47 protein-coding genes and 1 riboswitch (1 of these 48 running past the window's edge) are annotated in these 46,827 nt (G+C 47.6%); of the genes, 6 read left to right on the forward strand and 41 right to left on the reverse strand.

The annotated features are described in order from the left end of the window. From AB3351_RS14805 to AB3351_RS14830, 6 genes are all read right to left on the reverse strand, one after another. On the reverse strand, positions 1–685 hold the 5' portion of the coding sequence (locus AB3351_RS14805) for a DUF3048 domain-containing protein (RefSeq protein WP_371147914.1). It extends 353 nt beyond the left edge of the window; the window shows 685 of its 1,038 coding nt (coding positions 1–685); it begins with the start codon at positions 683–685; its stop codon lies beyond the left edge, outside the window. Positions 686–828: 143 nt separating this feature from the next. Then, positions 829–1,536: an ABC transporter ATP-binding protein gene (locus tag AB3351_RS14810; RefSeq protein WP_371147915.1), complete on the reverse strand. Its 708-nt coding sequence runs from the start codon at positions 1,534–1,536 to the stop codon at positions 829–831. Then, on the reverse strand, positions 1,536–2,312 hold the full coding sequence (locus AB3351_RS14815) for an ABC transporter ATP-binding protein (RefSeq protein WP_371147916.1): 777 nt from the start codon (positions 2,310–2,312) through the stop codon (positions 1,536–1,538). The genes AB3351_RS14810 and AB3351_RS14815 overlap by 1 nt, the downstream gene beginning before the upstream one ends. Further along, positions 2,290–3,261: a branched-chain amino acid ABC transporter permease gene (locus AB3351_RS14820; RefSeq protein ID WP_371147917.1), complete on the reverse strand. Its 972-nt coding sequence runs from the start codon at positions 3,259–3,261 to the stop codon at positions 2,290–2,292. Before AB3351_RS14820 ends, AB3351_RS14815 begins: the two co-directional genes overlap by 23 nt. Positions 3,262–3,270: 9 nt before the next feature. Next, positions 3,271–4,149: a branched-chain amino acid ABC transporter permease gene (locus AB3351_RS14825; RefSeq protein ID WP_371147918.1), complete on the reverse strand. Its 879-nt coding sequence runs from the start codon at positions 4,147–4,149 to the stop codon at positions 3,271–3,273. Between the two features lie 105 nt (positions 4,150–4,254). After that, a complete protein-coding gene (locus AB3351_RS14830; protein WP_371147962.1) occupies positions 4,255–5,454 on the reverse strand; it encodes an ABC transporter substrate-binding protein in 1,200 nt (399 codons plus the stop codon). 400 nt (positions 5,455–5,854) lie between these two features. Here AB3351_RS14830 and AB3351_RS14835 point away from each other — a divergent pair, with 400 nt between their 5' ends. Beyond that, positions 5,855–6,112, forward strand: a complete 258-nt coding sequence (locus tag AB3351_RS14835; protein WP_371147919.1) for a YgaP family membrane protein — start codon at positions 5,855–5,857, stop codon at positions 6,110–6,112. Between the two features lie 22 nt (positions 6,113–6,134). Continuing rightward, positions 6,135–6,266: an EYxxD motif small membrane protein gene (locus AB3351_RS14840; protein ID WP_371147920.1), complete on the forward strand. Its 132-nt coding sequence runs from the start codon at positions 6,135–6,137 to the stop codon at positions 6,264–6,266. A gap of 51 nt (positions 6,267–6,317) precedes the next feature. Here the strand turns inward: AB3351_RS14840 and purD are convergent, their stop codons facing one another. The 22 genes from purD to AB3351_RS14950 form a co-directional block, all read right to left on the reverse strand. Then, positions 6,318–7,601 (reverse strand): phosphoribosylamine--glycine ligase, encoded by a 1,284-nt coding sequence (purD, locus tag AB3351_RS14845; RefSeq protein ID WP_371147963.1) that lies wholly within the window; start codon positions 7,599–7,601, stop codon positions 6,318–6,320. Positions 7,602–7,622: 21 nt separating this feature from the next. Further along, positions 7,623–9,176, reverse strand: a complete 1,554-nt coding sequence (gene purH, locus AB3351_RS14850; RefSeq protein WP_371147921.1) for a bifunctional phosphoribosylaminoimidazolecarboxamide formyltransferase/IMP cyclohydrolase — start codon at positions 9,174–9,176, stop codon at positions 7,623–7,625. Further along, the gene (gene purN / locus AB3351_RS14855; RefSeq protein ID WP_371147922.1) at positions 9,142–9,813 is read right to left on the reverse strand and encodes a phosphoribosylglycinamide formyltransferase; all 672 of its coding nucleotides are present in this window, start codon (positions 9,811–9,813) and stop codon (positions 9,142–9,144) included. Before purN ends, purH begins: the two co-directional genes overlap by 35 nt. Continuing rightward, on the reverse strand, positions 9,810–10,853 hold the full coding sequence (gene purM, locus AB3351_RS14860) for a phosphoribosylformylglycinamidine cyclo-ligase (RefSeq protein ID WP_371147923.1): 1,044 nt from the start codon (positions 10,851–10,853) through the stop codon (positions 9,810–9,812). The genes purN and purM overlap by 4 nt, the downstream gene beginning before the upstream one ends. Before the next feature lie 11 nt (positions 10,854–10,864). Continuing rightward, positions 10,865–12,292 carry an amidophosphoribosyltransferase gene (gene purF, locus AB3351_RS14865; RefSeq protein WP_371147924.1) on the reverse strand — a complete coding sequence of 476 codons (1,428 nt, stop codon included), beginning with the start codon at positions 12,290–12,292 and terminating at the stop codon, positions 10,865–10,867. Next, on the reverse strand, positions 12,277–14,496 hold the full coding sequence (gene purL / locus AB3351_RS14870; protein ID WP_371147964.1) for a phosphoribosylformylglycinamidine synthase subunit PurL: 2,220 nt from the start codon (positions 14,494–14,496) through the stop codon (positions 12,277–12,279). Before purL ends, purF begins: the two co-directional genes overlap by 16 nt. Next, positions 14,486–15,178: a phosphoribosylformylglycinamidine synthase subunit PurQ gene (purQ, locus tag AB3351_RS14875; protein WP_371147925.1), complete on the reverse strand. Its 693-nt coding sequence runs from the start codon at positions 15,176–15,178 to the stop codon at positions 14,486–14,488. Before purQ ends, purL begins: the two co-directional genes overlap by 11 nt. Positions 15,179–15,181: 3 nt before the next feature. Further along, entirely contained in the window at positions 15,182–15,430 is a 249-nt protein-coding gene (gene purS, locus AB3351_RS14880) for a phosphoribosylformylglycinamidine synthase subunit PurS (protein ID WP_371147926.1), read from the reverse strand. Next, positions 15,423–16,142 carry a phosphoribosylaminoimidazolesuccinocarboxamide synthase gene (purC, locus tag AB3351_RS14885; protein WP_371147927.1) on the reverse strand — a complete coding sequence of 240 codons (720 nt, stop codon included), beginning with the start codon at positions 16,140–16,142 and terminating at the stop codon, positions 15,423–15,425. Before purC ends, purS begins: the two co-directional genes overlap by 8 nt. Before the next feature lie 119 nt (positions 16,143–16,261). Next, positions 16,262–17,557 (reverse strand): adenylosuccinate lyase, encoded by a 1,296-nt coding sequence (gene purB, locus AB3351_RS14890; protein ID WP_371147928.1) that lies wholly within the window; start codon positions 17,555–17,557, stop codon positions 16,262–16,264. A gap of 19 nt (positions 17,558–17,576) precedes the next feature. Continuing rightward, entirely contained in the window at positions 17,577–18,713 is a 1,137-nt protein-coding gene (gene purK / locus AB3351_RS14895; RefSeq protein WP_371147929.1) for a 5-(carboxyamino)imidazole ribonucleotide synthase, read from the reverse strand. Further along, the gene (gene purE, locus AB3351_RS14900) at positions 18,710–19,198 is read right to left on the reverse strand and encodes a 5-(carboxyamino)imidazole ribonucleotide mutase (RefSeq protein WP_371147930.1); all 489 of its coding nucleotides are present in this window, start codon (positions 19,196–19,198) and stop codon (positions 18,710–18,712) included. Before purE ends, purK begins: the two co-directional genes overlap by 4 nt. A 705-nt stretch (positions 19,199–19,903) precedes the next feature. After that, positions 19,904–19,996: a sporulation protein YjcZ gene (gene yjcZ, locus AB3351_RS14905; RefSeq protein ID WP_371147931.1), complete on the reverse strand. Its 93-nt coding sequence runs from the start codon at positions 19,994–19,996 to the stop codon at positions 19,904–19,906. A 262-nt stretch (positions 19,997–20,258) separates the two neighbouring features. Further along, complete coding sequence (locus AB3351_RS14910; RefSeq protein WP_371147932.1) at positions 20,259–21,383, reverse strand: HD domain-containing phosphohydrolase; 1,125 nt, start codon at positions 21,381–21,383, stop codon at positions 20,259–20,261. Then, positions 21,383–23,224 (reverse strand): GAF domain-containing sensor histidine kinase, encoded by a 1,842-nt coding sequence (locus tag AB3351_RS14915; protein WP_371147933.1) that lies wholly within the window; start codon positions 23,222–23,224, stop codon positions 21,383–21,385. The genes AB3351_RS14910 and AB3351_RS14915 overlap by 1 nt, the downstream gene beginning before the upstream one ends. Positions 23,225–23,370: 146 nt before the next feature. Next, positions 23,371–24,747 carry an NCS2 family permease gene (locus AB3351_RS14920; protein WP_371147965.1) on the reverse strand — a complete coding sequence of 459 codons (1,377 nt, stop codon included), beginning with the start codon at positions 24,745–24,747 and terminating at the stop codon, positions 23,371–23,373. 40 nt (positions 24,748–24,787) lie between these two features. Next, positions 24,788–26,326 carry a glutamine-hydrolyzing GMP synthase gene (gene guaA, locus AB3351_RS14925; RefSeq protein WP_371147934.1) on the reverse strand — a complete coding sequence of 513 codons (1,539 nt, stop codon included), beginning with the start codon at positions 26,324–26,326 and terminating at the stop codon, positions 24,788–24,790. A 139-nt stretch (positions 26,327–26,465) separates the two neighbouring features. Beyond that, a riboswitch (purine riboswitch) is annotated at positions 26,466–26,567 on the reverse strand. A 215-nt stretch (positions 26,568–26,782) separates the two neighbouring features. Further along, the gene (groL, locus tag AB3351_RS14930; RefSeq protein WP_371147935.1) at positions 26,783–28,411 is read right to left on the reverse strand and encodes a chaperonin GroEL; all 1,629 of its coding nucleotides are present in this window, start codon (positions 28,409–28,411) and stop codon (positions 26,783–26,785) included. An 85-nt stretch (positions 28,412–28,496) separates the two neighbouring features. Further along, complete coding sequence (gene groES, locus AB3351_RS14935; RefSeq protein WP_371147936.1) at positions 28,497–28,778, reverse strand: co-chaperone GroES; 282 nt, start codon at positions 28,776–28,778, stop codon at positions 28,497–28,499. Positions 28,779–28,998: 220 nt separating this feature from the next. Then, a complete protein-coding gene (gene tatC, locus AB3351_RS14940) occupies positions 28,999–29,790 on the reverse strand; it encodes a twin-arginine translocase subunit TatC (protein WP_371147937.1) in 792 nt (263 codons plus the stop codon). Positions 29,791–29,856: 66 nt separating this feature from the next. Further along, the gene (locus AB3351_RS14945) at positions 29,857–30,348 is read right to left on the reverse strand and encodes a MogA/MoaB family molybdenum cofactor biosynthesis protein (RefSeq protein WP_371147938.1); all 492 of its coding nucleotides are present in this window, start codon (positions 30,346–30,348) and stop codon (positions 29,857–29,859) included. Between the two features lie 108 nt (positions 30,349–30,456). Beyond that, positions 30,457–31,047: a 5-formyltetrahydrofolate cyclo-ligase gene (locus AB3351_RS14950; RefSeq protein ID WP_371147939.1), complete on the reverse strand. Its 591-nt coding sequence runs from the start codon at positions 31,045–31,047 to the stop codon at positions 30,457–30,459. Positions 31,048–31,124: 77 nt separating this feature from the next. Between AB3351_RS14950 and AB3351_RS14955 the strand changes: the two genes are divergently transcribed. Further along, on the forward strand, positions 31,125–33,065 hold the full coding sequence (locus tag AB3351_RS14955; RefSeq protein WP_371147940.1) for an ABC-F family ATP-binding cassette domain-containing protein: 1,941 nt from the start codon (positions 31,125–31,127) through the stop codon (positions 33,063–33,065). A 67-nt stretch (positions 33,066–33,132) separates the two neighbouring features. Here the strand turns inward: AB3351_RS14955 and AB3351_RS14960 are convergent, their stop codons facing one another. The 7 genes from AB3351_RS14960 to AB3351_RS14990 form a co-directional block, all read right to left on the reverse strand. Beyond that, positions 33,133–35,352, reverse strand: coding sequence for a hypothetical protein (locus tag AB3351_RS14960; protein ID WP_371147941.1), 2,220 nt, complete (start codon positions 35,350–35,352; stop codon positions 33,133–33,135). Between the two features lie 237 nt (positions 35,353–35,589). Then, positions 35,590–36,651, reverse strand: a complete 1,062-nt coding sequence (gene tsaD / locus AB3351_RS14965; protein WP_371147942.1) for a tRNA (adenosine(37)-N6)-threonylcarbamoyltransferase complex transferase subunit TsaD — start codon at positions 36,649–36,651, stop codon at positions 35,590–35,592. After that, positions 36,620–37,099 (reverse strand): ribosomal protein S18-alanine N-acetyltransferase, encoded by a 480-nt coding sequence (gene rimI, locus AB3351_RS14970; protein ID WP_371147943.1) that lies wholly within the window; start codon positions 37,097–37,099, stop codon positions 36,620–36,622. Before rimI ends, tsaD begins: the two co-directional genes overlap by 32 nt. 12 nt (positions 37,100–37,111) lie before the next feature. Then, positions 37,112–37,825, reverse strand: a complete 714-nt coding sequence (gene tsaB, locus AB3351_RS14975) for a tRNA (adenosine(37)-N6)-threonylcarbamoyltransferase complex dimerization subunit type 1 TsaB (RefSeq protein ID WP_371147944.1) — start codon at positions 37,823–37,825, stop codon at positions 37,112–37,114. Then, positions 37,806–38,285, reverse strand: coding sequence for a tRNA (adenosine(37)-N6)-threonylcarbamoyltransferase complex ATPase subunit type 1 TsaE (gene tsaE / locus AB3351_RS14980; RefSeq protein WP_371147945.1), 480 nt, complete (start codon positions 38,283–38,285; stop codon positions 37,806–37,808). The genes tsaB and tsaE overlap by 20 nt, the downstream gene beginning before the upstream one ends. Before the next feature lie 22 nt (positions 38,286–38,307). After that, complete coding sequence (gene thiL, locus AB3351_RS14985) at positions 38,308–39,339, reverse strand: thiamine-phosphate kinase (RefSeq protein WP_371147946.1); 1,032 nt, start codon at positions 39,337–39,339, stop codon at positions 38,308–38,310. Continuing rightward, on the reverse strand, positions 39,317–39,799 hold the full coding sequence (locus AB3351_RS14990; RefSeq protein WP_371147966.1) for a SprT family protein: 483 nt from the start codon (positions 39,797–39,799) through the stop codon (positions 39,317–39,319). Before AB3351_RS14990 ends, thiL begins: the two co-directional genes overlap by 23 nt. 90 nt (positions 39,800–39,889) lie before the next feature. On the opposite strand from AB3351_RS14990, the gene AB3351_RS14995 reads away from it, so the two are divergent. Together AB3351_RS14995 and cmpA are read left to right on the forward strand one after the other, a co-directional pair. Continuing rightward, positions 39,890–40,234 (forward strand): hydrolase/acyltransferase, encoded by a 345-nt coding sequence (locus AB3351_RS14995; protein ID WP_371147947.1) that lies wholly within the window; start codon positions 39,890–39,892, stop codon positions 40,232–40,234. A 64-nt stretch (positions 40,235–40,298) separates the two neighbouring features. Further along, positions 40,299–40,418: a cortex morphogenetic protein CmpA gene (cmpA, locus tag AB3351_RS15000; RefSeq protein ID WP_371147948.1), complete on the forward strand. Its 120-nt coding sequence runs from the start codon at positions 40,299–40,301 to the stop codon at positions 40,416–40,418. A 27-nt stretch (positions 40,419–40,445) separates the two neighbouring features. On the opposite strand, the gene AB3351_RS15005 is transcribed toward cmpA, so the two are convergent. The 6 genes from AB3351_RS15005 to AB3351_RS15030 all read right to left on the reverse strand — a co-directional run bounded on the left by AB3351_RS15005 (position 40,446) and on the right by AB3351_RS15030 (position 45,940). Next, on the reverse strand, positions 40,446–42,605 hold the full coding sequence (locus AB3351_RS15005) for a Tex family protein (RefSeq protein ID WP_371147949.1): 2,160 nt from the start codon (positions 42,603–42,605) through the stop codon (positions 40,446–40,448). A 96-nt stretch (positions 42,606–42,701) separates the two neighbouring features. Continuing rightward, positions 42,702–43,052: a type II toxin-antitoxin system PemK/MazF family toxin gene (locus AB3351_RS15010; protein WP_206249150.1), complete on the reverse strand. Its 351-nt coding sequence runs from the start codon at positions 43,050–43,052 to the stop codon at positions 42,702–42,704. A gap of 3 nt (positions 43,053–43,055) precedes the next feature. Beyond that, on the reverse strand, positions 43,056–43,340 hold the full coding sequence (locus tag AB3351_RS15015; protein ID WP_206249149.1) for a CopG family ribbon-helix-helix protein: 285 nt from the start codon (positions 43,338–43,340) through the stop codon (positions 43,056–43,058). A gap of 275 nt (positions 43,341–43,615) precedes the next feature. After that, positions 43,616–44,809, reverse strand: a complete 1,194-nt coding sequence (gene alr, locus AB3351_RS15020; protein WP_371147950.1) for an alanine racemase — start codon at positions 44,807–44,809, stop codon at positions 43,616–43,618. A 4-nt stretch (positions 44,810–44,813) separates the two neighbouring features. Continuing rightward, positions 44,814–45,251 (reverse strand): hypothetical protein, encoded by a 438-nt coding sequence (locus AB3351_RS15025; protein WP_371147951.1) that lies wholly within the window; start codon positions 45,249–45,251, stop codon positions 44,814–44,816. Beyond that, the gene (locus tag AB3351_RS15030; RefSeq protein WP_371147952.1) at positions 45,248–45,940 is read right to left on the reverse strand and encodes a haloacid dehalogenase type II; all 693 of its coding nucleotides are present in this window, start codon (positions 45,938–45,940) and stop codon (positions 45,248–45,250) included. The genes AB3351_RS15025 and AB3351_RS15030 overlap by 4 nt, the downstream gene beginning before the upstream one ends. A 145-nt stretch (positions 45,941–46,085) precedes the next feature. On the opposite strand from AB3351_RS15030, the gene AB3351_RS15035 reads away from it, so the two are divergent. Continuing rightward, on the forward strand, positions 46,086–46,682 hold the full coding sequence (locus AB3351_RS15035) for a hypothetical protein (protein ID WP_371147953.1): 597 nt from the start codon (positions 46,086–46,088) through the stop codon (positions 46,680–46,682). Positions 46,683–46,827 lie beyond the last annotated feature (145 nt).

Below are 46,827 nucleotides of genomic sequence, written 5' to 3' on the forward strand. Positions count from 1 at the left end.
TCCGCTTTGAATAATTGATGCTGACTTTTGTTCCTGGCTCCCCCTGTACTTCTTCACCTTCTTGCTTGAAACGAATTACAGGGATTTCACCGCCGACTGCATAGCCTTTTTCTGCAGCACCTTTACGCAGCTTCTCAATACTCGTGTACAGATTATGCGGTGCTTTCCGCGACTTATCACGCCAGTATGCTTTTGGATAGGCATAAATCTCATCAAGGTCAGCATAATCACCCTTGCGAATGATGCTTAAGGCGGCTACGCTCCCACCTGCATGGGAGAAAATCGCATCAAAGCCTTGTCCGATCTCGATATTATACGGACGAATGCTTCGAACCGGACCAACCACCTCAGGCGCCTGACTTTGATAGAATGCCATAAACCGTGTAATCAGACCCTCCTCCAGCATTTCATATACGACATCCGCTTTATCCAAACCGGATTGAGGCCGTGCTTTGGAATGATTATTGACCATGACCATCACAACCCGGTCAGTGCTCTCCTTATCCACCGGAAGCCCCGTAAGTGGGGCCGTAATAACCGGCGCCTGATTCTGCGTTTTCTGTACTGGCACAGCCTCCTCCCCTCCAGCAGGAGCAGGTTCGGGTGCTGCTTGCTTACCACATCCAACCGCAGTCACCGAAAGTGCCGCAGCCAGCAGAACGGCTGCCATTTTTTTGTATCTCATACTTTTCCCTCACTCTCGTACTCTCTTTGTTTGCGAAAAAAACCGCCTTCCTATTTATTATGTCGGAAGACGGCCTATCATACTCTATAGTAATCGACTTTTCTTTCTTACTACTCTATTACTTTTTTTGTAATTATGACAGCTTAGTGTCCGCCCAAGTACGCCATCTTCACCTGATCGCTAGCATTGAGCTCTTCCGATGTACCGGAAAGCACGACGCGACCTGTCTCAATAACATACGCCCGATCGGCGATAGAAAGCGCCATGTTGGCATTTTGTTCAACAAGCAGAATCGTTGTGCCTGTCTGATTGATCTCTTCGATAATGCGGAAGATGGTTTTGACAAGCAGCGGTGCAAGACCCATCGAAGGCTCATCCAGCAGCAACAGCTTCGGCCGTGCCATCAATGCCCTCCCCATCGCCAGCATCTGCTGCTCCCCGCCTGATAATGTCCCGGACAACTGCTTACGCCGCTCAAGCAGACGTGGAAACAATTCATACACCTTCTCAAAATCTTGGCGGATGCCGTCTTTGTCGCGTCGAAGAAACGCACCCAGCTCCAGGTTTTCCTCTACTGTCATATTGGCGAATACACGTCGTCCTTCCGGCACATGCGAAATCCCCTGTTTTACAATCGCCTGAGCCGCTTTGCCTGCAATGGATTGGCCTAAATAATTGATGCTGCCCTGCTTTGGTTTAAGCAAACCGGAGATTGCTTTGAGCAGCGTGCTCTTACCCGCACCGTTTGCCCCAATGAGGGTAACGATCTCGCCTTGATTGATTTCAAGCGATACACCTTTCAACGCTTGGATATTGCCATAATATACGTTAATCTCATCTACTTTTAACATCAGGAGACCTCCTCGCCGAGATACGCTTCAATAACTTTCGGGTTGTTTCTAATCTCTTCCGGCGCTCCCTGTGCGATCAACTGCCCGTGGTCAAGCACGTAAATCCGCTCACACACACCCATAACCAGCGGCATATCATGCTCGATAAGCAGAATGGTCAGATTAAACTCTTTACGAATAAATGCAATCAGCTCCATCAATTCATGCGTCTCCTGCGGATTCATACCAGCCGCCGGTTCATCGAGCAGCAAAAGCTTCGGATGCGCCGCCAGTGCACGCGCAATCTCCAATCTGCGCTGCTGTCCATATGGAAGGTTTTTCGCCATTTCATGCTTGAGACCATCTAGCTTAAAGATTTTTAGAAACTCTATCGCCTTCTCTTCCATTTCTTTTTCTCCCGAGAAATGAGAGGGAAGCCGAAGGATCGAGCTTAAAATCGTATGCTTAGAAATGGAATGATACGCAACCTTTACATTATCAAGGACCGATAGTTCTCCGAACAGGCGAATATTCTGAAACGTACGGCTAATGCCCTTGCGTGTAATCTGATATGGGGCGCAGCCGTTCAGCCGTTCACCATTAAGCATGATCTGTCCTTCTGTCGGCACGTATACACCTGTGAGCAGGTTAAAGAATGTCGTCTTGCCTGCGCCGTTCGGTCCGATGAGTCCGATCAGCTCACCCGGGTATAGTTCAGCATTGACGCTTGATACAGCTTTCAATCCGCCGAACTGAATGCCAACGCCGTCTACTTTAAGCAGCGGTGTGTTTGCCATCCGACTCTCCTCCTTCCATGCCCTTGCGCTTCTTGGTGAAGAACTGCGTAATCTCCTTGGTTCCCATTAATCCCTGCGGACGGTACAGCATCATAATGATCAGCACCAGACTATAGATAATCATCCGCGTCTCAGGATAATCCTGCAGGAACGTCGAGATAATGGTCAAAAGAATGGCCGAGATGACGGCGCCTGACATACTTCCCAATCCACCCAATACGACGAAGATAAGGATATCGAACGATTTTAAGAAACCGAAGTTCGTCGGCTGAATAATATAGAAGTTGTGGGCATACAAACCGCCCGCAACTCCTGCAAAAAACGAACCGAGGGCAAAAGCCATAACTTTATAATACGTTGTATTGATTCCCATAGCGTCAGCTGCAATCTCATTCTCTCGAACAGAAATACATGCGCGGCCATGAGTCGAATTCGTAAAGTTCACAATGACAATAATTGTAATGAGCATGCAGACAAAAAGCGTTGTCCAGTCTGTCATATGAGAGACCTGCATACCGCTGGCTCCGCCCACATAATCAATGTTCAAGAATGTAATCCGAATAATTTCCCCGAATCCTAATGTCGCAATCGCCAGGTAATCGCCCTTTAGACGAAGGCTGGGAATCCCGATAAGCAGACCGGCGAGCGCAGCCGCAACTCCCCCCATAACTAAACCGAGACTAAACGGCAGCTGCAGTTTCATTGTAAAGATGGCTGAGACATAAGCCCCTACCGCCAGAAATCCAGCATGCCCAATCGAGAATTGACCGGTAATCCCAATAATTAAGTGCAGACTTACTGCCAAAATAATATTGATGCATATGAAATACAGCGTATTCTCATAAAACTTGTTCAGTACAGAGGTAGATAATAGCACCTCTACAATAGCGTAAAATCCGACAGCCAGGAGAATGGATAACCAAAAACCTTTTGTACGTTTTTGCTTCATTTCTCTCACCTACACTTTCTCCCTGATGTTCTTGCCAAAAAGTCCGGATGGCTTGAAGATCAGAATGAGAATAAGGACAATAAAAGCAACGCCATCTCTCCATAAGGAGTAGCCGACAGCACTTACCAACGCCTCTATAACACCAAGGACAAGTCCGCCCACCATGGCCCCAGGAATGATACCAATTCCGCCAAGCACAGCAGCAACGAACGCTTTCAGCCCCGGAATGATTCCCATGAGCGGTTCAATCTTCACGTAATAAATACCAAAAATAACACCGGCAGCACCAGCAAGTGCCGAACCGATCGCAAATGTCGCAGAAATCGTATTGTCTACGTTAATTCCCATTAAGCGAGCCGCATCCGCATCGTATGAAACCGCTCGCATTGCTTTCCCTGTCTTTGTTTTATGAACGATAAATTGCAGAATAATCATAAGCGCAAGTGATACACCAAGAATAAGAATAGACTGGCTGTTAATCGTGATACCAAAAATATCGAAGGTCTTGCTTGGCAGCACACTGTTCGGATATGCCTCTGGCTGCGCTCCTCTTACATAAATCGTGCCGTATTCAATAAGAAGCGAAACACCGATTGCCGTAATAAGCGCGGCAATTCTTGTTGCGTTTCGCAGTGGCTTATACGCGATCCGCTCGATTAACACACCAAAAATGGCGCACGTTGTCATAGCCAACAGCAAGGCTGGGAAAAAGCTTACTTCCATCACCGTTATGGAATAAAACCCTACAAAAGCTCCAATCATGAACACATCGCCATGCGCGAAGTTAATGAGCTTAATAATCCCGTATACCATCGTATAGCCAAGAGCAATCAGTGCATATATACTTCCAAGCGAAATACCGTTAATAAGCTGTTGAACAATTTCCATAGCTGTACTCCCCCCGGATTGCACTTTCACGCAATACTGCGGTAATGCATCCCATAAAATTCGGAATGGGGGGCATGCCCCCCATCCTCATGTCTTACTTTGTATTTACGGATTTACTTTCGCAGCGAATTTCGCTGTACCGTTTTCGTATTTTAGAATCGTTGCTGCTTTAATCGGATTGTGCTGCTCATCCACTGTGAATTTACCGGATACAAGCGAGAGATCTTTTGTTTGAGCCAGCGCGTCTTTAATCTTCACCGGATCTAGGTCACCCGCGCGCTTCAATCCGTCTGCTAGGAAGTATACAGAGTCATAACCTAACGCGTTAAAACCGTTTGGTGCTTTGCCTTGATATTTGTCTTGGAATGCTTTAACGAATTCTTTGATTTTCGGATCTGGATCATCCGATGCGTAGTGAGCAATCGTATACGCATTGTTCAGTGCGTCTTTTCCAGCTAGGTCAGCCAGCGTCGGGGAATCCCAACCGTCTCCACCCATAAGCGCTGCTTTGATGCCCATCTCACGCGCCTGCTTAATGATCAGGCCAACTTCTTCATAATAGCCAGGGATGAAAATAAAGTCAGGGTTTGCTGCCTTGATACGCGTCAGTGTAGCGCGGAAATCCGTATCTTTTGCGATGTACGCTTCCTTCGCCACTACCTTGCCGCCATTCTCTGTAAACGTTTTCTCAAATGATGCTGCCAAGCCTTTGGAGTAGTCGCTTGCACTATCTAAAAAGATTGCAGCATTCTTTACTTTCAATTCTTTTGCAGCAAAGTTGGCTGCTACTGTGCCTTGGAATGGATCGATAAAGCATGTACGGAACATGTATTCCTGCAGTTTACCGTCTTTGCTCACCGTAATTTCGGCGTTCGTTCCGGATGGCGTAATAACTACGGTTTTGTTATCTGTAGCAATCTGCGCTTCCGCAATTACAGCGCCGCTGGTAGCCGGCCCGATAATCGCTGTTACTTTCTCCTGGCTTGTCAGCTTGATTGCCGCATTGGTTGACTCAGCAGCATCAGATTTGTTATCCACCTTCACCACTTCAAGTTTCTTTCCGTTAACTCCGCCGTTTTTGTTGATTTCTTCAACAGCAAGATCAATACCTTGACCGGCTGATTGACCATACGAAGCCGTTCCACCGGAAAGCTCAAGGTTCGCACCAATCTTAATTGTATCTCCCGCCACTGCCTGTCCACCTGATGAGGCTGTGCTTGTATCTTTGGCACCACCGCAACCTGCGATCATTCCAGCAGACAGCATCAATGTAAGTAAAATGCCTGTTACTTTTCTTTTCTTCATCATGTAACCCCCATTTTTGTATAAAGTATTCTTTCTCTGCGCAACTTTCTCTTTGCCTTGTCTTTGTTTATATCCCCCCTATGCATCACGCCTAATTTACCTGATCAATAAAATTATTTCTAACAAATCCATTATTCTGAAAATATTCTACCTTATTATTCAGAATCCGTCTAGTAATATAGTATTTTGTTTTTAAAAAAACTATAACTTTTTACACGAATAAATTTATCCTAGTAAAATTCTGATAAGTCTGCCTAATTATCACCATATTATGGCTCCTAGTCCTTGATGATTCATCTATTTTCCAGTGAAATATCATCAGCATCATGCATATTCCAGTTTTCTTTCCGCATGATAAAAACGAGATACGCAAGCTTTTTTATGCAGGAGGAAAATCGTCATGAAAAAAAATGTTGGAACATCTGATGCCTTCATCCGTATTACGCTTGGTCTTATCGGACTCTCATACAGCATCGCGCGCATGGTACGCTGTCCATACCGTAATTCCTCTTTATTGATCGGTGTGCTAAGCGCAATGAAGGTGGCGGAAGGTCTTACCCGTTTCTGTCCGCTATTCGCTATGTTTGGTATGAATACCGCAAACGGAAACACAAAACGCCCGTATCGCATCTATAGTTATCCGCGCCGCTGCAGGTAATGCTTGAAAGGAGGGCGCCAGGATGGATCGATTGATGTGGGAGGTTGTCAGCGACAATCTCTATGTAATTCTAACCGTCGCTGCCTCTGTTATTATCGTGGTCTATATGTGGGCCAAATATAACAGCAAGTCCCGTAGTCGTTATAAGTCATAAGAAAAAGGGAAAAGGCACATGCCTTTTCCCCTACTTTTCGTTCCGTATCCATTATCTTGTGTTCTTTTCTGCTTTTTGCAGCGCTTTTGCACCAATATCTGTGCGGTAATGCGCACCTGTAAAAGAAATCTGTCCGAGTGTTTCATATGCTTTGCGCTGGGCTTCATACAAATCGCTTCCCATCGCGGTTACACCAAGCACACGCCCGCCGCTTGTTACGATGCGTCCATCCTCCTCGGCTGTTCCTGCGTGAAATACGATGGCTTCTTCTGTATTTGCAGGCAATCCTGTAATTTCACGTCCTCTCGGATAGGAGCCAGGATACCCTTCGGAGGCCATCACAACACAGACCGCTGCATCCTGCTTCCACTCTACGCGGCATTCCGCCAATTTCCCTGTAGTAGCGGAAAGAAAAATTTCGGCAAGATCACTGGCAAGGCGCGGAAGAACGACCTGTGTTTCCGGATCGCCAAAACGGGCATTGTATTCAATAACCTTCGGCCCTTTTTCCGTGATCATTAATCCAGTGTATAAAATCCCCCGGAACGGACGACCTTCCGCTACCATGGCTTTGGCTGTCGGTATCACAATGGTATCGATGGCCTGCTGCACAATAGCGTGATCCATATGAGGCACTGGAGAGTATGTACCCATCCCGCCTGTATTCGGACCTTTGTCCCCATCAAATGCCGGTTTGTGGTCTTGCGAAGGCACCATTGGAATAACGGTAGTTCCATCTACAAATGACAGAAGCGTCATCTCTTCTCCTGCCAGATATTCTTCAATGACTACACGTGAGGCAGCGCTGCCAAACACATCGTCCACCATCATGGCATGAAGGGCTTCTTCGGCTTCCTTAATGGTAAGCGCTACGGTAACCCCTTTTCCCGCCGCCAGACCGTCGGCTTTGATAACGATAGGTGCACCCTGCTCACGCACATAAGTGAGAGCGTCTTTATATGCAGTAAAGGATCGGTAGGCACCAGTCGGAATCTTATATTTCTCCATCAGGTCTTTGGCAAATGTCTTGCTGCCTTCAATAAGTGCAGCCTCCTTCTTCGGTCCGAAGATTGTAAGCTTACGTGACTCAAAGAAATCGACAATACCGTTCAACAGCGGCTCTTCCGGGCCTACAACCGTCAATGCAACGCCTTCTTTTTCCACGAAGGCAGCCAGTTCCTCAAAGTCATTCACACCTATCGAGATGCATTCAGCCAACTGTGCAATACCGGCATTGCCAGGTGCACAGTACACCTGTGATACATTCGGGCTTTGCGCAAGCTTCCATACGAGGGCATGCTCACGTCCGCCGCCTCCCACAACGAGTACCTTCATCATCCATTTCCTCCCGTTATCTTAGTGCTTGAAATGGCGAACTTTCGTCATGACCATTGCAATGCCGTGCTGGTTCGCCGCCTTGATGGAGTCTTCATCACGAATCGAGCCGCCTGGCTGAATAATAGCTGTGATACCGGCCTTGGCCGCTTCTTCTACCGTATCCGGCATCGGGAAGAAGGCATCGGATGCAAGTACACTGCGGAACGAGCGATCTCCCGCCTGCTCAATTGCGATACGCGCTGCTCCTACGCGGTTCATCTGTCCCGCGCCCACACCGATTGTCATACTATCTTTCGCCAGTACAATCGCATTCGACTTCACATGCTTTACAATCTTCCAAGCAAACAGCAGCTGCTGCAGTTCCTCTTCTGTCGGCTTGCGATCTGTAACGACTTCTATATCTTCTGCTGTAACCTGCTTGCGATCCGCTTCCTGCACAAGCATGCCGCCTTCTACACTTGTAAGCTTCCAATCCACTGCCTTCTCTTCTGTATGCAGATCTCCAAGCGCAAGTAAGCGAAGGTTTTTCTTCTCTTTTAATATGTCCAGCGCCTCGTCTGTAAAAGAAGGAGCCATGATAATCTCCAGAAAAATCTCCTTAAGCAGAAGCGCAGTATCCTTATCAATCGGACGATTAGCTGCGATGATACCGCCAAAAATGGAGACAGGATCAGATTCATATGCTTTTTTGTAGGCATCAAGAACGGTCGTACCTGTACCTACGCCGCATGGATTCGTGTGCTTCACAGCGACAACGGCCGGTTTATCGAACTCCTTTACGATTGCAAGAGCCGCATTGCCGTCGTTGATATTGTTATAGGAAAGCTCCTTGCCATGCAGTTGCTTCGCTGTAGCGATGTTGCCCTGCCCCGCCAGCGGTTCACGATAAAAAGCGGCCGTCTGGTGCGGATTCTCTCCATAACGTAAATCCTGCGCTTTTTCATATGTTACTGTATAGCTTTCTGGAAGCTGTTCACCTACTTGTTCCGTTAAATATTGAGAGATGAGCGCATCATATGCCGCAGTATGACGGAATACCTTAGCTGCCAGCTTGCGCTTCGTTTCCTCGCTTACGCCTTTGCCCGCCTTAATTTCTTCCACAACCTTGCCATAGTCTGCAGCATCTACCACAACAGCTACAAACTTATGGTTTTTTGCTGCGGAACGAAGCATGGTCGGTCCGCCGATATCAATATTTTCGATCGCTTCAGCAAACGGAACGTTAGGCTTACTAATCGTTGCTTTGAACGGATACAGATTAACGACAACAAGATCAATGGGTGTGATATTATGCTCAGCAATTTGCTGCTGATGCTTTGCATCGTCTCGAACGGCCAGAAGACCTCCATGGATGTGCGGATCAAGCGTTTTTAGACGTCCATCGAGAATCTCGGGAAAGCCGGTTACCTCAGAGATACCGATCACATTTACGCCTTCTTTTTGCAGCAGGGTAGCCGTGCCACCTGTAGAGATAATTTCTACGCCCAGCTTCTCCAGTTCCTTAGCGAATTCTACGATGCCTGTCTTATCTGATACGCTAATTAATGCTCGTTTTACTTGTACTTCGCTCACCGTTTTCCACTCCTTCACTGTATTTGCAATCTTCCGCTTCAATGTACACTTGTCGTCCGTTCAGCTTTACTTTGCCGTCTGCAATAAGCTGTACCGCTTGCGGCAGCAATCGATGCTCTTGACTGTGGATGCGCCTAGCAAGTGTCTCCTCGTCATCACTGCCATATACAGGAACGGGCTCCTGCATGATGATCGGACCGGTATCCATTCCTTCATCGACAAAATGAATCGTAATCCCTGTAATTTTCACCCCATACCGATACGCTTGCCCTACAGCGTCCTTGCCGGTAAATGCAGGGAGAAGAGACGGATGAAGATTGATCATCCGCCCGCCATATGCTTTAAGCAGCGTCTCGCCGATGAGGCGCATATAGCCCGCGAGCACAATCAACTCGATACCAAGCGCCTCAAGCCGTCCGAGAATTTCCTGTTCAAAGCTTTGTTTGTCCGGGTACTCCTGCGCTCGGAATACGAACGTGGGTACTTCATACTGTGCAGCCCGCTCAAGCACGTATGCACCCGGCTTGTCACAGACAAGAAGCTCCACCTCTACGCCTGTCAGCTCCTGTCTTTCAATGGCTTCCATAATGGCAGCGAAGTTCGATCCGCTCCCGGAAGCAAAAACGGCGACCTTCATGATCGGCTCACCCCATCAATATGCACATCTTGGCTGCCTGCTGTGATGCGGCCGATAATCTGCGCTTGCTCGCCCGCTTCATGCAGCACCCGCAGCGCTTCTTTGGTATCCTTTTCCCGGACGATGGCGATCATTCCAATTCCCATATTAAATGTACGGAACATATCCTGTTTTGCTACGTTTCCTTTTTCTGCGATCAATTCAAATACGGCAGGCACATCCCACGAACCGTACGTGATCTGTGCTGCTGTACCTTCCGGAAGAATACGCGGAATATTATCGTAGAACCCGCCCCCCGTAATATGGACAAGCCCGTTTACATCTACTTTTTCGAGTAACGCTAGGCATGATTTCACATAAATCCGCGTCGGCGTTAACAGCACGTCGCCCAGTCTGCCGCCAAGCTCCGCCACTTCTTCATGCAAAGATAGCCCGGCATCATCTAACAACACTTTACGCACCAATGAGAATCCATTGCTGTGTACACCGCTTGACGCCAACCCAATAATGATATCTCCCTCTGCAATACGCTTTCCATCGATGACTCGTTCAGCGTCTACGACCCCAACACTGAATCCTGCGATGTCATATTCGGCCACATCGTACATACCTGGCATCTCAGCTGTCTCGCCACCGATCAATGCACAGCCGGATTGCTCGCAGCCATCGGCAATTCCTTTAACGATGGCTTCAATACGCTCAGGTACAACCTTGCCGCAGGCCAGATAATCGAGGAAAAACAGCGGCTCTGCCCCTTGTACGACAATATCATTCACACACATCGCAACCGCATCCACACCGATGGTATCATGCTTGTCCATCGCAAAAGCCAATTTGAGCTTAGTACCTACTCCATCCGTGCCTGAGACGAGCACAGGCTTCTTGTACTTGCTTATATCAAGTCCAAACAACGCGCCAAAGCCACCCAGATCCGTTAGTACCTCCGGGCGGAATGTACGCTTTACATGCTTTTTCATTCTCTCTACCGCTTCATTGCCGGCATCGATATCGACACCCGCCTGCTTGTATGCTTCACTCATGCCTTCTCCTCCTATTTGTCCACGCAGTTTTTCGTATCTTCGTAGATTTCTGTCGGATAGCAGCCCGTAAAGCAGGCCAAGCAATGCCCGCGGTTCGGCGCTGTATCATTCCTGCCGATCGCATCGATCATGCCCTGCTCCGATAAGAAGGACAGTGAATCTGCGCCAATATATTCCCGAATTTGTTCAATGGACTTCTCACCTGCGATCAGTTCTTCTCGGCTCGACGTATCGATGCCATAGAAACAAGGATTCTTAACCGGCGGAGAACTGATTCTAACATGTACTTCCTTTGCTCCCGCCTCACGCAGCATACGCACGATTCTGCTGCTTGTCGTCCCACGAACAATCGAATCATCAATCATGACGACCCGCTTACCCTCTACGACCTTGCGAACCGCGCTCAGCTTCATGCGGACACCGCGTGCGCGCATCTCCTGATTCGGCTGAATGAATGTACGACCTACATATCGATTCTTAATCAATCCAAGTTCATAAGGAAGACCTGCCGCTTCCGCATAACCGATGGCAGCCGAAGTGCTCGAATCCGGTACCCCTGTTACTACATCAGCTTCAACGGAAGATTCCCTGAACAGTTGACGCCCCATTTCTTTGCGGGCCAGATGCACATTAATGCCGTCAATATCACTGTCCGGGCGGGCAAAGTAAATGTATTCAAACGAACAGATCGCTCGCTGCGTCTGACCGGCGAAGCGGTCAGAGCGAAGGCCCTGCTCATCAATAATCAGCATCTCACCCGGTTCGATATCGCGGATGTATTCAGCACCAACCGTCTCAAATGCGCATGTCTCTGAAGCGACTACATAGCCTTCCTGCAGGCGTCCTAGAACAAGCGGGCGCAGTCCGTTTGGATCAAGCGCAACAATCATCTGCTTTTCTGTCATGATTAATAGCGCGTATGCTCCCTTAATCATCCGGAGCGATTCGCGTACCGCCTGTTCAATCTCATAGCCGGAACGGGCAATCAAGTGCGCAATGACTTCCGTATCACTTGTCGTCTGGAAGATTGAACCCTGGCGCTCTAGCTGGTGGCGAATTTGATCCGCATTCACTAGATTCCCGTTATGGGCAAGCGCTAAGTTTCCTCCTGTATATTTAAATACGAGCGGCTGGGCGTTCTCTAGTAAGCTGCCACCTGCCGTCGTATAGCGAACGTGTCCAATTGCCATACGGCCATGAATGCGGTTCAGTTGATTATCGTTAAATGCCTCGGTAACAAGCCCCATCCCGCGATGATACGAGAACGTCTCACCGTCAGAGGCACAGATTCCGGCACTTTCCTGTCCTCTGTGCTGTAGGGCATGCAGGCCATAATAAGTTAATTGAGGCGCATCGGGGTGATTAAATACCCCGAATACGCCGCATTCTTCGTTTAATTTATCCCAAAGCTCATCGTGCTCCATCATTGCATCAGACATGCGATTGCACCCCTCCAAGCCGCTTTTGCCTCTGTAAGCGGCATATTGATCAGCTCTCGTCCGTTGACTTTTATTGCAATCTCGTCTGTGCCAACCGTACCGATATTTGCACATAATGTACCGTTTTTCGCTGCGATCTCGCATACTCCCGCGACATGCTCTGGCTTCACACTAAGCAGCACACGTGATTGTGATTCACTGAACAATGCAATATCTGGACGCAGACCGATGTTCCAATTTACCACTGCGCCAAGGCCAGGCTCTGCCGATTCGACGAGCGCTGCGCCAAGGCCGCCTTCCGCTAAGTCATGTGCAGAAGCAACGAATCCTTCACGAATAGCGGTAAGCACCGTCTGTTGCAGATTCTTCTCTACCTCCAGATTCAGTGCAGGCGGACGTCCGCTAACAGAACCATTGATAAGCTTCTGGTACTCGGACCCGCCAAGCTCCGCTCTTGTCTCGCCTAAGAGAAGCAGCACATCTCCTTCATTCTTGAAGGCTTGTGTTGTAATATGATCCACATCCTGCACAAGCCCTACCATGCCCACAACAGGTGTTGGATAGACGGCTTCACCGTTCGTTTCATTGTACAAGCTTACATTGCCGCCAATAACCGGTGTCTCAAGCACACGACACGCTTCGCTCATACCGTCTACCGCTTTTTCAAACTGCCAGAAAATCTCTGGCTTCTCCGGGCTGCCGAAGTTCAGACAATCTGTGACACCAAGCGGTGCAGCACCTGAACATACGACGTTGCGCGCAGCTTCTGCCACAGCGATTGCCCCACCGACCTGCGGATCAAGATACACATAGCGTCCGTTACAATCAATGCTCATTGCCAGCGCTTTGCGTGTGCCGCGAATTGCAATTACAGCCGCATCAGAACCTGGAATAACCGCGGTATTCGTGCGTACCATGTAATCGTATTGGTTGTATACCCACTCTTTGCTTGATACGGTAGGAGCGGCGAGGATGTTTGTCAGCATCTCATTATAATTAACAGGCTCCGGAATATTTAACGTATCGACACTCTCATATTCTTTGTAGTATGCCGGCTCCACCGAAGGCTTATGGTAGATGGGCGCTTCGTCTGCAAGACTGCGCACAGGAACTTCAGCTACCGTTTCATTCTTATGCTTGAGGCGGAGCTTCCCGTCATCGGTTACACGACCGATAATCGCCGAATACAGACCCCATTTCGCAAAAATCCGTTCTACTTCAGCTTCTCGCCCTTCCTTTACAACGATTAGCATACGCTCTTGCGACTCAGACAGCATCATCTCATACGGTGTCATGCCCTGTTCACGCTGCGGCACCAGATCAAGATTCAATTCAATTCCGTTTCCGGCTTTGCTCGCCATCTCAGCACTTGAAGAAGTAAGACCGGCAGCACCCATATCTTGAATACCTACAACCGCATCTGTCTGAAGGAGTTCTAGACACGCTTCAAGCAACAGCTTCTCCATGAACGGGTCGCCCACCTGTACAGCCGGACGCTTCGCTTCCGATTCTTCGCTCAACTCTTCTGAGGCAAACGTCGCCCCGTGGATACCGTCACGCCCAGTCGCAGCACCAACGTACATGACCGGATTTCCGATACCTTCTGCTACACCTTTTTGAATTTGATCGTGATCAATCAGACCGACACACATCGCATTGACAAGCGGATTGCCTTCATAGCAATCGTCGAATACGATCTCGCCGCCAACGGTTGGAATACCCATGCAGTTGCCATATCCGGCAATCCCTGCTACTACATTCTCAAAAAGATACTTCGTACGCGGTGTATCCAATTCACCAAAACGAAGGGAGTTCAAAAGGGCAATAGGACGTGCACCCATCGAGAACACATCACGGATGATCCCGCCGACACCGGTAGCCGCACCCTGATAGGGCTCAATCGCTGACGGATGGTTATGACTCTCCACTTTAAACACAACCGCTTGATTATCTCCAATATCAATAATCCCTGCACCTTCACCCGGTCCTTGAAGAACATGAGGACCCGAGGTTGGGAAACGGCGCAGCACAGGCTTAGAGTTTTTGTAGCTGCAATGCTCCGACCACATTACGCTGAACAGGCCGATCTCCGTATAGTTTGGCTGTCTTCCCAGAATCTCGATGACTTTGCCGTATTCCTCATCTGTAAGACCCATTTCGCGATAGATTTTCTGCTCAGCAATTTGCTGCGGATTAGGCTCCATATGTGACACCGTTTTTCTCCCTCCAGCTCTGTAAAATCGAAGTAAACATACGTTTTCCATCTTCTGAACCAAGCCACTCATGCACAGCACGTTCTGGATGCGGCATCATACCGAGTACATTACCGGCTTCGTTCATAATTCCTGCAATATCATCTACGGACCCGTTCGGATTTTTACCCGCATAGCGGAATACGATCTGGCCCTTCTCCTTCATCTTAGTCAGCGTATCTTCATCGCAATAGTAATTGCCATCACCATGCGCGATCGGAATACGAATGACCTCTCCCTTTTCATAGTGAGACGTAAATGCCGTCTCATTGTTCTCTACACGCAGTTCCGAAATCTCGCAGCGGAACTTCAAGTGTTCATTACGGCGCAGCGCCCCAGGCAGCAGGCGCGCCTCTGTCAATACCTGAAACCCGTTGCACACGCCCATAATCAGCTTGCCTGCCTCTGCTTGCTTGCGAACGGCCGCGAGGATTGGCGCCATGCCAGCCATGGCACCCGGACGCAGGTAGTCCCCATAAGAGAAACCGCCAGGGAGGAGAATGCAATCAAATTCATCGAGGTCTGTCCGGGTATACCATACGTACTCAACCGGCTGTCCCAAACAGTCTTCGACGGCCTTATACATATCAACGTCACAGTTCGAACCGGGAAATACGAGGACTGCACATTTCATCGTTTACGCCTCCACCAATTCGACACGATAGTCTTCGATTACCGTATTGGCAAGCAGCTTCTCGCTCATTTCCTGCAGGCGTTCTTCTGCTGCTTCCTTCGTTGCGGCATCAAGTTCAACTTCCATGTATTTACCGATGCGAACATCCTTAACCTCATCGAACCCTAGCGAGTGAAGCGATCCCTTCACAGCGTTTCCCTGCGGGTCAAGTACAGATTCCTTTAACGTGACATATACAACGGCTTTAAACATGCGTTTCTCCTCCAATGCGTTTTAGAATTTCTTTATAAGCGTCTTCCACATGACCAAGATCACGGCGGAAGCGGTCTTTGTCCATTTTCTCCATCGTATCCGCATCCCAAAAACGGCACGTATCCGGGGAAATCTCGTCTGCTAGAAGAATGCGTCCATCTTCGGTGCGTCCAAACTCCAACTTGAAATCAACAAGCAGGACATTGCGTTCCTTCATATAAGGTACGAGTACATCATTAACTTCAAGCGCAGATGTACGAAGCTGCTCCCGCTCTTCCGCTGTAGCAATACCTAATACATCAATGTGTGAATCGTTAATTAACGGATCGCCCAGCGCATCATCTTTGTAATAAAATTCCACAACTGGTTGCGGGAGAAGGGTTCCTTCCTGCATGCCTAAACGTTTTGCAAGAGAGCCTGCTGCGATATTACGAACTACAACTTCTAACGGAATAATGGTAACTTGCGCAACCAATTGTTCAGTGGAAGACAACTCTTTAATAAAATGATTGTCGATTCCTTTTTCCTTTAACATCCGAAAGAAAATGGAGGTGATCCGGTTATTCAATTCACCTTTGCCCATAATCTGAGCTCGTTTCTCTCCATTAAATGCAGTGGCATCATCTTTATACTGCACCCAGAATACACCCGGCTCATCCGTACGATATATCCGTTTGGCTTTTCCTTCATATAACATCTCTTGCTTTTCCATGATTCTCCCCTTCCCGATCTCCCGTTTTCCGGATATTTTCCAAAATACTTCGAACTTTCCCTCTAGTATAAGGGCTTCATGGCGCTATCACACTTTACGCGCCATGTCCCCTATATTTTTTATAGCCCTATGCGGTCAAAAATCGTATCAACATGCTTTAGGTGCCAACTGTAATCAAAGCAATCCGCAATCTCTTCTGGTGAAAGCATTGCTTTGACCTTCTCATCGGATTCGATCAATTCACGGAACTGCCGCTGTTCTTCCCATGCCTGCATCGCACGCGGCTGTACCGTATCATACGCTTCCTCACGGCTTAAGCCCTTGTCAATCAGCTTGAGCAATACACGCTGCGAATAGATCAGACCAAATGTACGCTCCATATTGCGCTTCATGTTGTCCGGGAATACGGTCAGGTTCTTAATAATGTTGCCGAAACGGTTCAGCATGTAATTAATAAGCTGGGTCGCATCCGGCAGAATCACACGTTCAACGGACGAATGGGAAATGTCGCGCTCATGCCAGAGCGGTACGTTCTCATATGCCGAAATCATATGGCCGCGAAGCACACGGGCCAGCCCAGACATGTTCTCACTGCCAATCGGGTTGCGCTTATGCGGCATGGCAGACGACCCTTTTTGACCTTTGGCAAATGCCTCTTCCACCTCACGCGTCTCGCTCTTCTGCAAACCGCGAACTTCTACGGCAAATTTATCAATCGATGTCGCAATTAAAGCCAGCGTGCTCATATATTCGGCATGACGGTCACGCTGCAGCGTCTGCGTGGAAACAGGTGCCGCCTTGAGCCCTAGCTTCGTGCATACATACTCTTCTACGAACGGATCAATATTGGCATAGGTACCAACTGCACCGGAAATTTTGCCATATGCGATCGTTTCCTTGGCTCGACGGAAGCGTTCAAGATTGCGCTTCATTTCTTCATACCAGAGCGCCAATTTCAGACCGAATGTTGTTGGCTCCGCATGCACACCGTGCGTACGACCCATCATGACCGTATATTTATGCTCTTGTGCTTTTTCCTTTAAAATATCAACAAAACGCATGAGGTCTTGTTCGATAATCTCATTAGCCTGCAGCAGTAAGTAGGATAATGCCGTGTCGACTACGTCAGTGGATGTAAGACCGTAGTGAATCCACTTCTTCTCGTCACCTTCGATTGTCTCGGATACGGCCCGTGTAAATGCTACCACATCATGGCGTGTTTCCTGCTCAATCTCATAGATACGATCTACGTTAAAGCTTGCATTCTTCCATAGTTTTTCAACATCCTCTTTTGGAATGACGCCAAGTTCAGCCCAGGCTTCACAAGCTAGAATCTCAACCTCAAGCCAGGCTTTAAATTTGTTTTCTTCCGTCCAAATGGCCGCCATCTCAGGGCGGGTATAGCGTGGAATCATAGTGCCTATCCTCCTCGAATTACTCCCAAATTGATATTGCTTCTATGTCATGAAGCGCAGCTTCGACCGATTCGGCCAGAACATTGATATGCCCCATTTTACGCTTAGGCTTACTGTCTTTTTTACCGTACAAATGAAGCTTGGCCGATCGGGGCAGCTTCTCTATTTTATCAAGAACAGGCGCCAAATGCTCACCTAGAATATTGACCATTACGACCGGAGATAACAAAGACGTATCACCAAGCGGCAAATCGCAAATTGCTCGAATGTGCTGCTCAAACTGCGAGGTTATACACGCATCCATCGTATAGTGGCCCGAGTTATGCGGACGAGGTGCTAATTCATTGACAAGTACCTGTCCATCTTCTGTCACGAACATTTCTACGGCGATCAGACCGACTACCTGTAGCTTTTCCGCAATTCGTTGCGCCAATTCTTCAGCACGCTCCGCTACATCTCGCTCAATGCGGGCAGGAACAATCGACATGTGCAGAATGTTCTCTCTGTGTTCATTCTCCGCTACAGGGAATATTCTGACTTCACCTGAAACACTTCGTGCCGCAATGACGGACACTTCCTTTGTAAAGGGAATGAATTGTTCAATAATGAGATCTACTCCTGCCTGCGATAGCTCACGATAAGCTATCGCTGCCTCTTCCTGCTTGCGGATCACATATTGGCCTTTACCGTCGTAGCCGCCTGTCGCTGTCTTCATTACCGCCGGGATTCCTAACTCCTGTACCGCCGCTTTCGCCGCCTTCTCGCTTTCAATGACACGAAAAGGCGCAACAGGGATACTAAATGACGCAAGCGTTGATTTCTCCCTGATGCGGTTCTGCGTAATACGCAGCAGCTCGCTTCCCTGCGGAACATAGGATCTTTCTTCTAACACGGCTGCGACGTTCGCATCCACATTTTCAAACTCATACGTAATGACATCGCTTGTCTGCGCTAGCTTTAATGCGCCCGCTACATCATCATATCCCGTAGCAATGTGCGTATCGGATACCTGTGCACACGGACAATCCTCCGTCGGGTCCAGCGTCGCAAAACGGTAGCCGGAAGCTCTGCCTGCAAGTGCCATCATCCGGCCAAGCTGTCCGCCGCCTAGTACACCAATGGTTGCACCTGGTTTGATTACGCTTCGGCTGCTCATAGCTTGTCGCTTCCTTCCAGCACCTGCTGCTTAATCTTCTCACGACGCAAGATAAAGCGCTCACGTACCTCTGGATATTTATTTCCCAGCATCTGTGCCGCCAAAAGCCCGGCATTGATCGCTCCTGCTTTGCCGATAGCCACAGTAGCCACAGGCACGCCGCCCGGCATCTGTACAATGGATAGAAGAGAATCGAGACCGCTTAACGCGGAAGATTTGACCGGCACGCCAATGACCGGAAGAGCAGTTTTTGCTGCTACCATGCCCGGAAGATGCGCTGCACCGCCTGCACCGGCAATGATTATTTCAAGTCCTCGTCCTTCTGCCAGTTCCGCATATTCAAACATCAAATCGGGCGTCCGATGCGCCGACACTACTTTTTTCTCGTACGGCACTTCTAATTCATCGAGCACCGCACACGCTTCCTTCATTGTTTCCCAGTCTGACGTACTTCCCATAATAACGCCTACTAACGGCTGGTTCATCGCGTACTGCCTCCTCCGATTTCATACAAAAAAGCCCAGACGGTAGATTTCTCCCTGTTACTGTGAGAAACCTACCGCCTGGGCTTTTATCCCTACGGTGTAGCGCACTATTGTACGCCTGAATCGCTCGGACCGATGCCTTGCTCTTGTGGCTTCGGAACCCTAGATTCACTTTCCACTCAATTCACCTTTAGTGTAGCAAGGTATTTCGGCTTCGTCAAGCCAATTAACGAACAATTAACAAAAGAAAAAAGAAAAACATTCGTTATTTCCGCTTTAGCTCGATAAGCAAAAAAGCCGCCCATACAGGCGGCCTCTCTTCATTGCAGGCATTGGTTAGTCGCAAGCACAGGCAATGATTACAAGCAGGATGAACAGCACCAGAATGACACCTATTACATCCTCTCCACCAAACCAGCCCATGACCTCACCCCTTTCCCTTATCGTGGTATGGAGCGTCTATTAATCGCAAGCACAGGCGATAATTACGAGCAGGATGAACAATACCAAAATGATCCCAATTACGTTCTCTCCTCCAAAGCAGCTCACAGACGTTCCTCCTTCCTTTCTTGCACCTGCATGCAGCAGGTTCACGGGATTGGATACTCGTGTTATACCTTATGCAGCATCTAAGCTAAGGGATTGGACATCCGCCTGTTCCGCTTATTGCAAACAAAAATTGGACGGATGTCTATTTAGCCCTCCTTAGCAATCGCAAGCACAAGCGATAATCACGAGCAGAATGAACAGCACGAGAATTATGCCGATGTTATCTCCCCATCCTCCAGAGCAGCTCATTTTCTTCACCCTTTCTTTTTAAATTAGCGAAAGCCGCAGGTGTAATTAGTTACAGGAGCAAGCGATGACCACCAGCAGAATGAACAGTACGAGAATCACCCCAAGTTGATCTCCGCCATTCCAGCAGCTCATGAATTCTCACTCCCTTCAACCAGGACTTTGAATCACTTGACATGCTACATACTATGATCTGGACGGGCAGACGGTTTGGACGTTCGCCTAATTCAAGACAAAAAAAAGAGCCCGCTTCTGGACTCTTCACTTATTCTTGGTATTGATTTTGTATACGGATAATTTCAGGAAGGCTATCAAAGAAAAGCTGGACAATTTTCGGATCAAAGTGTGTGCCGCTTCCTCTCCGAATGATTTCGTACGCTTTCTCATTCGGATAAGGTTCCTTGTACGGTCTTCTGCTTGTTAGAGCGTCGAAGACATCAACCACCGCTATAATTCGTCCACTCAGCGGAATGGCTTCTCCGGATAATCCATGTGGATAGCCAGAACCATCATACTTTTCATGGTGGGAAATCGCAATCTCGCTCGCCAGCTTCAGCAGCGGCGAATCAGATCCGTTAAGGATTTTGTAGCCGATTAGAGTATGTTCCTTCATTTTATCAAACTCTTCTAACGTCAACTTACCAGGCTTAAGCAGAATATGATCTGGCACACCAATCTTCCCAATGTCATGCATTGGGCTTGCCTGGATCATGAGGTTCACTTGTTCTTCACTCATGCCGAGCGCCTGCGCCATCACTCCTGAATAGTGGCTGATGCGCTGGATATGGGCTGCCGTCTCCGGATCTTTAAATTCGGCTGCTGAAGACAAGCGCTCGACAATCTCGCGGTGGCTGTCTTCTAACTTACTGTTCAAAAGCTTTAATGCCGCAAGCGCCTCCTGAAGCTCAGCCGTTCGACTTACCACTTCGTTCTCTAAACGCTGCTTCGTTCGAGCAAGCTGCTTATAATAATGCCGGGTACGGAGCAGCGTATGTACTCTGGCATATAGTTCATATTTATCAATCGGCTTATTCAAAAAATCGTCGCATCCTTCTTCCAATGCTCTGATCTTGTCTTCCTTACTATCCAGCGCAGTCACCATAACCACGGGAATGTAGCATTCCTCCATCGCTCTGATCTCACGCAGCACTTCATACCCGTTCATCCCAGGCATCATCACATCAAGCAGAATCAAGTCGATGTCTTCACTTTCTAGAATCATTAAGGCATCCAACCCTGAAGATGCGGACAGCACGCGGTAGTCCTTCACAACCAGCAACTGCTCCAATACATCAAGATTGTACTCTTCATCATCAATTATAAGGATGTTGGATTGCTCGGTCTCCATTCCTTCTTTTATTTCATGATTGGCCAGTGAATATACATTCATTACCCCCATACCTCCTCTCGACTCTTTTTCTGCGGCTCATAAAATACATTGCACAAGTGGATGATGAAACGTGATCCATATCCTTCTTCACTCTCCACACGAATCGTTCCACCGAGAAGAGATACAAGGCGGGAAACAATGGAAAGTCCAAGGCCCGTCCCTTTATATTTACGTGCAAGTGATCCGTCAATTTGTTTGAACGGATGAAAAATTGCATCCCTATGCTCCAAAGAAATGCCGATACCTGTATCTTCTACAGCAATAATTACATCTTCTGCCTGGCGGCTTACATGTATAATTACGGATCCCTGCTCGGTGAATTTGATCGCGTTTGATACCAAGTTCATAATGATTTGCTTAAGCTTCTGTTCATCGCTTTGAATCCAGATGTCCCTCTCCCCTACAATAACAAGATCAATCGGCTTTGCTGCACGCAAACTCTCCGCATTATGCATGCAAAACTGCAGCAATGCTCCCAATTGAACCGGTTCAGATACTACGCTCATTCGTCCCGCTTCCATCTTCGATAAGTCAAGAATGTCATTGATTACGCCCAATAGATGTTTCCCGCTTTCTTTAATTCTTTTAATATTCGTCATCTGCTTATCCGGTATCGAACCTTCTAGTACAGTTACTACTATATCGGAGTAACCGATGATGGAATTTAATGGGGTTCGCAGTTCATGACTCATCGTCGAGAGGATATTACTCTTCAGATTGGCTGCCTCCTGAGCGATTTTTCGCTCCTTCTTCAACTCCTTGATGTAGTGAGAATTCTGCAATGCCACACTGAAGGCACGGCTGAAGCTTTGCATCATCTCCTCATCCTCTTTTGTAAATTGAAGAGCACCGATTTTGTTATGAAGATGGAAACGGCCCACAACTCTACCGTCCGTATGAATCGGAACTTCAAGAATGGAGAATTCTTCAGTGCTGCCAAATGTAGTATGCTGCCCTCTGCATTGCTCCGTGGATGCAATCCGCCTCTCCACACCGTCCTCCGTAGAGATAGTGAGAATCGTCCCGCAAGCCCCAATAACCTGTCCTACCGTCTCTACTACATCTTCTAGAAAGGAATCCGTTAGCTCCAGATTACCGTACAGCTTCTCAAGCAGAAGATGTATGGAGTGAAGCTGGGATTGCTTGTGCTTCAATTGCTGAAAATAAAATTGGCGAATCATCAAAAATAGCATGACCAACGGGATTCCAACTACGACCGCCACTACTAAGGCCCGCTGCCAAACATCATAGAGCGTGATCGCATTCCCAATCGTTTGAGAAATGATATAGACAAAAAATGTAGTGGTGATAAATACTCCAACTACAACAAGCACAACAGCCGTGACTGCGCTCTGGTTCCAACCGGTTTTCTCAAATGACACCGGAAATCCAATCCGGTACAAATAGCGGTACATTCGAACCAGCATACCGAAATAGAAGGGAGCATAGGCCGTCATCATAACACCCATACAAATAAGAAAAATCAGCAGAAGATTATCCTTTTGCTCAAGAACTTGAGAATAGAAGAAAAATGCGACAGAAAGAAATGAAACAAGGCTATAAACAATATACTCATTCAATATACGCCGTAGTGAAGCATGGACCACTCCGCTGTCTTTTAGCTTTATTACTCGGAATTCCCATCGCTTATATCGCCAAATAAACAATAGGCAGAAGACAATAGGGAACAAAAGTATACATAAGCTGGTGAAAGGCCGGCCAAGCAAGCCTGCCAGCTGCTTAAAATGCAGCAAATTAGCGGATACAGCGAATATTACGCTCAAAAGAATCGGGATGAAAAAGCTCCCGCTGATCCAAAGTATCCTCTCTTTTTTATCCATGCTCCCTCCGCACTACAATAGACTTATGTAATAAGGTTTATTTTTTTGCTTATTCCATTCTGATTATAGCAAGATTTTCCTTAAATGTTTCCAAAATATTAAAAAAGCAGAGCGGAATATTTCTCCACTCTGCTTTTGCAGGGACATTAAGCGTTAATGTCAATGAATAGGAATCTTGCAATAATTAGCACAGCTAATATCCACATTAGCCAGTGTACTTTATTTTTTCCACCAACCAGGTTATTCGCTGTCGCAAGAACAACATAGAATACAATCCCGAAAGAAATCCCGTTGGCAATGGAATACGTCAGCGGCATGAAAATAATAGTGAAAAATGCTGGAATCGCATACACCATATTATCCCATTCTACTCCGCGTACCGCTCCCATCATTAGTACCCCAACAATAATCAGCGCCGGGGCCGTAGCTGCCGCTGGAACGATAAGAGCCAGAGGGGCAAGGAAAAGAGCGAGAAGAAACAGAATCCCTGTCGTTACAGACGTCAGACCGGTACGTCCACCTTGTCCTACACCCGCCGCACTTTCGACATACGCTGTAATCGTACTTGTACCAAGCATCGCACCAAGGCTGACACCACCAGCGTCTACAAGCATTGCACGGCCGATTTTCTTTTTCGCATCCGGTTTTTCCAGCAAACCAGCCTTAGCGGCCGTTCCTGTTAACGTTCCGAACGTATCGAATAGCTCAACGAAAGTAAAGGTGAACACAATCGTTAATAGGCCGGCATTAAGCGCACCCGCAAAATCAAGCTGTCCAATCGCAACCGTGCTGAAATCCGGGACCCATTTAGCATTTTGCAGACTGCCAAGGTCAGTTACGCCCATCGGGATACCAATCAGTGTCGTTGCGATAATACCAAGCAGAATAGAGGCTTGTACACGCATAACCATAAGGATACTTGTAATGATGAGACCGATAAGTGTCAAAAGAATGGCCTTATGCTCTACAAAGTTCCCAAGCTGCATTAACCAGTCGCCTCCAGGCAGCTCCGTAAACGGATTCGCCGCCTCCTTGCCAATATAGAAGCCAGTCAGAAGTCCACTGGTTTTAAAACCGATAATCGTAATGAACAAACCGATACCAACCGTAATTGCTGCCCGCAGTGATTCCGGTACTGCATCCAATAGCATCTGACGAATTTTCGTGATGGTTAGAATGAAAAAGATAATACCTGAAATAAATACGGAAGCAAGAGCGATTTGCCATGTGATCGCTCCACCTGAACTCATGACTACAGCAGCAAAATATGCATTCAAGCCCATCCCTGGCGCAAGCGCAATCGGATAGTTGACGAACAATCCCATCATGATGGTCACAAGGCCCGCACCGAGCGCGGTGGCCACGAACACGGCATTGAAATCCATGCCCGTGGCGCCTCCGGCTGTAAGTGTGAGCGGGTTGACGATGAGAATATACGCCATGGTAATAAATGTGGTTAAACCGGCAATAATCTCGGTACGCACATTCGTATTGTGTTCTTTTAACCTGAAGAACTTATCCATCATCCTTCTCCCTTTTCTCCTGGTATCGTTTCCTTACAAATTATTCCCACTCAATGGTTGCTGGCGGCTTGGATGTAATGTCATATACAACCCGGTTAATGTGTGATACTTCATTAACGATGCGAACCGAAATCTTCTCCAGAACATCAAACGGAATACGCGCCCAGTCAGCTGTCATGCCATCAATCGACGTTACAGCACGGATACCGATCGTATAATCATACGTCCGCTCATCGCCCATTACGCCTACGCTGCGCACATCGGGAAGAACGGTGAAATACTGCCATACTTCACGCTCAAGGCCCGCTTTCTTAATCTCGTCACGAAGAATGAAATCCGATTCTCTTACAATCTCAAGCTTTTCCTCCGTTACCTCGCCAAGCACACGAATGCCAAGGCCCGGACCTGGGAACGGTTGGCGCCATACAATCTCATGCGGCATACCAAGCTCTTCGCCTACTTTACGCACTTCGTCTTTGAACAACTTATTGAGCGGTTCGATCAAATCAAGCTTCATATCTTCCGGCAATCCGCCTACATTGTGATGAGACTTAATCGTCTGCGCCGTTGCCGTGCCGCTCTCGATGATATCAGTATATAATGTACCCTGCGCCAAGAAATCCATATCCGTCAGCTTACCAGCTTCTTCTTCAAACACATAGATGAATTCATTACCGATAATTTTGCGTTTCTTCTCCGGATCGGCTACGCCTTTTAACTTGTTCAAGAAACGCTCACGCGCATCAATCTTAATCACATTCATGTTGAATTTATCTGCGAATGTTTCCATAACGCTCTCGGCTTCACCTTTACGGAGCAGTCCATGATCTACAAACATACAGGTTAGCTGATCGCCGATTGCTTTATGGATTAATACCGCTACCACAGAAGAATCAACGCCCCCGCTTAACGCACACAATACTTTTTTATGTCCGACTTTCTCACGAATTTCATCGACCATCATGTCAATGTAATTCTCCATCGACCAATTGCCCTCACAGCCGCACACTTCAAACAAGAAGTTCTTCAGCATCTCATTGCCGCGCACGGAGTGACGTACTTCCGGATGGAACTGCACACCATAGAGGTTCTTCTCCGAGTTACTAATAGCAGCAACCGGACACGCTTCATTGCTTGCATCAATCTGGAATCCTTCCGGTACTTCAATGACCTTGTCCGTATGGCTCATCCATACGGTCTCTGTTTTATCCAGTCCTTTGAAGAAAAGAGACTCATTGTGGATCGCGATATCTGAGCGTCCGTATTCACGCACACCTGCGCGCTCCACTTTGCCTTTCAGATGGTATGACATCATCTGCATGCCATAGCAAATGCCTAGAATCGGCAAGCCCATATCATAGATACGCGAATCGCACAGCGGTGCACCTTCTGCATAGACACTGGCCGGTCCACCTGAGAAGATAATGCCCTTTGGGTTCAGCTTCTCAAGCTCTTCAACCGACGTATTGTACGGCATCAGTTCACTGAACACCCCCAGATCGCGCACCCGGCGTGCAATTAATTGGTTGTACTGTCCTCCAAAATCGAGAACAACGACTAACTCTTTCGGCTTGTCCATTTTCGTAAAATCCTCCTCTGTGTAACTTGCTGCGCTAAGGAGCATCCAGCATGTCTTTCATCTTAGCATGTTTTATTTTCCCCTGTAAAAAAAACAAAAACCAGGCTAATCTCTATTTTGAATATAGAGACAGAAACCCGGCATAGGTATCTGCCCCCATAGTCGGATCATTTACGGTGGTCCGGTAGAAACTTTCAGGCCATATTCCTGATATTATATGAGGTCATTTGAACGTATTTTTCGATTATGACGAGATTAGTTTACCAGAGGGATATGAAAAGTCAAGCACTAAAATATGAAAGATATACAGATTTGCACCCTTAATGTTCGTGTTTTATCATATATAAATCCAATTTATCCCTTATTACCTTAAAATAATGTACATATTGTTAAGAGAATTTTGAAAGAAAGAACCCTCTCCGAATAAATTCGGAGAGGGTTCTCAAACGAATGGGATTACATCATTCCCATGCCGCCCATTCCGCCCATGTCAGGCATGCCGCCGCCTTTTTCTGGCTCAGGCTTATCAGCGATTACCGCTTCTGTTGTCAGGAACATAGCCGCAACAGATGCTGCATTTTGCAGCGCCGAACGCGTTACTTTAGCTGGGTCAACAATACCTGCTTCGATCATGTTTACCCATTGTGCAGTAGCGGCATTGAAGCCGATACCGATTTCTTCTTTTTTCAGACGCTCAACAACGACAGATCCTTCAAGACCCGCATTGGCTGCGATTTGACGTACCGGTTCTTCAAGAGCACGCAGGATGATGCGTACGCCAGTTGCTTCGTCGCCATCTGCTTGCACTTCAGATACTTTGTTGTAGATCGATACGAGCGCAGTACCACCACCGGCTACGATACCTTCTTCAACCGCTGCACGTGTTGCATTCAGCGCATCTTCAATGCGAAGTTTCTTTTCTTTCAGTTCTGTTTCTGTAGCCGCGCCGACTTTAATTACCGCAACGCCGCCTGCCAGTTTAGCAAGACGCTCTTGCAGTTTTTCTTTATCGAATTCAGATGTTGTCGTCTCAATTGCAGAACGGATTTGGTTTACGCGAGCTTCGATGTTCGCTTTGTCTCCAGAACCTTCTACGATCGTTGTATTTTCTTTTGTTACGACTACTTTACTTGCTTGACCTAATTGCTGCAGGGAAGCAGATTTCAGGTCTAAGCCAAGATCTTCTGTCACTACTTGACCACCAGTCAATGCAGCGATATCTTCAAGCATTGCTTTGCGGCGATCACCAAAGCCAGGTGCTTTCACCGCTACTGCAGTAAAGGTACCGCGCAGTTTGTTCACAACAAGTGTAGCCAGCGCTTCGCCTTCTACATCTTCAGCGATGATTACAAGAGGCTTGCCTTGTTGTACTACTTTTTCAAGTACAGGCAGGATTTCTTGAATGTTAGAGATCTTCTTATCTGTAATCAAGATGTACGGATTATCAAGTACCGCTTCCATCTTATCAGTATCTGTAATCATGTACGGAGAAGCGTAGCCGCGGTCGAATTGCATACCTTCTACAACATCAAGCTCTGTTGTGAAGCCTTTGGATTCTTCCACAGTGATAACGCCGTCTTTGCCCACTTTTTCCATTGCTTCAGCAATCAGTGTACCGATTTCATCATCTGCAGCAGAGATTGCAGCAACTTGTGCGATGGATTCTTTGCCTTCGATTGGCTTAGAGATCGCATGCAGTTCTTCTACAGCAACACGAACCGCTTTTTCGATGCCTTTGCGGATTACCATTGGGTTTGCACCCGCTGTTACGTTTTTCAATCCTTCACGGATCATCGCTTGCGCAAGAACTGTAGCTGTAGTCGTACCGTCACCCGCTACATCGTTTGTTTTTGTGGCAACTTCTTTAACCAGCTGCGCACCCATGTTCTCGAATGCATCTTCGAGTTCGATTTCTTTTGCGATGGTTACACCATCGTTTGTGATTAATGGAGAACCAAATTTTTTCTCAAGTACAACGTTGCGACCTTTAGGTCCAAGTGTTACTTTTACTGCGTCTGCCAGTGCATCCACACCGCGGAGCATTGCGCGGCGTGCTTCTTCGCTAAAACGAATGTCTTTCGCCATATTTGTTCGCCCTCCTAATTATGTAGTGATTCTATACGGTACCTGAACGGTAATAGGTCATGTATGAAAATGCCGCTCTCAGTGATTAGTCAACAATAGCAAGAATGTCGCTCTCGCGCATAATCAGAAGTTCTTTGTTGTCGAATTTCACTTCAGTTCCAGCATATTTAGAATAGATGACACGGTTGCCTTCTTGAACTTCTAGCGCGATGCGCTCGCCGTTCTCGATGCGTCCGCTGCCTACAGCGACGATTTTGCCTTCTTGCGGCTTTTCTTTTGCTGTTTCTGGAAGTACGATTCCGCTAGCAGTTGTTTCTTCTTTTGCGATAGGTTCGATAATCACACGATCACCCAATGGCTTTAACACTGAAAACAACCTCCCTGATTAAGTATCTTGTTAGCACTCTACTCTACTGAGTGCTAACACAATTATTATAATATAGATTTTATTTATTTTTTGCAAGCCCCATGCTGCAAAAAAATTCCCTTCTCCATTCTCACCACTTTACAGATGGAATATTCCCCGTGCATATAAAAAAAGAGAACCGGAGGGCCGGCTCTCTTATCCCTTTTTTACATCTCTTACCTTACTCTTTCTCCACGCGCAGGACCGCGTCTTCTTCTGTCCCACCGTCATAGAACTCCTTCTCCCATTTCGCATCTTCCTTCAACTGCTTGCGATAGATGATGCGGGAGATTACCACACTGATTTCATACAATATGACCAGCGGCAAAAACACGCTTAAATGGCTGATAAAATCCGGCGGTGAGATCAAGGAGGCTACGATAACGAGCGCCAGATAGGAATATCCGCGCATTTTACGCATCCGCATCGGATTTAAGATGCGAAGCCGCGTAAGAAACATAACAATAATAGGAAGTTCAAACAAAAGCGCCAGCGGAATCACGATATTAAACATGAATCCAAAATATTGGGCTAAGCCGAACGTCTCCTCCGCTCCTAATGTACTTGAGAACTTAACCATAAAAGTAATAATCATCGGAAATACGAGATAATACCCTACAGCAAGCCCAGCTAAGAACAGCAGGAAGGCCGGAATAATGAAGATGCCTGCCGCCTTGCGCTCATGCGGGCGAAGCCCTGGTGTAATAAAACGCCATACATGGTACAAAATAAACGGCAGCGTAATAACGAGCGCAATCACAAACGCAAACTGCATATATACGCGCAGACCGTCCGGAATGCCGAACACGTGCCATTTAACGCCCGCGTCCTTCTGAAAATACTGGACCACCGGCTCCGCGTACGCGAATCCAACAATGAAAGCAACAACGAAAATGAGTGCAACCCATATGAGCCGACGTCGCAATTCGCCCAAATGCTCAACCAGCCGCATCTCTTGCTCTTGATTGCTCATGCGATGTTCAAATCCTCTCCTAGACACACAGCTTTTGCAACTCGGTTACACAACCGTTGTTATGCACTAGATATTTACGTTATGATTCGTTCCTTGAATGATATCGAGCGCTGAAGAAATCTGATCTGCAATCGCGACAAAGCACCATTCCATCCCAGGAAGGCTGCCCGGCAGGTTAATGACCAGCGTATTGCCGCGCGTACCTACCGTTGCACGCGTTAGAAGAACCTTGCGCGAATGCTGCATACTACAGCGGCGCATCTCTTCGGCCAATCCTGGAACATGACGGTCAATTACAAGCTCCGTCGCTTCTGGCGTTACATCCTCTGGGCTCAGACCTGTGCCGCCGATCGTAATCAACAAATCGACTCTCTCTCTGTCAATCAGCTCAATTATGTTCTCTTTAATCATCTCTATATTGTCAGGTGATGTACGATGATGCGCCACAGCAGCGTCCAAGTGTTGTTTCAACAGTGCTTCTAGCTTCGGCAGACAGTCATTCTCTCGCTCCTTGCGATGCACCGAGTTGCTTGAAGTGACGACCCCAATTTTCCACATTCAGGTAACCCTCCGTTATTCACATAAAAATTCAATAAAAACACAATTATATTGTACTATAACCTGTCCGTATTGTGTCGACTTTTGCACATCAATACAGTGGCAAAATCATGAACAAACAATAATTCTTTGCTCCGTAACGATCCGATCTACCCTGCGGTCATGTTCTTCCGTGGGAAGAGACGAAACGATCTGCATTTCATAACAGACCGCTACCAATGGCGGAAGAATGGAAAATCCCGCAAAAAATCGGTCATAGAAGCCGCCTCCATAACCAAGACGCTCTCCTCGCTCCGTAAATCCGACACCCGGAACGATAATAGCATCGAAGCTTTTTCCATTCCACGGCATACACTCATTCTCATTCGGTTCCCTAATGCCATACACGCCCTTTATGAGCACGTCCCAGCCCTTAAACCGGTATGGCACCATCCGCTTCTCCTTCCCATACGTTTTCGGTACATAGACTTCTTTTCCTTCTGCTATACACCAATCAATGAAGCCATCCAGCTCAATTTCATCTCCAAATGAAAGAAAAGAGAAGATGCGCTCCGCATTTTGAATGGCCGGAATGGTGAGCAGACGCATGGTTGCTTCCTTTGAGCACTCCCTGCGTTCCTCTTCTGCGATGTACGCCCGCTGTGCGAGAATATGACGTCTCAGCTTCCGCTTCTTTTCCTTTTGCTCTTCGCCGTTCATCTTTTCTCCTTTCTTCTGTTTTCTAACGTATGTATTTTACGATACACTAGCTGTAGACAAAACTGAGGTGAACCATAATGATCTTATTGCAGACTTTAAATATAAGCAAATCATTCAGCGCCAACCCCATTCTATCCCACATTAATATGGTACTGCAATCGGGGGAACGCGTAGGACTCGTCGGTGTAAACGGTGCAGGAAAATCTACACTGCTTAGAATCATCACCGGACAAATCCTTCCCGATGAGGGCGAAATCCTCAAGGCAAAGGATGTTACACTCGGCTATCTGGCTCAGGATAGCGGACTTGATACAGAGCGGACCATCTGGAACGAGATGATGACCGTGTTCGCCCATTTCAAGGAACAAGAGGCGGAACTTCGCCGCATGGAAGAAAGAATTGGCGATCCGGAACTTATCGCTGATGCGGCACAGCATGAGAAGCTGATGAACGCGTATTCGCAGCAAGTCGAGCAGTTTAAAGAGCGGGGCGGCTATCAATACGAGGCGACCACACGCTCCATTCTGCATGGGATGCGCTTTTATCCGAAAGATTACAATACATCCATCGACCAGCTCAGCGGCGGACAGAAGACACGCCTGGCGCTTGCAAAGCTGCTGCTGATGGCACCTGATATTCTCGTGCTTGATGAGCCGACCAACTATCTCGATATCGAAACGCTTGGCTGGCTGGAGAAATACTTATTGAACTATCAGGGCGCTCTTCTGGTTGTCTCCCACGACCGTTTCTTCCTTGATTCGCTTGTTAACATTGTCTATGAACTCGAGCGGACGCATGCTACGCGCTACGTAGGCAACTATACAGACTATCTGATCCAGAAGGGCGAGCGCGTACAGCAGCAGGTCAGACAATACGAAAAGCAGCAGGCAGAAATCTCTCGGATCGAAGAGTTTGTACAGCGGAATATCGCACGCGCCTCCACAACCAAACGCGCACAAAGCCGCCGCAAAATGCTTGATCGTATGGATGTAATGGATAAACCGCTCGGCGATCTCAAAAAAGCCCAGTTCTCATTTGATATCAACAAAGTGAGCGGGAACCAAGTTCTTATGCTGTCTGATGTAAGCATCGGCTATGAAGACACAGCCCTTGCCCGACATCTTACGTTTGAGATTACCCGTGGTGAAAGGGTAGCGCTGCTTGGGCCGAACGGTCTTGGCAAATCCACGCTGTTGAAGACGCTTGTAAAGCAGATTGAACCGATTGCCGGTTCGATCGCTTACGGAAGCAATGTCATGTCCGGATTTTATGATCAGGAACAGGAGAATCTTAATCCAAATAAACAAGTGCTCCACGAATTATGGGATGAGTATCCGACCATGCAGGAGAAGGACGTGCGGACCGTGCTGGGGAACTTCTTATTCAGCGGAGACGACGTGCTTAAGAAGATTGGCGAATTAAGTGGAGGCGAGCGAGCGCGTGTCTCTTTGGCCAAGCTGATGCTGCAAAAGGCAAACCTTTTGATTCTCGATGAGCCGACCAATCATCTGGACTTATTCAGCAAGGAAATTCTTGAAGAAGCGCTGGAGGATTATCCAGGAACCATTCTCTTCGTCTCGCATGACCGCTACTTCTTAAATAAAATCGCAACACGTGTCCTTGAGCTTACACCGAACGGCGTTATCTCCTATCTGGGCAACTATGATTACTATACAGATAAAAAAGAAGAGCTGGAGGAGCTGAATTCAGCGGCGCTTGCCCCAGCAATGCAAACAAACGAGCAGGACAAAAAAGATGATGTCGTATCTTCAAACAAGGAGAAGTTCCTTCAGGATAAGGAAGCTAAAAAGGTGGAGCGGCAGCGACAGCGGCGCATTGAGCAGTTGGAGAAAGCAATTGAAGAAATCGAAGAGGCGATCGCTGTTCTTGAAGAAGAGCTGTGTAAGCCCGAAGTATTTCAAGACCATGAAAAATCCTTAAAACTTACGGAAGACATTGAGTCTAAAAAAGCAGAACTCGAAACCTGTCTTGAAGAGTGGACCGATCTACAGGAATAGCTTCTGTCTAACCGCTGTCTAAAGCAAGCAAAGCCTGATGCCATCGCGGCAGTAGGCTTTGCTTTTTTTATGACCTGCCGTCCACATCATCCTGCAGCAACCGATAAAGCAGCGGGGCCAATACGTAGATCATGGCAAGTGCCGCAGCGATAATCCCCGAGTCATTCACCAGTAATGCCACCAACGCTCCAAACGATATGGTCCGAAGCCCAGCGGTAAAATACGGATACCTCATTTGGATGTCGCGAATTCTTTCACTCCGGTAGTACAGTAGAACCGCACTGACAATGAAACTTACAAGAAATAACTTGCTCCATATGGAAGCGAGAATAAGACGCCAGTTCATAAACAGCTTACGCTCGATGATTCGTCCAATCTCCTGCCAATTCCCATGCACCAGTTCTCCAACCGCCCGTCCAATATGGGACTGTACAGTGCCAGCCGCCTGATAATTTAAGGCAAACAACAAACAAATAGCCACAAGTCCAATAAGTGATAGCGCTACAATATGCCGCATATGCCAGACAAATCCGGAAAAGGCTGGCACTCCGTATATGAGGGCCGCTACAAATACAAGAATGCCCCCTGCCTTACTTCCTCCTTCGGGCCAAGCCATATATAAAATAATGATTGAAAAAACCATGCCCATAAAGCCGAAAAGCAACAGGCGCTGATGCGCTCGCGCCTTCAACCACTCCCCTGCCATCGCTACACTCAGCCACGCACCGCCAAGCATCACCCCCATATACTCGTTGCCAATGCCATAATAGCGCGCCCCAATCACCGGATCATATCCCATATACGAACGCCGAATCCATTCTCCTCCCATAAATCCATCAAGCAGCAGAGGAAGCCAACCTGCTATCCCAAGCCAAAAAAAGCAGGCAACAAAGGAAACGCGACGCAGCAGCAGAGCTATGCCGCTTCCAACAGCGGCTAGTAATACAACCGTTACGATTGCAGGGGGCAGTTCCGGTAAAATAGGTAACAGCAGCAGTAAGTACGGTATTAACAGAATCAGCACCAATAGCGTCTGCAGCAGGAACATAACAACACGCCGATGTGCCTCTTCCCCCCTCCATGATCGCAGGGATAGAGGAGCAAGCAGCATCACCCCTATAGTCAACCCCACATACGGATATAAAACAGTCGAGCGTGTCGCATATATATAATCCACCTTTTTCGCTAGTGCAAAGAATGAACCATGCTCCATTCTATTGTCTACGGTTAGCGGAAAACCCTTCATCTCAATCGGGATTGGAATGTGGAACCATGAAAGAACGGTGGGCGCTATATCAATATTGGCAGCAATACCGGGCTGTCGTGTCGTTTTTGAGGTTAAGACATTCCCATGCGTCTCATCTCCCCATAGCACAACCGGTGCCATGCGTTTCTTGTTCGCAATGTGCTGATCCGGCAACGATGCAGATAGCAGGAGAAGGCGCTCGTTTTTTTGTGTGTCCTGCACCATCTTCCCGGCAAACAATAGAATCTCTTCTATCGTTTCTTGCCGCAGTTGTGTATATCTTTGCTCTCCCAACACATTTTTATAGCGGGAAAGCCGCTCTAAATCACCTAACTCAGCAACAATCAGTCCTTTTTTCCCCTTTTTCCAACGCGTTAGATACTCAGATAGGAATACATAATCTGTCTTTTTTCCTCCGGGGAATACAGCCGTGTGTGTCACCGTCTCTTCTCCGATCCATCCTTGAGGCGTTATTCCTTGATGATCCATAGTAAGCATGGGAGCAAGGCGGCTTCTCCTTCCTTCCGTATCACCGTTACCAATCACAGCACGACTGATCCGGTGTTTTTTTAGTGTATCCCCCAGCAAGCCGGGTACAGCCCCCGTATTCTTCTGTATATTTGTCGCCATTAACGCCGGTACATACGGCAGCAGCACGGCTCCGTTCCGTACATTAACTGGCAATGTGCCTGTATACTGCCGATAAAGTGCAAGCCCGTTGATCCGCTTTTCAGCGATACCGTATGCTTGACGCATCCATTCAATTCCACTAGCACGCGTACCTGCACTGAGTGTAGCCGCATTGTGGATATCTTTTAGGGATACGGCTGTGCGAATATTCATCTCACCCATCGCTGCCTGTTGTAAAAAAGAAAAATGCGGACGCTGATATACCGCTGCGATGTCCTCTACTGTAAGCTGTGGAACAAGAAGAATAGTAACAGTGGAAACGTTTTTTGAGAGCGCATTGGTGGTAAACAATAGAAATACGGTAAAAAATACGGCACTACATCCTACTACAAAAATCTTCTTTTTTCTCAACACCACCGCCTCCTTTTCCACATATCCACACATCTATTCACACTTTATTATGATAAAAAACAGGATAACACCAGGTTATCCACCGTTTTATCCACATTATCCACAATTATGTGGATAATGTTATTCAGCATGTATTCAGCATTTGTCCACATATTTTGACAAAATTTTCGTGTTTTTCACAGGCCTGTAGCTGACTTTACACATAATAAAAAGCAACCCCTTTATAGGGTTGCCTTTTTATCCAAGAGGCAAACCGGGAATGCCGTTGAGCGACATATCCGCCAGATTGCCTTTTTTATATTCAATATAACCTGCTCCCGCGATCATGGCAGCATTATCCGTACATAGCGAAAGCGGAGGGATGAGCAGCTCTACACCTTCACGTTCCGCCCGCTCGGTTAATGCGCTGCGCAGCCCTTTATTGGCGGCCACACCGCCGGCAAGCAGCAGCTGCTTTACCGGACGCTCTTTCATTAGCGCAAATGATTTATCCACAAGCACCTCAACAACCGATGCTTGAAAACTTGCCGCCAGGTTTTGCGGCGCAATACTTTCTCCACGCTGAGCTGCATTATGCAGCGTATTGAGTACCGCTGATTTTAGACCGCTAAAACTGAAATCATACGTTCCTGCAAGCCAGGCGCGAGGCAGTGGAATGCTTGGCTCCCCTTCGTGCGCCAGCCGGTCAATATGCGGCCCTCCCGGATAAGGAAGCCCCAAAGAGCGGGCGACTTTATCATAGGCTTCCCCGACCGCATCATCACGCGTCTGCCCGATAATTTCGTACGAGCCGTGCTCCTTCATATACACCAACTCCGTATGACCACCTGATACGACCAGCGTTAGCAGCGGGAATTCCAATTCCTTTATGAAGCGGTTCGCATAAATATGTCCGGCAATATGATGCACACCGACCAACGGAATCCCCCGTCCGAATGCAATCGCCTTAGCAGCGGCTACACCGACGAGCAGCGCTCCAACAAGCCCTGGTCCGTATGTGACAGCAACCGCATCCACATCGTCAAATGTGCACGATGCTTCAGCAAGCGCCTGCTCAATAATGACCGTAACATTCTCCACATGATGGCGCGATGCCACTTCCGGCACAACGCCGCCAAATCGTTTATGACTTTCGATCTGTGAAGACACAACGTTAGAGAGAATCTTCGTCCCATTCTCAATAACAGCCGCTGATGTCTCATCACAGCTTGTCTCGATGCCGAGAATACGAATCGGCTTGCCTGCAGCGAGCGCTTCGTCCCGCCGTCTATATACTTTCTGCTTCCAATTGTTTGTCATCTAACCTCACCCACATTATAATGGCATCTTCTCCATTATCAGTATAATAGCCGGGACGCACACCTTCTTCTACGAACCCAAGCTTCCTGTACAACCGCTTCGCTGCCTCATTACTTCGGCGCACTTCAAGTGTCATCGCCAGAGCACCGGATTGTGCGGCAAATGCCATCAGACGATGCATCAACTGCTCGCCTAGATGATGTCCGCGGTACTCAGGGTGAATAGCAATATTGGTGATATGCGCTTCATCAAGCACCAGCCACATGCCGCCGTATCCGATGACACGCCCGGCTGCTTCCACAGCAAAATACCTGGCAAACACATTCTTTTTTAGCTCATTAATAAAGGAATCTCTTGACCACGGTGTAGAAAACGAAAGCCTCTCCACTTCTCCAATATCATCAAGATCTTTTATTTCCATACGACGAATCATGTATTCATCTGCCATCGCATCCGCCTCCTACTTCTTCTGACCAGCAAGCCATTTGGCTTCAGCTTCCGCCAATTGAAGGTAGACAGGGGCAAATGCTTGTGTATCTTCAACCCGTTTTTCTCTAAGAGCGCTCCAGCCTGCCATAGCAAGATGGGCTGCGCGTGGCACTCTATAAGATGGTGGTGCAAGTACTGCCTGCTCCCCCAGCGTGTCCATAATAGCGGCTTCATGGATGGCGATATCATCGCTCAGGAATAAAATTGGCTCCTTTGCATCTGCTTCCTTCCACTCTTCCAACGCCTGCTTGAGCAGTACGATCCGTTCTGCTCCCACAAGGTCAACACCGCCTGTCTGTGTTTTCTTATATACACCCGTATATACCTGTCCACGACGCGCATCAAAAAACGGAACAATTCGTCCTGGAAAATAGGCGCCGTTCCAGGCCAGTGCTTCAAGACTCGATATCCCCAGCAGCGGAATCGACAGAGACCAGGCCATGCTTTTGGCTGTGGCTACTCCTATGCGGACGCCCGTATATGACCCCGGTCCGCGCGCTACCGCAATCGCGGTCAGCTCAGACGGGTCCACTTCCACCTCATCAAGCAGTTGACTGACCATTGGCATCAGCCTTATACTGTGATTTTTTTTCATATTGGTGACGCACTCACCAAGCACTTTGTCCTCACTACACACCGCTATGCTTAAACTAAAATTCGAAGTATCAATTGCCAGAATGGCCATGCTTTATCGCCTCGCATACTATTTCGTATCTTCGACCGTGCGGAGTAAAGACAAGCATGCGCTCATCCCCTTCCCCGCGCGTAATCACTACGTCACAGCGTTCTTCGGGAAGCTGCTCGGCGATTATCTGCGGCCACTCTACTACCGTCACGCCGTCGCCATAAAAATATTCATCAAACCCTAAGTCTTCTAGTTCGTCTTCCATACGATATACATCCATATGGTAAAGAGGCAGACGGCCCATATATTCCTTAATAATTGTAAACGTTGGACTATTCACTACACCGCTTATTCCCATGCCGCGGGCAAGTCCCTGCGTAAAACTTGTCTTTCCTGCGCCTAAATCACCTGATAGTGTGAGCACATCTCCTGGCTCTGCAAGACGACCGATCCGATCGGCCAAAGCCTGCGTATCTTCCGCCGAATGGCTATAGAATGTATAGGTATTCGTCTGTTTCATTTTTCTCACTTCCTACAAAAACTCACTTATCGTCATTAAAATGATTATACCCTTTTTTCGGAATCTGCGTGACGTCTCCATTGCGTCCACGCAACTGCACACCGACTTCACCTGCCTGTACGCTACCGATCCAGTAGAGGGGCAAGCTTTTAGCAGCAAATAATCGACTAAGTGCCTCCCGATGCTCCGCGGCGACACAGCCGATCAGATGATAATCTTCCCCCCCGTAATACGCCCAATCCAGCGCACGCTTCCCACTCTCTTGAGCCAGACGCTTGGAAGCTTCGTTTAGTGGGATATTCGCTTCGTCAAGGATGAGACGCACACTGCTTGCCTCAGCAATCTCCCATGCCTCGCTTGCCAAACCATCACTAATATCATTAACCGCTATGCGAAAACCACTTGCCGCTAGAATGCGTCCCGCTTCTACGTCCGGTGAAGGTCGGCGGTGTCGATCAGTAAGTGATGACCACTCGGCAGGCACATGGTGTATAGCAACACCTTCCTGCAGCAGAACATGAAGACCGGCACCGGAATCACCCACCGTACCGGTCACAAATACGACGTCTCCCGGTTGTGCACTGCTGCGGCGCAGAGCTGCTCCTTGCTCTACTTCGCCAAGGACAGTAACCGTCAGCGTAAGCGGACCCGGCACAGCCACCGTATCACCGCCAATTAAAGCCATCTGATGATGTGATGCTAACTCAGCCATCCCTTCATATATCTCTGCCAATTCTTCTTCCTGCCAAGTCTGGGGTAATCCTAGCGATACAAGATAGAAAAGCGGGATACCCCCCATCGCGGCCACATCGCTAATGTTTGATGCCAACGCTTTATATCCGATATCATGCGGGAGCATCGTCTCCCGCTTGAAATGTACATTCTCTACTATTGTATCGCAGCAGGCAATAAAGTCATATCCAGGACGACTGCTTACCACGGCTGCGTCATCGCCATTCCCTACCGGAACTCGTCCCGCAAGCGATGCCGGCATATTGTGCCGCTCCGTCAAATAGGAAATCAAGCCAAATTCATCGCGCCGCTTCTCTGCCATGCTTCTCCTCCAACTCCTTCAGCTTTAAGTGTCCTCTACATTTTCCACACACATATTTATTCGTATTCATCCGCCGCTTACGCAAATACCTTGTACCGCAATCCGTACATACCAGCTCATAGCGGTATGTCTCCTTTTTAGGCGCAGCTACAGATTGGCAGTACCTACTGCCGCCCACCTGAGCAAGCAGCCTTCTAAAGTCCGAATCTCTATGCTTATATCCTCCGCCAGTTAGGTGAAGGTGATAATGGCAAAGTTCGTGCTTAATAATCCCGATTAACTCTTCGATACCGTATTTCTCATAATGTTTAGGATTAAGCTCGATGTTATGCGTCCGCAGGACATAACGTCCACCGGTTGTTTTCAATCTCGCATTGAAATATGCATGGTGTGCGAAAGGACGTTGGAAGTATTCTGTGGAGATTTGCTCGACGAGCTGCTGCAGTTGCCCGTCTGTTATGCTTGGCATCTTATCGCCTCCATTCTTGCACACACTCCCTACATGCGCTACACTTGTGAACGTACATATGAAACAAGGGGGAGCCATCTGATGCGCTACTGTATTTTATCGACAGAAAAAAAACTACAATTCGTCGCTATGCCTGACAGCTATATGTATCAGCTTGTTGCGCTGCTGCGTCGGCTTCACAAAGAAATCGACAAGCTTACAATCTCAGACCGTCCTATACTGCCCATACCAGTCGCTGAATGCGCCGATCTTGAAGTACACGCAGAGAATGTTCATGTACTTCAAGGGATTGATTACTTGGCGGGCTTAGAACAACAATTCGCGAATCTAAAAGAAGAGAACTATCCATTGATCTCACTGCTCACTGAGATTCGTGCACTGCACGCACAGCTTGAATATCTCATCGAAGAAGACGAATACGAGTAACATTTGCTTCTCCGTCACATATAGTAATAAGAGTACGATTAAAAACGTGACGGGAGGAAACAGAATGCCGCAGTGGCTGAAACGTCAATTAATGAGAGCTTTTCAGACAAAAAACAGGCGGCAGATTCTGCTGCTCAACGATTGCTGGTTCTTATACATCGATAAGCAGGGGGGGCGAAGCTAACACGTTTCAGCCTCCCTTTTTCGTATCTTATTTCCCTTCCGGTCCAAGCATCGTCAATCCGACCCGGCCCTTCTGCACATCAATGTCCTTTACCCATACTGTTACGATTTCACCGACAGAGACAACGTCAAGAGGATGTTTAATAAAGCGGCGGCTCAATTGCGAGATATGAACCAAACCGTCATTCTTCAAGCCAATATCCACAAATGCGCCAAAGTCCACTACATTGCGCACCGTACCTTCAAGCTCCATTCCTTTGGCAAGATCCTTAATATCGAGAATATCTTTTTTTAGCAGCGGCTTATGCAGTTCTTCGCGCGGATCACGTCCGGGACGCAGCAGACTGGCTACGATGTCATGCAGCGTCGGCTCTCCGATACCAAGCTTTTGTGCCATCTCCTTTATATTTATCCTCCCAAGCTTCTCTTTAGCATCCTCGCGCGTAATGTCTTCTGGTCGGATGTCAATCTCCTGCAGCAATGCCGCTACACTTGTATACGATTCCGGGTGGATGGGAGTATTATCAAGCGGATTCTCTCCCTCGCTAATACGCAAAAAACCAATGGATTGCTCATATGTTTTCGCGCCAAGGCGCGGTACTTTTTTCAACTGTGTACGTGAGGTGTATTTACCCAATTCTTCACGATATGCGACAATATTTTTTGCTACCTGCTTCGATACCCCCGATACGTACTGCAATAGAGATGGAGAGGCCGTATTCGCATCGACTCCTACATAGTTCACCGCAGATTCAACGACAAATTGTAAGCTATCCGATAATTTGCTCTGTGATACATCGTGCTGATACTGACCTACACCGATAGATTTCGGATCGATTTTAACCAGTTCGGCAAGTGGGTCCTGCAGTCGACGTCCTATTGATACGGCACTCCGCTCCGCTACATCCAGATTAGGAAATTCTTCTCCCGCCAGTTTAGAAGCGGAATATACGCTCGCCCCCGCTTCATTAACAATAATATATGAGATATCCTGCCCTAACTCTCTGAGCAGTTCAGCAGCAAATTGCTCTGTCTCTCTTGAAGCCGTACCATTGCCGATCGCAACAACCTGAACCCCGTATTTTTCAATCAACCCGGCAAGCACACGCTTTGCTTCTTGAATCTTGCTCTGTGGCGGTGTCGGATACACGACGACAACCTCAAGCAGCTTGCCTGTTTCATCAATAACGGCAGTCTTACAACCGGTACGATATGCCGGATCAAGCGCTAGCACTACACGGTTGCGCAGCGGCGCTTGCAGGAGAAGCTGGCGCAGATTCTCAGAGAAAATATGAATCGCCTGCTCCTCCGCTTTTTCTGTCAGCAGATTACGCACTTCCCGTTCGACAGCAGGTGCAATCAGGCGCTTATAACTGTCTTCAAGCGTTGCCATAAGCAGATCCGCAGCAATACTATCTTTGCGAATCCATTTCCGTTCTAAGTACTGTAGAACGGAGGCGGAATCTAACTCGATCTTTACCCGAAGAATGCCTTCTCGTTCCGCACGATTTACAGCGAGAACGCGATGGGGAGCCATGCGGCCTACCGGTTCATTATACTCATAATACATCTCGTATACATTTTTGCCGGACGGCTCATCTTCCTTCTTCACGGTGGATAGTACACCGCGTTTCATCGTATAATCCCGTACCCAGCTACGAACAGCCGGATCATCTGCAACAAGCTCAGCAATAATATCCGATGCCCCCTGCAAAGCTTCTTCTACGGTATTGACACTCTTTTCGACATCTACATATTTCGCTGCTTCTTCTGCCACACTTCCTGTACGTGCGGATAATATGAATTCGGCCAGCGGTGCAAGCCCTTTTTCTTTGGCTGTCGTTGCCCGAGTGCGGCGCTTCTGTTTGAATGGTCGATACAAATCCTCTACCTGTTGGAGCTTAATGGCTTCCCTGATCTGATGCTCCAACTCATCTGTGAGCTTATCCTGCTCGGCGATCAGGCGAATAACCTCTTCTTTTCTCTCTTCTAGCTGCCGTAGATACTGCACGCGCTCCTGGATTGTACGAATCTGGTTTTCATCAAGCATCCCTGTCATTTCTTTACGATATCGAGCGATAAACGGGACCGTGCTTCCTTCATCAAGCAGCGCAACAGTACGTTCTATCTGCTGCTGCGTAATATGCAGTTCTTCTGCGATAACCGAGATCATTTGCTTTATTTCCATAGGCTAACATCCTTCCATGGCTTTTTTTCTTATAACGAAAAAAAAGCTACCGTATATCACAGCAGCCTCTTAAGAACTTTTCATTCATGAATATCTTTAAAAATTAATGAGTCCTAAACTAATCTGGAGAGCGTCATTTACCCGCTCCATCATTTCCTCGTCCAGGTGTGTGATCTTATCCGTTAGCCGCTGTTTATCGATCGTACGTATCTGTTCAAGAAGAATGACGGAATCCCGGTCAAATGCATACGTCTTCGCATCGATCTCCACATGAGTAGGCAACTTAGCTTTTTGTATTTGTGCCGTAATGGCTGCGACGATTACTGTCGGACTGAAACGGTTCCCTATATCATTCTGTATGACCAACACGGGACGGACCCCGCCCTGCTCTGATCCGACAACCGGGGATAAATCCGCAAAATATACGTCGCCACGCTTCACGATCACACACTACACCCCGCTCACTAAACGTCCCAACGTCAGATCGGCTTCTTCTTCGGCTTGAAAGGCCTCGCTTGCCATATGCAAATTGATGTTTGCCATCTCCATATATCCGCGCTGCATCATCTCACGGATATGACGCTTTTTACGTTCTTTCAGATACAGTCTCATTGCTTGACGAATAAATTCACTGCGATTTGACTTTTCCTTCTTAACCAATCCATCCACTTCCTGTAATAGATGATCTGGCAAACTAATCATGATACGCTTCGTGTCCATTTTAGACAAGACCATCGCACCTCCAACACCAACGCTATACCACATTTTCACAAGTTGAATGACCGCGCGAAAGGCACATTACCAGTATGGCGTAGCCCATACAAAAATATACTGTGCGCGGCTTACTAGGAAAGAGATTTCGACTCCTCTTCCTACTATTCGAGCAATACCGGCAAAATCCTGCCTTATCCCATTATTTTTAAAAGAGATTTTGCTCCCTGTTTTGATTCTTACTGATTGTACCACGATTCCCCCTGCGTCACAACAGGAGGAATGGCGTTTTTCCCCGTCTATTCCTGACAAAAACTTGTTAGGATACGATTGCTAACTGAAACGATGCGCCCCTTTTCCATGTATACGCGCGGTACACGCTTACTCACCATGCATGTAACCTCATAGTTGATGGTCCCTAACCACTCTGCCATCTCATCTACAGTAATCTCTTCTTGCCCTTGATGACCGATCAGCACCGCTTCCTCTCCAACAGCTACATTAGGAATATGCGTCACATCCACCATGAACTGATCCATACACACTCTTCCTACGACACGGGCACGGCGTCCTTTTACCAACACATAGCCTTTATTCGACAGCATCCGGTTGTATCCGTCCGCATATCCTACCGGGATCGTCGCAATAATTGCCTCTATGGGGGCTTCATACGTTGCTCCATAGCTCACTTTTGTGCCTGTCGGTACACGCTTTACATGACTGATTCGCGCCTTCCATTGAAAAGCCGTTGTCAGTGGGATATGTGTGGTTTTGGCATAGCCCGATGGGTACTGGCCGTATAAACTAATACCCAAACGAATCATATGACGGCTGCGTTCCGGATAGAACATCGCAGCGGCGCTATTATTCGTATAAAGAAGCGGAATCGTCACTCCTACTTTCGTAAGCTCATCTACAAATCGTTGAAATTCTTGGTACTGTTCAAGTGTGTACGACGTATCTTCTTCGTCCGCAGTAGCAAAATGCGTAAACATTCCTTCAATCTGTATCCAGGAACATTTTTTAGCTTGTTCACAAAAAGCGAGCAGTTCCTCTACAGAACGCATACCGATTCTTCCCATTCCAGTATCTACTTTGATATGAACGCGGGCCTGCCTCTGCATTTTCTCAGCGATCCTGCCAACTTCCCGCAAATATTCGACCTGATATACAGTCATCGTAATATCATGCGAAAGCGCAAGTTCGACTCCCCGTACAGGAAAGGAGCTTAATACCAGGATTGGAGCGGTAATACCCTGGGTGCGCAGTTCCAATGCTTCATCCAGCAGTGCAACGCCCAGCCATTCCGCACCTTCTGCTAACGCTCTTTGCGCTACCTCATAGGCCCCATGGCCGTACCCGTCTGCTTTCACTACCGCCATAATTTTCGCCTCTTGAGGAATATGTTTGCGAAAGGTCTGTATGTTCTCTCCGATCGCATCCAGATTTACTTCGGCCCAGACATCCCGATAATACTCTCCCATCCCTGACATGGTTCTATCTCCCTCTCTTCTGTGTACGTGCAATCTGTTTATCCAGTTCATCAAGAAATTCCTGCGAAGCCATGATGCTATATTTCTTACCGCCCTGCGTCTTATATGTCGGCTTCCAGACACTTGTCCGCTGCAACTCATGCAGCGCTGCACTTTCCTCATCCTTACCGACTTTCATAATAAGATGTGTCCGAGATAATTTGTATGTCGGGTGCAGAATGGCTTTATAGATCATTGGAGCAAATCCGACGATAACCACCGCCGCCCCCATGGCGATAATAAATACACCCACGCTGCTTCTTGGCATAAAATTGAGCAGCCCAAGCATGACAATCATATAAAGCACTGTCTCAATCAGCTTATACTTGAATGGACGTTTAAGATAAATGTCTTTTGCGCTTGCTTCTTCATGCCGCAATATGTTCCCCTGCTGTTTCTTCATAAGGTCCCCTTTCTTTCGCGTTCATTTTGCAGAATCGGTAGCAGATCATCAAGTGTATGCAGCAGAATATTCGGAGTTTGCTGCAATTCATCAAACGGCTGTCCTGTGCGGTTTAACCAAGCCACGTGAAATCCAAAGCTTTTTGCTCCGGCGGCATCCCAAGCATTCGAAGAAATGAACAGAACTTCTTCCCGCTCCACGCCAAGTGTCTCTACTACCCTTGTATAAGACGCCGGATGCGGCTTATACAGTCTGGCATCATCAACACTGATAACCGCATCTATGTGCTCCTCTACTCTCGTGTTCTTTACAAGAGGTAGAAGGAAATCAAGTGAGCCATTTGAAAAAATAACCCGCTGCCATGCCGTCAACTTAGGCAATATACCAAGCACCTCTGGGTAGGGGCGAAGCATAAGATATTCCTCCATCAATCTTTTCCGGTACGTCTCATCTAATGGAAGATCCATTTGCTTGCAAGCAAACACAAGCGCTTCCTCCGTCACCTGTCTAAAATCAGCATAACGTCCCATTAAAGAGCGAAGCCATGTATATTCTAACTGCTTCGTTCGCCATAGTTGACTAAGCGAAGCTCCTTGACCCGGAAAATATTCATCACAAGCTTGAACAACGGAATGAACATCAAACAGCGTACCGTAAGCGTCAAATACGATCACCTTAATGCCTTGCATGTCTCTCCCTCGTTTCTGCTTTACGCTACGTTCAGTATAGCAGATATACTGTCAATCTGGGTACATGCCCTATCCCTATCAGGTTGATTGCTACATACACTATGTATAGGGTATATGTAATTTGCTGTAAAAGGAGGTGATCGGGGTGGCACAACAGATACGTAAAAAAAAGAGTGTAGCACCTGGTAAAGCAGCTGTCGGCAAACGTTTAACAGGAATAGAATCATCTCTGTCGGAGATGGAAAGTCAAATGCATCAGACGAAGGAGACAATGAATAAAATCGAGGCAATGCTTGCACAACTAAACCAGACACCTGGAATACAACCTGCTCAAAGAACGAGAACCACAAAAAACCGCACAAGAAAACAAAGTACTGAACCACGTCCTCGCCGTCAAATCTCGCTTCTCCCATTCTTAGGGCGAAAGCGGGAAGCAGAATCACGGAAGCTTCCTTCTGAGAATGGACTCGTTGGCATGCTCAAAGGAGTCGATCCGGCAGCATTGGCTACAATGCTTCAGAATCCTGCGGTTCAATCGCTCATTACGAAAGGGTTAAACAGCGGTGTGGCATCAAAGCCAGCCGCTAAAACAGGAAAAGCAGGAAAGCCCGGTGCGAAAGCAACCAAGAATGTTGTGAAAAAAGACGGACTAGGCGATATGTTAGGCGGCATGGACTTTACCCAAATCGCAAAGCTGCTGCAAAATCCCATGGTACAATCCATGCTTAAGAATATGTTGTAACCCATATGTTTTTATTGCAGAACCATTTTATGTGAGTTGCAAACAAAAAAGCACTTCTCTCTATATAGAAAGAAGTGCTTTTGCGCGTAATACCGATGGTCGGGGTCGAACCGACACTCCCGAAGGAACACGATTTTGAGTCGTG

This window comes from Aneurinibacillus sp. REN35, assembly GCF_041379945.2.
Lineage (GTDB): Bacteria > Bacillota > Bacilli > Aneurinibacillales > Aneurinibacillaceae > Aneurinibacillus.

What these genes read in the sequence shown, in the direction of transcription:
- AB3351_RS14810 (WP_371147915.1), bottom strand. Translation starts at nt 1,536, where the DNA reads ATGTTAAAAGTAGATGAGATTAACGTATATTATGGCAATATCCAAGCG.
- AB3351_RS14815 (WP_371147916.1), bottom strand. Translation starts at nt 2,312, where the DNA reads ATGGCAAACACACCGCTGCTTAAAGTAGACGGCGTTGGCATTCAGTTC.
- AB3351_RS14820 (WP_371147917.1), bottom strand. Translation starts at nt 3,261, where the DNA reads ATGAAGCAAAAACGTACAAAAGGTTTTTGGTTATCCATTCTCCTGGCT.
- AB3351_RS14825 (WP_371147918.1), bottom strand. Translation starts at nt 4,149, where the DNA reads ATGGAAATTGTTCAACAGCTTATTAACGGTATTTCGCTTGGAAGTATA.
- AB3351_RS14830 (WP_371147962.1), bottom strand. Translation starts at nt 5,454, where the DNA reads ATGAAGAAAAGAAAAGTAACAGGCATTTTACTTACATTGATGCTGTCT.
- AB3351_RS14835 (WP_371147919.1), top strand. Translation starts at nt 5,855, where the DNA reads ATGAAAAAAAATGTTGGAACATCTGATGCCTTCATCCGTATTACGCTT.
- AB3351_RS14840 (WP_371147920.1), top strand. Translation starts at nt 6,135, where the DNA reads ATGGATCGATTGATGTGGGAGGTTGTCAGCGACAATCTCTATGTAATT.
- purD (WP_371147963.1), bottom strand. Translation starts at nt 7,601, where the DNA reads ATGAAGGTACTCGTTGTGGGAGGCGGCGGACGTGAGCATGCCCTCGTA.
- purN (WP_371147922.1), bottom strand. Translation starts at nt 9,813, where the DNA reads ATGAAGGTCGCCGTTTTTGCTTCCGGGAGCGGATCGAACTTCGCTGCC.
- purM (WP_371147923.1), bottom strand. Translation starts at nt 10,853, where the DNA reads ATGAGTGAAGCATACAAGCAGGCGGGTGTCGATATCGATGCCGGCAAT.
- purF (WP_371147924.1), bottom strand. Translation starts at nt 12,292, where the DNA reads ATGTCTGATGCAATGATGGAGCACGATGAGCTTTGGGATAAATTAAAC.
- purL (WP_371147964.1), bottom strand. Translation starts at nt 14,496, where the DNA reads ATGGAGCCTAATCCGCAGCAAATTGCTGAGCAGAAAATCTATCGCGAA.
- purQ (WP_371147925.1), bottom strand. Translation starts at nt 15,178, where the DNA reads ATGAAATGTGCAGTCCTCGTATTTCCCGGTTCGAACTGTGACGTTGAT.
- purS (WP_371147926.1), bottom strand. Translation starts at nt 15,430, where the DNA reads ATGTTTAAAGCCGTTGTATATGTCACGTTAAAGGAATCTGTACTTGAC.
- purC (WP_371147927.1), bottom strand. Translation starts at nt 16,142, where the DNA reads ATGGAAAAGCAAGAGATGTTATATGAAGGAAAAGCCAAACGGATATAT.
- purB (WP_371147928.1), bottom strand. Translation starts at nt 17,557, where the DNA reads ATGATTCCACGCTATACCCGCCCTGAGATGGCGGCCATTTGGACGGAA.
- purK (WP_371147929.1), bottom strand. Translation starts at nt 18,713, where the DNA reads ATGAGCAGCCGAAGCGTAATCAAACCAGGTGCAACCATTGGTGTACTA.
- purE (WP_371147930.1), bottom strand. Translation starts at nt 19,198, where the DNA reads ATGAACCAGCCGTTAGTAGGCGTTATTATGGGAAGTACGTCAGACTGG.
- yjcZ (WP_371147931.1), bottom strand. Translation starts at nt 19,996, where the DNA reads ATGAGCTGCTCTGGAGGATGGGGAGATAACATCGGCATAATTCTCGTG.
- AB3351_RS14910 (WP_371147932.1), bottom strand. Translation starts at nt 21,383, where the DNA reads ATGAATGTATATTCACTGGCCAATCATGAAATAAAAGAAGGAATGGAG.
- AB3351_RS14915 (WP_371147933.1), bottom strand. Translation starts at nt 23,224, where the DNA reads ATGGATAAAAAAGAGAGGATACTTTGGATCAGCGGGAGCTTTTTCATC.
- AB3351_RS14920 (WP_371147965.1), bottom strand. Translation starts at nt 24,747, where the DNA reads ATGGATAAGTTCTTCAGGTTAAAAGAACACAATACGAATGTGCGTACC.
- guaA (WP_371147934.1), bottom strand. Translation starts at nt 26,326, where the DNA reads ATGGACAAGCCGAAAGAGTTAGTCGTTGTTCTCGATTTTGGAGGACAG.
- groL (WP_371147935.1), bottom strand. Translation starts at nt 28,411, where the DNA reads ATGGCGAAAGACATTCGTTTTAGCGAAGAAGCACGCCGCGCAATGCTC.
- tatC (WP_371147937.1), bottom strand. Translation starts at nt 29,790, where the DNA reads ATGAGCAATCAAGAGCAAGAGATGCGGCTGGTTGAGCATTTGGGCGAA.
- AB3351_RS14945 (WP_371147938.1), bottom strand. Translation starts at nt 30,348, where the DNA reads ATGTGGAAAATTGGGGTCGTCACTTCAAGCAACTCGGTGCATCGCAAG.
- AB3351_RS14950 (WP_371147939.1), bottom strand. Translation starts at nt 31,047, where the DNA reads ATGAACGGCGAAGAGCAAAAGGAAAAGAAGCGGAAGCTGAGACGTCAT.
- AB3351_RS14955 (WP_371147940.1), top strand. Translation starts at nt 31,125, where the DNA reads ATGATCTTATTGCAGACTTTAAATATAAGCAAATCATTCAGCGCCAAC.
- tsaD (WP_371147942.1), bottom strand. Translation starts at nt 36,651, where the DNA reads ATGACAAACAATTGGAAGCAGAAAGTATATAGACGGCGGGACGAAGCG.
- rimI (WP_371147943.1), bottom strand. Translation starts at nt 37,099, where the DNA reads ATGGCAGATGAATACATGATTCGTCGTATGGAAATAAAAGATCTTGAT.
- tsaB (WP_371147944.1), bottom strand. Translation starts at nt 37,825, where the DNA reads ATGGCCATTCTGGCAATTGATACTTCGAATTTTAGTTTAAGCATAGCG.
- tsaE (WP_371147945.1), bottom strand. Translation starts at nt 38,285, where the DNA reads ATGAAACAGACGAATACCTATACATTCTATAGCCATTCGGCGGAAGAT.
- thiL (WP_371147946.1), bottom strand. Translation starts at nt 39,339, where the DNA reads ATGGCAGAGAAGCGGCGCGATGAATTTGGCTTGATTTCCTATTTGACG.
- AB3351_RS14995 (WP_371147947.1), top strand. Translation starts at nt 39,890, where the DNA reads ATGCGCTACTGTATTTTATCGACAGAAAAAAAACTACAATTCGTCGCT.
- cmpA (WP_371147948.1), top strand. Translation starts at nt 40,299, where the DNA reads ATGCCGCAGTGGCTGAAACGTCAATTAATGAGAGCTTTTCAGACAAAA.
- AB3351_RS15005 (WP_371147949.1), bottom strand. Translation starts at nt 42,605, where the DNA reads ATGGAAATAAAGCAAATGATCTCGGTTATCGCAGAAGAACTGCATATT.
- AB3351_RS15015 (WP_206249149.1), bottom strand. Translation starts at nt 43,340, where the DNA reads ATGGTCTTGTCTAAAATGGACACGAAGCGTATCATGATTAGTTTGCCA.
- alr (WP_371147950.1), bottom strand. Translation starts at nt 44,809, where the DNA reads ATGTCAGGGATGGGAGAGTATTATCGGGATGTCTGGGCCGAAGTAAAT.
- AB3351_RS15025 (WP_371147951.1), bottom strand. Translation starts at nt 45,251, where the DNA reads ATGAAGAAACAGCAGGGGAACATATTGCGGCATGAAGAAGCAAGCGCA.
- AB3351_RS15030 (WP_371147952.1), bottom strand. Translation starts at nt 45,940, where the DNA reads ATGCAAGGCATTAAGGTGATCGTATTTGACGCTTACGGTACGCTGTTT.